General features: G+C 55.3%; 51 protein-coding genes (1 of these 51 only partly in view). 23 read left to right on the top strand and 28 right to left on the bottom strand.

Annotation, left to right across the window (positions count from 1 at the left end):
• A protein-coding gene (locus ACT3R7_RS16120) for a beta-ketoacyl synthase (protein ID WP_193091605.1) crosses the window boundary here: on the bottom strand, window positions 1-1,109 show its 5' portion. The gene continues 775 nt to the left of window position 1, outside the view; 1,109 of the gene's 1,884 nt are visible here — the first part of the coding sequence; it begins with the start codon at window positions 1,107-1,109; its stop codon lies beyond the left edge, outside the window.
• A 208-nt stretch (window positions 1,110-1,317) separates the two neighbouring features.
• On the opposite strand from ACT3R7_RS16120, the gene trmB reads away from it, so the two are divergent.
• The 5 genes from trmB to ACT3R7_RS16095 all read left to right on the top strand — a co-directional run bounded on the left by trmB (window position 1,318) and on the right by ACT3R7_RS16095 (window position 7,909).
• Window positions 1,318-1,983 carry a tRNA (guanine(46)-N(7))-methyltransferase TrmB gene (gene trmB / locus ACT3R7_RS16115; RefSeq protein WP_193091604.1) on the top strand — a complete coding sequence of 222 codons (666 nt, stop codon included), beginning with the start codon at window positions 1,318-1,320 and terminating at the stop codon, window positions 1,981-1,983.
• A gap of 49 nt (window positions 1,984-2,032) precedes the next feature.
• Window positions 2,033-3,505 carry a D-alanyl-D-alanine carboxypeptidase/D-alanyl-D-alanine endopeptidase gene (gene dacB, locus ACT3R7_RS16110; protein ID WP_441675087.1) on the top strand — a complete coding sequence of 491 codons (1,473 nt, stop codon included), beginning with the start codon at window positions 2,033-2,035 and terminating at the stop codon, window positions 3,503-3,505.
• A 33-nt stretch (window positions 3,506-3,538) separates the two neighbouring features.
• Window positions 3,539-3,910: a diacylglycerol kinase gene (locus ACT3R7_RS16105; RefSeq protein WP_192538499.1), complete on the top strand. Its 372-nt coding sequence runs from the start codon at window positions 3,539-3,541 to the stop codon at window positions 3,908-3,910.
• A 28-nt stretch (window positions 3,911-3,938) separates the two neighbouring features.
• A complete protein-coding gene (glnE, locus tag ACT3R7_RS16100; RefSeq protein ID WP_496199297.1) occupies window positions 3,939-6,893 on the top strand; it encodes a bifunctional [glutamate--ammonia ligase]-adenylyl-L-tyrosine phosphorylase/[glutamate--ammonia-ligase] adenylyltransferase in 2,955 nt (984 codons plus the stop codon).
• A 122-nt stretch (window positions 6,894-7,015) separates the two neighbouring features.
• Complete coding sequence (locus ACT3R7_RS16095) at window positions 7,016-7,909, top strand: AEC family transporter (RefSeq protein WP_193091573.1); 894 nt, start codon at window positions 7,016-7,018, stop codon at window positions 7,907-7,909.
• A gap of 76 nt (window positions 7,910-7,985) precedes the next feature.
• Here the strand turns inward: ACT3R7_RS16095 and ACT3R7_RS16090 are convergent, their stop codons facing one another.
• On the bottom strand, window positions 7,986-8,342 hold the full coding sequence (locus ACT3R7_RS16090; RefSeq protein WP_192538502.1) for a hypothetical protein: 357 nt from the start codon (window positions 8,340-8,342) through the stop codon (window positions 7,986-7,988).
• A gap of 149 nt (window positions 8,343-8,491) precedes the next feature.
• Between ACT3R7_RS16090 and ACT3R7_RS16085 the strand changes: the two genes are divergently transcribed.
• The 6 genes from ACT3R7_RS16085 to ACT3R7_RS16060 all read left to right on the top strand — a co-directional run bounded on the left by ACT3R7_RS16085 (window position 8,492) and on the right by ACT3R7_RS16060 (window position 13,855).
• Window positions 8,492-9,535 (top strand): PDC sensor domain-containing protein, encoded by a 1,044-nt coding sequence (locus tag ACT3R7_RS16085; RefSeq protein WP_193091572.1) that lies wholly within the window; start codon window positions 8,492-8,494, stop codon window positions 9,533-9,535.
• A gap of 255 nt (window positions 9,536-9,790) precedes the next feature.
• Window positions 9,791-11,416 carry a BCCT family transporter gene (locus ACT3R7_RS16080; protein ID WP_193091571.1) on the top strand — a complete coding sequence of 542 codons (1,626 nt, stop codon included), beginning with the start codon at window positions 9,791-9,793 and terminating at the stop codon, window positions 11,414-11,416.
• Window positions 11,417-11,459: 43 nt separating this feature from the next.
• Window positions 11,460-11,624, top strand: a complete 165-nt coding sequence (locus ACT3R7_RS16075; RefSeq protein WP_192538545.1) for a hypothetical protein — start codon at window positions 11,460-11,462, stop codon at window positions 11,622-11,624.
• Window positions 11,625-11,717: 93 nt separating this feature from the next.
• Window positions 11,718-13,064: an MFS transporter gene (locus ACT3R7_RS16070; protein WP_192538505.1), complete on the top strand. Its 1,347-nt coding sequence runs from the start codon at window positions 11,718-11,720 to the stop codon at window positions 13,062-13,064.
• A gap of 29 nt (window positions 13,065-13,093) precedes the next feature.
• Window positions 13,094-13,603 carry a retropepsin-like aspartic protease family protein gene (locus ACT3R7_RS16065; RefSeq protein ID WP_192538506.1) on the top strand — a complete coding sequence of 170 codons (510 nt, stop codon included), beginning with the start codon at window positions 13,094-13,096 and terminating at the stop codon, window positions 13,601-13,603.
• A gap of 72 nt (window positions 13,604-13,675) precedes the next feature.
• Entirely contained in the window at window positions 13,676-13,855 is a 180-nt protein-coding gene (locus ACT3R7_RS16060; RefSeq protein ID WP_192538507.1) for a PLDc N-terminal domain-containing protein, read from the top strand.
• A gap of 86 nt (window positions 13,856-13,941) precedes the next feature.
• Here ACT3R7_RS16060 and ACT3R7_RS16055 read toward each other — a convergent pair whose 3' ends face one another.
• On the bottom strand, window positions 13,942-14,070 hold the full coding sequence (locus tag ACT3R7_RS16055) for a hypothetical protein (protein WP_018918827.1): 129 nt from the start codon (window positions 14,068-14,070) through the stop codon (window positions 13,942-13,944).
• A gap of 226 nt (window positions 14,071-14,296) precedes the next feature.
• Between ACT3R7_RS16055 and ACT3R7_RS16050 the strand changes: the two genes are divergently transcribed.
• Both ACT3R7_RS16050 and ACT3R7_RS16045 read left to right on the top strand, forming a co-directional pair.
• Window positions 14,297-15,055 carry a winged helix-turn-helix domain-containing protein gene (locus ACT3R7_RS16050; RefSeq protein WP_318782763.1) on the top strand — a complete coding sequence of 253 codons (759 nt, stop codon included), beginning with the start codon at window positions 14,297-14,299 and terminating at the stop codon, window positions 15,053-15,055.
• A 17-nt stretch (window positions 15,056-15,072) separates the two neighbouring features.
• Complete coding sequence (locus tag ACT3R7_RS16045) at window positions 15,073-16,674, top strand: ATP-binding protein (RefSeq protein ID WP_192538508.1); 1,602 nt, start codon at window positions 15,073-15,075, stop codon at window positions 16,672-16,674.
• Here ACT3R7_RS16045 and ACT3R7_RS16040 read toward each other — a convergent pair.
• From ACT3R7_RS16040 to hemB, 3 genes are all read right to left on the bottom strand, one after another.
• Complete coding sequence (locus ACT3R7_RS16040) at window positions 16,637-17,575, bottom strand: LysR family transcriptional regulator (RefSeq protein WP_193091570.1); 939 nt, start codon at window positions 17,573-17,575, stop codon at window positions 16,637-16,639. The two genes, ACT3R7_RS16045 and ACT3R7_RS16040, sit on opposite strands and share 38 nt — an antisense overlap.
• Window positions 17,576-17,947: 372 nt before the next feature.
• Window positions 17,948-20,140: a polyphosphate kinase 1 gene (ppk1, locus tag ACT3R7_RS16035; RefSeq protein WP_192538510.1), complete on the bottom strand. Its 2,193-nt coding sequence runs from the start codon at window positions 20,138-20,140 to the stop codon at window positions 17,948-17,950.
• Window positions 20,141-20,260: 120 nt separating this feature from the next.
• Window positions 20,261-21,274, bottom strand: coding sequence for a porphobilinogen synthase (gene hemB, locus ACT3R7_RS16030; RefSeq protein ID WP_192538511.1), 1,014 nt, complete (start codon window positions 21,272-21,274; stop codon window positions 20,261-20,263).
• 164 nt (window positions 21,275-21,438) lie between these two features.
• On the opposite strand from hemB, the gene elbB reads away from it, so the two are divergent.
• Window positions 21,439-22,098 carry an isoprenoid biosynthesis glyoxalase ElbB gene (gene elbB / locus ACT3R7_RS16025; RefSeq protein ID WP_193091569.1) on the top strand — a complete coding sequence of 220 codons (660 nt, stop codon included), beginning with the start codon at window positions 21,439-21,441 and terminating at the stop codon, window positions 22,096-22,098.
• Window positions 22,099-22,194: 96 nt separating this feature from the next.
• Here elbB and tatC read toward each other — a convergent pair whose 3' ends face one another.
• The 13 genes from tatC to ACT3R7_RS15960 all read right to left on the bottom strand — a co-directional run bounded on the left by tatC (window position 22,195) and on the right by ACT3R7_RS15960 (window position 34,772).
• Window positions 22,195-22,980: a twin-arginine translocase subunit TatC gene (tatC, locus tag ACT3R7_RS16020; RefSeq protein WP_192538513.1), complete on the bottom strand. Its 786-nt coding sequence runs from the start codon at window positions 22,978-22,980 to the stop codon at window positions 22,195-22,197.
• Window positions 22,977-23,426 (bottom strand): Sec-independent protein translocase protein TatB, encoded by a 450-nt coding sequence (gene tatB / locus ACT3R7_RS16015; protein ID WP_192538514.1) that lies wholly within the window; start codon window positions 23,424-23,426, stop codon window positions 22,977-22,979. The genes tatC and tatB overlap by 4 nt, the downstream gene beginning before the upstream one ends.
• A gap of 3 nt (window positions 23,427-23,429) precedes the next feature.
• On the bottom strand, window positions 23,430-23,696 hold the full coding sequence (gene tatA, locus ACT3R7_RS16010; RefSeq protein WP_192538515.1) for a Sec-independent protein translocase subunit TatA: 267 nt from the start codon (window positions 23,694-23,696) through the stop codon (window positions 23,430-23,432).
• A gap of 33 nt (window positions 23,697-23,729) precedes the next feature.
• Complete coding sequence (locus ACT3R7_RS16005; protein WP_193091568.1) at window positions 23,730-24,092, bottom strand: phosphoribosyl-ATP diphosphatase; 363 nt, start codon at window positions 24,090-24,092, stop codon at window positions 23,730-23,732.
• Between the two features lie 79 nt (window positions 24,093-24,171).
• Complete coding sequence (gene ubiB, locus ACT3R7_RS16000) at window positions 24,172-25,794, bottom strand: ubiquinone biosynthesis regulatory protein kinase UbiB (protein ID WP_192538517.1); 1,623 nt, start codon at window positions 25,792-25,794, stop codon at window positions 24,172-24,174.
• Complete coding sequence (locus ACT3R7_RS15995; RefSeq protein WP_192538518.1) at window positions 25,791-26,450, bottom strand: ubiquinone biosynthesis accessory factor UbiJ; 660 nt, start codon at window positions 26,448-26,450, stop codon at window positions 25,791-25,793. Before ACT3R7_RS15995 ends, ubiB begins: the two co-directional genes overlap by 4 nt.
• 40 nt (window positions 26,451-26,490) lie before the next feature.
• A complete protein-coding gene (ubiE, locus tag ACT3R7_RS15990) occupies window positions 26,491-27,246 on the bottom strand; it encodes a bifunctional demethylmenaquinone methyltransferase/2-methoxy-6-polyprenyl-1,4-benzoquinol methylase UbiE (protein ID WP_018918813.1) in 756 nt (251 codons plus the stop codon).
• 122 nt (window positions 27,247-27,368) lie between these two features.
• Window positions 27,369-27,752 carry a gamma-butyrobetaine hydroxylase family protein gene (locus ACT3R7_RS15985; protein ID WP_193091566.1) on the bottom strand — a complete coding sequence of 128 codons (384 nt, stop codon included), beginning with the start codon at window positions 27,750-27,752 and terminating at the stop codon, window positions 27,369-27,371.
• Window positions 27,753-27,873: 121 nt separating this feature from the next.
• Window positions 27,874-29,196 carry an ATP-dependent protease ATPase subunit HslU gene (gene hslU, locus ACT3R7_RS15980; RefSeq protein ID WP_192538520.1) on the bottom strand — a complete coding sequence of 441 codons (1,323 nt, stop codon included), beginning with the start codon at window positions 29,194-29,196 and terminating at the stop codon, window positions 27,874-27,876.
• A gap of 10 nt (window positions 29,197-29,206) precedes the next feature.
• Window positions 29,207-29,740: an ATP-dependent protease subunit HslV gene (gene hslV, locus ACT3R7_RS15975; protein WP_018918810.1), complete on the bottom strand. Its 534-nt coding sequence runs from the start codon at window positions 29,738-29,740 to the stop codon at window positions 29,207-29,209.
• 149 nt (window positions 29,741-29,889) lie between these two features.
• Entirely contained in the window at window positions 29,890-30,633 is a 744-nt protein-coding gene (locus tag ACT3R7_RS15970; RefSeq protein WP_192538521.1) for an SPOR domain-containing protein, read from the bottom strand.
• A 3-nt stretch (window positions 30,634-30,636) separates the two neighbouring features.
• Complete coding sequence (gene argS / locus ACT3R7_RS15965; protein WP_192538522.1) at window positions 30,637-32,322, bottom strand: arginine--tRNA ligase; 1,686 nt, start codon at window positions 32,320-32,322, stop codon at window positions 30,637-30,639.
• 230 nt (window positions 32,323-32,552) lie between these two features.
• A complete protein-coding gene (locus ACT3R7_RS15960) occupies window positions 32,553-34,772 on the bottom strand; it encodes a primosomal protein N' (RefSeq protein WP_193091565.1) in 2,220 nt (739 codons plus the stop codon).
• Window positions 34,773-34,921: 149 nt separating this feature from the next.
• On the opposite strand from ACT3R7_RS15960, the gene rpmE reads away from it, so the two are divergent.
• Window positions 34,922-35,137, top strand: coding sequence for a 50S ribosomal protein L31 (gene rpmE / locus ACT3R7_RS15955; protein WP_081621251.1), 216 nt, complete (start codon window positions 34,922-34,924; stop codon window positions 35,135-35,137).
• Between the two features lie 311 nt (window positions 35,138-35,448).
• The gene (locus tag ACT3R7_RS15950) at window positions 35,449-36,720 is read left to right on the top strand and encodes a malic enzyme-like NAD(P)-binding protein (RefSeq protein ID WP_018918805.1); all 1,272 of its coding nucleotides are present in this window, start codon (window positions 35,449-35,451) and stop codon (window positions 36,718-36,720) included.
• Window positions 36,721-36,825: 105 nt separating this feature from the next.
• On the opposite strand, the gene ACT3R7_RS15945 is transcribed toward ACT3R7_RS15950, so the two are convergent.
• On the bottom strand, window positions 36,826-37,653 hold the full coding sequence (locus ACT3R7_RS15945; protein WP_192538525.1) for an acyl-CoA thioesterase: 828 nt from the start codon (window positions 37,651-37,653) through the stop codon (window positions 36,826-36,828).
• A gap of 107 nt (window positions 37,654-37,760) precedes the next feature.
• On the opposite strand from ACT3R7_RS15945, the gene tadA reads away from it, so the two are divergent.
• The gene (gene tadA / locus ACT3R7_RS15940) at window positions 37,761-38,213 is read left to right on the top strand and encodes a tRNA adenosine(34) deaminase TadA (protein ID WP_318782764.1); all 453 of its coding nucleotides are present in this window, start codon (window positions 37,761-37,763) and stop codon (window positions 38,211-38,213) included.
• A gap of 119 nt (window positions 38,214-38,332) precedes the next feature.
• Window positions 38,333-38,860: a sterol desaturase family protein gene (locus ACT3R7_RS15935; protein WP_192538527.1), complete on the top strand. Its 528-nt coding sequence runs from the start codon at window positions 38,333-38,335 to the stop codon at window positions 38,858-38,860.
• Here ACT3R7_RS15935 and crtB read toward each other — a convergent pair.
• The 7 genes from crtB to mltF all read right to left on the bottom strand — a co-directional run bounded on the left by crtB (window position 38,799) and on the right by mltF (window position 47,515).
• Complete coding sequence (gene crtB / locus ACT3R7_RS15930) at window positions 38,799-39,725, bottom strand: 15-cis-phytoene synthase CrtB (protein WP_193091564.1); 927 nt, start codon at window positions 39,723-39,725, stop codon at window positions 38,799-38,801. The two genes, ACT3R7_RS15935 and crtB, sit on opposite strands and share 62 nt — an antisense overlap.
• Window positions 39,722-41,203 (bottom strand): phytoene desaturase, encoded by a 1,482-nt coding sequence (locus tag ACT3R7_RS15925; RefSeq protein ID WP_193091563.1) that lies wholly within the window; start codon window positions 41,201-41,203, stop codon window positions 39,722-39,724. Before ACT3R7_RS15925 ends, crtB begins: the two co-directional genes overlap by 4 nt.
• Complete coding sequence (crtY, locus tag ACT3R7_RS15920) at window positions 41,196-42,407, bottom strand: lycopene beta-cyclase CrtY (protein WP_226940115.1); 1,212 nt, start codon at window positions 42,405-42,407, stop codon at window positions 41,196-41,198. Before crtY ends, ACT3R7_RS15925 begins: the two co-directional genes overlap by 8 nt.
• Window positions 42,371-43,651 carry a glycosyltransferase gene (locus ACT3R7_RS15915; RefSeq protein WP_193091562.1) on the bottom strand — a complete coding sequence of 427 codons (1,281 nt, stop codon included), beginning with the start codon at window positions 43,649-43,651 and terminating at the stop codon, window positions 42,371-42,373. The genes crtY and ACT3R7_RS15915 overlap by 37 nt, the downstream gene beginning before the upstream one ends.
• Window positions 43,648-44,691: a type 2 isopentenyl-diphosphate Delta-isomerase gene (gene fni, locus ACT3R7_RS15910; RefSeq protein ID WP_193091561.1), complete on the bottom strand. Its 1,044-nt coding sequence runs from the start codon at window positions 44,689-44,691 to the stop codon at window positions 43,648-43,650. Before fni ends, ACT3R7_RS15915 begins: the two co-directional genes overlap by 4 nt.
• Before the next feature lie 118 nt (window positions 44,692-44,809).
• A complete protein-coding gene (locus ACT3R7_RS15905; protein WP_193091560.1) occupies window positions 44,810-45,715 on the bottom strand; it encodes a polyprenyl synthetase family protein in 906 nt (301 codons plus the stop codon).
• Between the two features lie 333 nt (window positions 45,716-46,048).
• The gene (mltF, locus tag ACT3R7_RS15900; RefSeq protein WP_193091559.1) at window positions 46,049-47,515 is read right to left on the bottom strand and encodes a membrane-bound lytic murein transglycosylase MltF; all 1,467 of its coding nucleotides are present in this window, start codon (window positions 47,513-47,515) and stop codon (window positions 46,049-46,051) included.
• A 183-nt stretch (window positions 47,516-47,698) separates the two neighbouring features.
• On the opposite strand from mltF, the gene purL reads away from it, so the two are divergent.
• Window positions 47,699-51,634 (top strand): phosphoribosylformylglycinamidine synthase, encoded by a 3,936-nt coding sequence (gene purL, locus ACT3R7_RS15895; RefSeq protein ID WP_193091558.1) that lies wholly within the window; start codon window positions 47,699-47,701, stop codon window positions 51,632-51,634.
• 132 nt (window positions 51,635-51,766) lie between these two features.
• Here the strand turns inward: purL and ACT3R7_RS15890 are convergent, their stop codons facing one another.
• The gene (locus ACT3R7_RS15890) at window positions 51,767-51,988 is read right to left on the bottom strand and encodes a hypothetical protein (protein ID WP_193091557.1); all 222 of its coding nucleotides are present in this window, start codon (window positions 51,986-51,988) and stop codon (window positions 51,767-51,769) included.
• A 137-nt stretch (window positions 51,989-52,125) separates the two neighbouring features.
• Between ACT3R7_RS15890 and ACT3R7_RS15885 the strand changes: the two genes are divergently transcribed.
• The 4 genes from ACT3R7_RS15885 (at window position 52,126) to rluB (ending at window position 56,591) form a co-directional block, all read left to right on the top strand.
• Complete coding sequence (locus tag ACT3R7_RS15885; protein WP_192538535.1) at window positions 52,126-53,886, top strand: DNA repair helicase RadD; 1,761 nt, start codon at window positions 52,126-52,128, stop codon at window positions 53,884-53,886.
• A gap of 104 nt (window positions 53,887-53,990) precedes the next feature.
• Window positions 53,991-54,929 (top strand): segregation and condensation protein A, encoded by a 939-nt coding sequence (locus tag ACT3R7_RS15880; protein ID WP_318782765.1) that lies wholly within the window; start codon window positions 53,991-53,993, stop codon window positions 54,927-54,929.
• The gene (gene scpB / locus ACT3R7_RS15875) at window positions 54,926-55,738 is read left to right on the top strand and encodes an SMC-Scp complex subunit ScpB (RefSeq protein WP_193091556.1); all 813 of its coding nucleotides are present in this window, start codon (window positions 54,926-54,928) and stop codon (window positions 55,736-55,738) included. The genes ACT3R7_RS15880 and scpB overlap by 4 nt, the downstream gene beginning before the upstream one ends.
• The gene (rluB, locus tag ACT3R7_RS15870) at window positions 55,725-56,591 is read left to right on the top strand and encodes a 23S rRNA pseudouridine(2605) synthase RluB (RefSeq protein ID WP_192538538.1); all 867 of its coding nucleotides are present in this window, start codon (window positions 55,725-55,727) and stop codon (window positions 56,589-56,591) included. Before scpB ends, rluB begins: the two co-directional genes overlap by 14 nt.
• The last annotated feature ends 370 nt before the right edge of the window (window positions 56,592-56,961 follow it).

The raw sequence follows: 56,961 nt of genomic DNA, 5'->3' as shown, positions 1-56,961 counted from the left end.
TCTGCGCCTACTTCAAGCGCCAGCGCATCATCCATCAACAGAACAAACTGGCTGGCTTCACCCATGGTAAAGCCGCAGTTGCGCGCAAAGGGTCGACTGGCGCGCTGATAGTCAGCGTCGGTCAGCAGTTCAAGCGCATCCAGAGCTTTTAAACTCGCATCGTCAGCCAAGGCGCCCATGGCGCGGAAGCCTTCAATGATTTCAGGCGTAATCGGAGCGTCGGCCGTGCCCACCATCACCACTTTACGCCGTCCTGCACGAATATCTTCGATACCCAAACGCAGGTTGTATAGAAAGCTTGCGCAGGCACCTAGTACGGCGCCGGTGCCGCCAACGCTACCCAATACATAGGCATTCAAAAAGTCGGCGGGCATCTGCCCGTAACCTAGCGGCATTTGCTTGGAGGTGGCACGCTGACCGCTCACCAGACTCTTCATCAAGCCGCCCCAGCCAGCATCGTCCAATTGACCGATGGAGTTGCCTGCATAAACGGCAATATGGTCTGGATTCAGCGTTTGGCGCAGCGTTTCCCAGGAGAAACCGCTGGCCCCTAGGCAGTCGCTGGCGCCAAAAATGGCCATCGACAGCCCGCGTGGGTGGTGCACGCTACGATAAAGACTGGCGGGGTCAAAGCCGCTAGGCAACTGAGCTGCAGCGTGCACTTTGGGCGTCTGGGCGTCAGGTAGCAGCGTTTCAAGCACGCCTGCCGGCACGATGACTTCTACTTCACGGGCACTCAGATCCCGGACCTGCCAGGTTTCCGGTAGGTTTTCCGGCAACTGGCGGCGGCGCAGTGTAAAGCGCAACGGCTCGGCTAGCTGAAGACTGGCTTGACGATTTGCGGGCAGCCCAGGCGCGAGGAATTTGGGGTCCTCGTTACGGCGAATCAGCGTGTGGTTCAACACCTGTTCGCGCAGCGACTGGGCAGGCGAGTCTATGGGCTGTCCTACACGGTCGTGCCACCCTTTTTCAGAGTGCTCGACAAGCTGCATCAGGGCTGCAAGGCCCTCAAGCGTCTGGCGCTGCTGGTCAGCGGGAAGGGCATCAAGCACGGTGCGGCGGAAGGCCTGATGGCCCGAGCTTCTGCCGGCGGGATTGATGCCGCCCATGCCGACAATCACCGGTAAGTGTGACAAGCCGGGTTCCTCGTGGTGCGGTGGTTTTAAATAACAATTATTGTCAATAACAGGGTAAATCTTACGCTGTCACTGAGCTTAATAAATATCTCGGGCGTGATCATAGCACCGGGTGACTAACGCCGTCATGCTGCAAGCGCCGGAGACTGATAGAATCGCCTCTTTTCAAGCCGAGGATGGCATGCAGTACACTTCTCGATCCGTTACCACTAATCAGCCAGGCCCTCATCATGATTTAGCACGCCAGGTGGACCGGGCGTTGGCTCATCCGTTGCGCAAGCCTATTGCTGATCATACTCAGCAGGCATTTGAGCAGGCTAATCACTGGTACCAGGCTTGTAATGCTCCACTCATCCTTGATTCAGGCTGTGGCGTTGGGGTTTCGACAAGAAAGCTTGCCTTGCAGTTCCCTGACTGCGCAGTAATAGGAATCGATCGCAGTGAAGATCGCCTGGGGCGTGATCACGGCGCACTGCCGGATAACGCGCTGCTGGTACGCGCGGATCTGGTTGATTTCTGGAGGTTGGCAAAGCAGGCGCATTGGGCGCCGGAGCGCCACTATTTGCTGTATCCCAACCCTTACCCCAAGGCGGCCCACTTAAAGATGCGCTGGCATGGGCATCCGGTTTTACCCACACTGTTGGCGCTAGGCGGGTGCCTTGAGCTGCGCTCTAACTGGCAGCTTTATGTCGAGGAGTTCGCTTTGGCGGTCGCGCAAGTTACCGGACGACAGGCCGAGGTGGGCGTATGGACGCCTGACGGTGAATACTTAACCCCGTTTGAAGCCAAGTACGATCAAAGCGGGCAAACGCTCTGGCGGTTGCAGGTCGAGCTGGAGCGGAAGTAATCATGCTGCACGTGTTTTCCAAAATGAATGTACATTGAGGCAGGTAAAAGTGACGTACTTCTTTAAAGCAGCAGCGCGCCAATGGCGTTGTTCATTAATCGCCAGCGTGGCCGCCGCCACTTTCGCGGTCAGCACTTCGGCATTGGCCGATTTTAGCCGGTTGAGCCAGTTACAGGAAAAAGGCTTTTCAATTAGTGCCGAGGCGCGTCTGCTGGATACCAATATGCCCGCCCTTTTGGGCAGCATTAATCCTGAGCGCCAAATGTCCCCGGCGTCGGTCACTAAAGCTTATATGGCTGCAGCGTTGTTAAACCGCTTTGGCCCGCAGCATCGCTTTACCAGCCAACTGGTCAGCAGCGGCATCATCGATAACGGCATTCTGCGTGGGGATCTGGAATTTGACGGCGGCGGTGACCCGGGGCTAACCACGGAAAACCTCTGGCGCCTGGTACAGCGCTTACAGATGGCGGGGGTCAATGAAGTCGACGGTGCGCTGGTAGTAAGCCAGTGGCGCTTTGGCCCGGTTAACTGCATTACCAATGACCGCTGCAATGCGCTTTCCCGGGTAACCAATGCTTACAGCGCGCCGCTAACCTCGGCAGGGGTTAATTTTGGTAGCTGGTGCGTCAACGTAGCGCCTTCTTCTATTTCAGGGGAGCCGGCACGCACGGCGCTTTGCGATAGCCAACTGCCGCTTATTGATATCGATAACCAGGTGATTACCCGCCCTGCCAATAGCGGGACTGAAATCAGCGCCGTGCGCGTGACCGATGAGCGTGGCGATGTAATGCGTTTGACCGGGCAGATTTCGACCAATGCGAGGGCCCAGGATGTTTATCGGGGCGCGGGCGATGCCGCTGAAGAGACCGCGCAGATACTTTTAGGCATGCTCAATCAGGCGGGTATCCACGTAAGAGACCCATGGCGTGTTACGTCAACACAGCCTTTGAGCAGCGCGGCACGCCTAGCCGCCGTGGATAGCCAGCCGTTACAAGAGCTTCTGCTGCGCACCATGAACTATTCCAATAACTACATGGCCGATGTGCTGGCTTTAAACCTGGTGGAAACTCCTCAGGCCCAGCTGCGTCAGGCAGGTTCAGCCATTGAGGCCTATGCCCAGCAATTGCCGGGGCACGGGCCGTTAACGCTGTATAGCGGCAGCGGGTTGACCACCGAAAACCGTACCTCGGCTCACGGGGTTAACGTCATGCTGGAGGATATGTATCGGCAAAGTTCGCTATTTCCAAGCTTTGTGGCTGCGTTTCAATCGCCCGCGAACGGCGTGATGCGGTTTATTCGCCGCGGCTCCTCCACGTTTCAAAATAACGTGATGCTGAAAACCGGTACGTTGAACCAGCCCTTTGCGGTACGCGCCGCGGCAGGCTACTTTCGTACGGCGTCGGGGCGGTGGGGCGTGTTTAGCGTATTTGTGAACGGTAACAGTAATACACCTTATATAAGCTGGTCTGAAGTGCTTGATCCGTTATCAGTCGATTTAGATACGATGATTTTGGCTAATTAATTTCCGCTACGCTTAAAAGGTGAGGCAACCTGCATGAAACCAGGGCATACCGGTTTAACCCATTTGGTGCACTCAACGCGTTACTCGTGGAAAGGTTTAAAAGCCGCGTTTCGAAACGAAGCCGCCTTTCGCCAGGAGGTCGGCATTGCTGCGGTGATGCTACCGTTTGCCTGGTGGATCAGTAATGATTCGATCAGCTGGCTTTTGTTGGTCGGCAGCCTGTTTTTAGTACTGATTGTCGAGCTTTTGAATAGTGCGATCGAAAACGTCGTCGATCGCATCGGTACGGAGCATCATGAGCTTTCCGGACGCGCAAAGGATATCGGTTCGGCAGCCGTGATGCTGTCGCTGATCATCGCCGGGTTTACCTGGGGGCTCTTGGGCTGGCAAAAATTCTTCGGCTAGCGTTTCAGCGCTTGGCAGTGAGGTGGTTATGCAACTAAACGATAAGTTTTTACCTTTGGAAAACCTGCCTGAAACACTTCAGCACGTGGCACAAAGGGCGGGCCAGCGGCTTAATGATGCGCTTAGTCAAGCTGACAATGTTGCCTCCATGACCAAGCAGCCACTGCCCTCAGCGCGTTGGGAGGAGCTATCTCCGTCGCGTCGTGAGGCGCTGGCAAAAGTGCTGAGCGTATCCACCTTTGCGCTGGATACGCTTACGCGCTACCCCCAGTGGCTAGATGAGCTCGACGCGACCGGCGAACTTGAGGCCGCCCCGACCCGCGGTGACCAGCAGCAGTGGCTGCAAAGTGCCCTGGAAAGCGCTGAAGATGAAGCGGCGCTGCAGCGCGCATTACGCCGTTTTAGGCGCGCCCGCATGTTGGGAATCGTGTGGCGGGACTTGAACCGTCCTGATGGTTACACCATGTGGGACACCGCACAGGCGGTTTCCCAGCTCGCCGAAATTTGTCTGGAGGCGGCACTAGGCTGGCTTGAAGCGTTTTACGCCCCTCGTTGGGGATTGCCCGCTGCGCGTGCCGATGGCGCGCCCCAACGCTTAGTCGTGCTGGGTATGGGCAAACTGGGCGCGGGCGAGCTGAATCTCTCGTCCGATATCGACCTGATTTTTGCGTTTCCGGAAAAAGGCGACACGCAGGGCGGGCGTAAGCCGCTAGAGCATCAGGAGTATTTCACCAAGCTGGGGCAAAAGCTGATTGCCGCCCTGGACGCGATGACGGCCGATGGCTTCGTATTTCGGGTGGATATGCGCTTACGCCCGCTCGGCGATGGTGGCCCATTGGTGGGCAGCTTTGCCATGCTTTCAAGCTATTACCAGGATCAGGGGCGCGAGTGGGAACGCTACGCCATGCTCAAGGCCCGCCCGGTAGCCGGCGATATAGACGCAGGCTTTGGGCTATTGGCAAGCCTGCGCCCGTTTGTGTATCGGCGCTACCTTGATTTTGGCGCTATTGAGTCGCTACGTGAGTTAAAAGCCATGATTAACCGCGAAGTGAAGCGCAAGGGCATGCAGAGCAATATCAAACTCGGCCCTGGCGGTATTCGCGAAGTGGAGTTCGTGGTTCAGGCATTCCAGCTGATTCGTGGCGGTCGTGATACCGAACTACAGGTGACCTCATTACACACGGCCTTAACGCGCCTGCCGGAACTGGGCCTGCTGCCTCAGGCGGTAGTCGATGAGCTGCTGCCTGACTACGCTTTTCTGCGTGATATCGAGCATGTAATCCAGGCCCTTGAAGATCGTCAGACGCAAATGCTGCCTACCGATGAGTCTGATCAGGCCCGTGTCGCCTTTGCTATGGGCTATGCCAGCTGGGCGCAACTGATCGAGCAGATTGATAAGGTACGTGAGCGCGTGCGCCAGCATTTTGATGCGGTGATCGCCGACCCCGAAGAAAATGCTCAGGACGCCAACGACGATAGCCACCAGACACCAGCGCAATGGCGGTTAATCTGGCGCAATGAGCTGGAGCAGGATGAGGCCGTTGCCTATTTAAGCGGTGTGGGGTTTATCGAGCCGGAGAGGGTGCTTAAGCGTCTGCAGAGTTTATACCAATCGCGTCAGGTGCAAAGTATGCAGCGGATCGGTTTTGAGCGCCTTGATGCGCTTATGCCGCTTCTGCTGGCGGCCGTGGCTGAAAACGATACGCCGGATACCGCGCTTTCTCGCGTGCAGCCACTGATTGAATCAGTACTACGACGTACCGCTTATCTGGCGCTGCTGCGTGAAAACCCCCACGCGCTTGAGCATTTGATGCACCTGTGCGCGGCAAGCCCCTGGATTGCCACACAGCTGGCTCGCTATCCTATTCTGCTCGATGAACTTTTAACCCCTGAAACCCTGTATACCCCCGCCGATAAAACGCGCTTAGCCGATGAGCTGCGCCAAACGCTCAATCGGCTGCCCGAAGACGATGAGGAGGCGCAGTTAGAGGCACTACGTGTGTTTAAACATGCCCAAATGCTGCATGTTGCCGCCTCAGATGTTGCCGGCACGCGTCATCTAATGAAAGTAAGCGATTACTTAACCTATATCGCAGAAGTAATCCTGGACGCCGTGTTGGTGATGGCCTGGAAGCACGTGACTCGTAAACACGGCGTACCGGAGGGATTAGACCTCAACGAGCCGGCTTTTTTAGTGATCGGGTACGGTAAACTAGGTGGGATTGAGCTTGGGTATGGCTCTGATCTGGATCTGGTTTTTCTCCATGACAGCGATGGTAAAGGTTCCACAGACGGCCCACGCCCCATTGAAACGCCGCTGTTTTTCACCCGGCTGGGCCAGCGAATTATTCATCTGCTAACCGCCGTAACGCCAGCGGGTAGCCTGTATGAAGTGGATATGCGTTTACGCCCCTCGGGCAATGCGGGGTTATTGGTGACTTCGCTTGATGCCTTCGCCGATTATCAGCAGCAGAATGCCTGGACCTGGGAGCATCAGGCATTGGTGCGCGCACGGGTAGTTGCCGGTAGCAGTTTGCTCGCCAAGCGGTTTGATCAGGTGCGCGGCGATATATTGAGCCGTAAACGTGAAATCCACGCCTTACGCGAGGATGTTGTCAAGATGCGCCATAAGATGCGCGACCACCTTAGCAGTAAAGCCCAAAGCCGCGGTTTTAATCTCAAGCACGACGCGGGCGGCATGGTCGATATTGAGTTTCTTTGCCAATACACGGTGTTAGCACTTGCTAACCAAACGCCTGCGCTGCTGACCTACAGCGATAATATTCGCATTTTAGAAACGTTGGCTGAAAGTGAACACTTACCCTTACAGGAAGCCGAGCAGTTAAAAGACGCCTATCTGGCCTATCGCAGCCGTACCCACCGCGCGGCCCTTACCGGTGAAAAAGCGATTGGCAAGGCCGACGATTTTAAAGAGCATCGCACGGCAGTCAACGCGTTATGGCAGCGCTTTCTGGAGCCTTAGCATTACGCATAGCCAGTAACGAGATCAATAACGGCGTGATCAATACGGAGTACGTAATAACAGCATGATCAATAAAAACAATGAGGCAGGGCAATGCACAGGCGTGGATTAAGGTGGCGCGCATGACAGCGCATATTCTAGCGACACTGCTACCGGTGTTTTTGATTTCAGGCTGTGGGGCAGCTTACGGGCGCTTTCGGACACCCGATATTCGCAGCCTGAATACTCTGAATATGGAGCTGTTCGTTCCACTGTTAGTGTTTGCGGTGTTGGCAGACCGCCAGGCGCCGCTTGCCGATTACGCATGGCTTGCTTTCGCCGCTGCCGCCGTTGTATTGGGGTCGGGGCTGATACTTTGGCCGTTGGCGGCTTGGCTAAAGTTGGATATAAAAACCTTTTTGCCACCCATGATGTTCAATAACACGGGCAATATGGGGGTGCCGTTACTGGTACTGGCCTTTGGTGAGGCGGCTTTACCTGCGGCGGTGGTGATCTTTATCGTGGAAATGGTGCTGCACTTTTCGGTAGGCCTTTACATGATAAATCCGCGCACCTCGATGTGGCATATTCTGCGTATGCCGATTGTGGCGGCTAGTCTGGCTGGGCTTTTAATCAATATGAGCGGCGTGCCGCTGCCGGGGTGGCTACTGGAAGCCATGCATATGCTGGGCGGGGTAAGCATTCCTTTAATGCTGTTTGCCCTGGGCGTGCGGCTACTTGAAGTTGACTTTAGCGATTGGCGAACGGGGCTGCTGGGGGCGGCACTGTGCCCGCTTTCAGGATTGATCATTGCCCTGCCATTAATGTGGTTATTGCCCCTGGATCCTCTACAAACTGCGGTACTGCTGGTTTTTTCTGCGTTACCGCCGGCGGTATTGAATTACCTGGTCGCCGAGCAGTTTAAGCTTGCGCCGCAGAAAGTCGCCTCGCTGGTGTTGATTGGTAACTTGGGTAGCCTGATCGTAATGCCGCTCATTTTAGCGGCTGCGTTTACATGGGTGTATGCGCCGCTTTAAAAGCGGCGCATCAGTCATGTAAGTAACAGACAGGTAATGTAAAAATAGCAGGCTAAAACACTAAAAATACGCAGCCTTAATCGCGGGGTGCTTGCTCTTTTACTTCAAAACTACCTTCTAAGGCATCCTGCGGGCCTTGGCGTGATTGAGGTTCGGCATAACCCCCGCCAATATCCTGCGCTTGATCTGCACGCATCTGCTCCATGCGCTTTTTCATTTTGTGGCGTACAAACGGCATCATGGCCCAGCCAATCAAAAGGAAAAACAGGCCGAACACTACGCCAACCACCATCAATACACCAAATGCCAGCCACGTTAAAAGTAGCTTCAAGCTGCCCATCAGCCCGGTAGGTTGTGACTGTGCAGCGCGGGCGCGCCACTGGTGGGCAGCCTGCCAGGCGGTATTGCGTTGGTCGCGATTCATCTGTGGCATAAAAGCCTCCATCGTCGTTTGTCCCTATTGGAACACAGTTATTGGAACGTCGTTAACCAGTCAAGTTCACTGAGAGCTGGCGCATATCTTGCTTTGTAACTATTGGGGAAGTTGGGTTGCCCTTGAAACGCCTAACAAAAGGAACGCTCATGCAAGATAACAACGTCTTAAAAATTGCTTACGATATCGCCACCATTACGCGGGAAAAGATCGGCATGATCGAAAAAATCATGCAGCAAACCGAAATACTAGCCTTGAATGCGCGTATTGAGGCGGCACGGGCGGGAAGCAGTGGTGCCGCATTTTCAGTAGTGGCGCAGGAAATGGGGCGCGTATCCGGGGGCATTAATGAAATCGCCCGCGATTTTCGGCAGCAGGTGGAACAACACACTGAAAGTATCGAAACCGCAGGCACTACTATGGTGAATGAGTTTCGTGGACAGCGATTCACCGATATCGCGCTGAATGCCGTCGAGATTATTGATCGTAATTTATTTGAGCGTTCATGTGACGTGCGCTGGTGGGCAACGGACAGCGCGGTGGTTGAAGCCGTTGAGACGCCCACGACAGTGTGCTGTGACTACGCAAGCGTGCGTCTGGCCACTATTTTGCGCTCGTACACGGTCTATCTTGACTTATGGGTCGCCGATGCAGAGGGGAATATCATCACTAATGGCCGACCTGATCATTATCCGGGTGTTAAAGGCAAGAATGTGGCAGATACCGCTTGGTTCAAGCGAGCTATAAAAACTACTGACGGTGACGCTTTTGTAGTGAGTGATGTAGAACGAAACTCTTTACTGGGTGGTGCATCGGTCGCCACGTATGCCACGGCCATAAGGAAGGGAGGCCAAAGTAACGGCGCTGTGACCGGTGTCTTAGGAATTTTCTTCGACTGGGCGCCCCAGGCAAAAGCAGTGGTCGAGGGCGTGGGCTTGACGCAAGAAGAGCGTGCATTGAGCCGCATCATGCTCTTAGATTCAAATTATCGGATTATCGCGGATACTCAGCAAGATACAGTGGGCAACCACTATCCGTTACAGCGCAACAATGAAGTACGCGGTTACTATCAGGATGAGGGCCGTTTGATCAGCTTTTCTGAAACGCCAGGGTATGAAACCTATCGCGGATTAGGCTGGTTGGGGGTTGTCGAATATCGCCTTGAGGATGCTCAAGCACAGCGCAGCGCTTAGCACTAAAATGGTACGCAAGTGCTCGCGCGCGAGTACGCTGTCACCGTTTTGGTGCAGCGGATGCGCAGGGCCGCTCTCATGTATGTCTAGGCAGGTATGGTTTACGCCCTACACGGTTTAAGCCACCTGCATAGCCAAACGCCATTAAGCATTGGCATCTTAAATAAACGAAAGCTGTACATAAGTGTTGTTAAGCCGATAGGGTTATACAAGTATGTGTTCAATTTAAGATATAAGGCTTCAAAGGGAGAGGGTATGGCAAATCATGGAGGAAAGTCGGTGTTTATTGCATCGACAGTGATCATTTTCGGCTTGGTAGTGGTAGGGGCCACTTTTCCAGAAGGTTTCGCAAGTGTTGCTGAAGCGGCATTAAGTACGATCACACGACTGTTTGGCTGGTTTTATCTGTTCTCGGTTTTTGGCTTTGTAGTATTTTTATTTGGCTTGGCGTTCAGCAAATATGGAAAAGTTCGCTTAGGCCCTCAAGAGAGCACGCCAAACTATAGTTTCTTTTCATGGATCAGCATGTTGCTGGCCGCTGGATTTGGCGTGGGACTAGTGTTTTATGGCATGGCTGAGCCCATGACGCACTATATAGAGCCGCCTTACGGCGATGTGACCGCTGAAACGCAAGCGGCAGCACGCTACGCGATTCAATACAGCTATTTTAACTGGGGCATTCACCAGTGGGCCGCGTTTTCAGTCGTTGGCTTAATCATCGCTTACTTTCAGTTTCGTAAAGGCCAGGCGGGGCTTGTATCGTCGGTGCTTTCATCAGTAACGGCAAAAAAGCCTCGGTTACGCCCTTATGCCGCGTGGCTGGATGTCTTCGCCGTGGTCGCCACCGTCATGGGGGTGGCAACCTCGCTAGGTCTTGGGGTATTACAAATGAATGGCGGTTTGAATGCCGTCTTTGGCCTGCCTGAAAACGGGTTTTGGCAATTTATTATTTTATTTGTGATGTTCTGTGCGTATATGGCATCGACCTGGTCAGGGCTTGATAAAGGCATTAAGCGCCTTTCAAATCTAAACATGGCGCTATGTATTGGATTGATGCTCTATGTGCTGGTGACCGGCCCTACGATTGCCATTCTGGAAACCATTACTTTAGGCATTGGCGATTATCTGCAGAATTTCATCGGTATGAGCCTGCGTATTTCGCCCTACAGTGAAAATGAGTGGGCGAGTAGCTGGACGATTTTCTATTGGGCCTGGGTAATTGCCTGGTCACCGTTTGTCGGCACATTCATTGCTCGTGTATCACGTGGACGCACCATTAAAGAGTATGTGTTCGGCGTACTGTTAGTGCCGCCGCTGCTGGCCTGCCTGTGGATTGGAGTGTTTGGTGGCGCGGCGCTTAACATGGAGCTTAATGGAGATGATATTGGGTTGGCGGCTGCTACTCAGGACAATATTACGGTAGCGCTATTTGCGATGTTTGACCTGATGCCATTTTCCGGCGTGCTGTCTGTGGTTGCCATGATGCTTATCTTCATTTTTCTGGTGACATCGGCGGACTCGGCCTCGTATATCGTGGCGCAAATGACCGATAATGGCTCGATTAATCCTCCGCTTTATAAGCGCATTATCTGGGGTGTATTGATCGCCGCTATTTGCTTAACACTGATTGTGGCAGGCGGCCTTTCAGGGCTTCAATCGGCGGCGGTACTTTCGGCACTACCGTTTACCTTTATTCTGTATATGATGGTTATTGTGCTGGTGCGTGAGCTGCGTGCTGATCGTAAGGCCATGCTGACGCAGCTTTATCGTCGTCACGGCGAAACGCCCGTAGGTGCTGATGCCTTTGAGGCTGAGCAGATGGGTGAAGAGGAGCGGCTACGCCGTGCTCCTAACGTTATTAATCGGCGCATTAATAGTTAGATGAACGTAATTAGGCCTTCAGGAGCAGACACATGGAGCGAGGATGCTGATGGCTCGGCAAGGACGGCACGGCGCTACGCGGCGCCAGTCCAAGAAGGTCTCGGTTGACCGTTGGTTAGACCGCTGGCTGGATCGGGTAGTAACGGTCGCTGTGGTAACGGCGTTGGTGATCGGTTTATCTGCCGTGTTGGCACATTGGCTTTTGTAGGCCAACCTGTTGTAACGCTGAAGAAAGCGCCCGGCTATATACGCCGGGCGTTTGCTTTCGTCGTCTCTTTTTGACCTCTTAAGAGAACTCCTCATGGTGCTAAATAAGCCTGTTAAGGGCGATGCTTCTTATGCCTCACGCCGCGAAATTTTCGGTTGGGCGATGTTTGATTTTGCGAACCAGGCGTACACCCTGCTGATTATTACGGTCGTGTTTGGCGAGCTGTTTACCACCGTGATCGTAGGTGACCGGGGCGATGGGTTTCGGCTGGCCAATTTTCTATGGAGTCTGGCGCTTGCGATCAGCTATCTGATGGTAGTGGTAACAGCCCCGCTATGTGGGGCGGTGATGGATTACCGGGCTGAAAAAAAGCGCTTTTTACTGTTTAGCTATTTGGCTACGGTAGCCACTACCGCAATGCTCTACTTTGTGGAGCCGGGCTATGTGGTGATGGGACTTATCCTGATAGTGCTCTCCAACTACGCTTACTCCATGGGTGAATCCTTTATTGCCGCTTTTTTACCCGAGCTTGGCCCACCTGAAAAGCTGGGTAAAATTTCAGGGTTTGGCTGGTCGCTTGGGTATATTGGCGGGCTGTTTGCGGCAGGTTTTACCTTGGTGGTGTTAGGTGAGGCAACGGCAGATAACTTTGAGCGCATACGCTGGGTCGGCCCCTTTGCCGCAGGCTTTTTTCTGATTACCGCTATCCCCACGTTTTTATGGCTAAAAGAGCGCGGTACACCGCAGCCTTCGGGCGTTGCGTATTGGCGCATTGCACACCAACGCGTCCGCTCCACCATGCGAGAATTGCGCTATTTTAAAGACTTAACGGTGTTTTTGATCTCGCTGCTGTTCTCTATGGCGGGGGTATACATCATTATTGCTTTTGCGTTTATTTATGGTGCCCAGGTAATCGGTTGGGATGAAAATATACGTAATATCATGTTTATCATCGTTCAGGTAACGGCAGCCGCAGGGGCATTAGGATTTGGCTGGCTTCAAGATCGTTTAGGCGCCAAGCATACTTATCAAATGACGCTGGGGCTGTGGGTGGTGGCGATTATTGCTATTTGGGCAACGCCTGAAATTACCGCCTGGTTAAATGCGCGCTTTGGCTGGCAGTGGCAAGCCCAGCACGTGTTTCTGGCCGTGGGCTGTTTGGCGGGTCTTAGCCTGGGTTCCAGCCAATCGGCGAGCCGGGCCTTGGTGGGCGTGTTTTCACCACTTGAAAAATCGGCCGAGTTTTTTGGTTTCTGGGGGCTGGCTAATAAATTAGCGGGCGTTTTGGGGATCGTGATGCTGGGGGTGCTGCAAACTATTATTGGCCTGCAGGCGTCTATTCTTTTATGTGTTGGCCTGTTTGTTATAGCGATGCTGATTTGTGCGAAGGTTAACGAGCGCCGAGGGCGTGACGCCGCTATCGCTTGGGAAAACGCTTAAACGTCGAAACGAAAGCGAGGGGGCTGCTCATGCAAACAAGACAGCGTGGCGGCATCGTGATGATGCTGCTTTTCTGGGTACTGTTAATCGGGTTGGGGACGTGGTGGCTTGATGGGGGGATGGAGCAAATACTCAACCCTAATGCGCATATTGCGCAGACCTTGTCTGAGGGTGGCCCCGTTACCTTAAAGCGTAACCGCTCCGGGCATTTTGAAGCGCCTGGCGAGATTAACGGTGAGCCGGTGACCTTTTTACTCGATACTGGCGCAACCTATGTAGCCGTTTCAGATGAATTGGCGGCGCAGTTAGGACTTAACCGGGGGCGCACGGCTTGGTTCAATACCGCCAATGGTCGAGTACAGGGGAATCTTACACAGTTGGATGAAGTCATGCTGGGTGGGATCAAGATCAGCAATGTGCCGGGTTCTATTAGCCCGGGGATGGAACACGATACGGTGCTGTTGGGGATGAGCTTTTTGCACCTTTTGAATATTGAAATACGTAGCGGTGAGATGGTCTTGAGTCTGCCCGATTCGTAACCGATGCTTGTGTATATGGCGTTGATGTGCTTAGCTAAAAGCTCATGGACGCCAACAGGCTAAGGAGTTGCTATGGGTATCGAAGTCGGTGGATTATTAGGGTTAATTTGGCTCATTATTTTGGTTTGGGCCATTGTCAAAGTCGCCAAAAGTTCCGCAAGTGGATTGGCAAAATTGCTGTGGATTTTGGGGCTGCTGGTCTTTCCTCTGGTAGGCTTGATTGTATGGCTATTGTTTGGGCCCAAAGGTTAGCGGCATTAAGCTTTGTTACACGGTAATTTACATTAAAAAAGGCAGGCCTTGCGCCTGCCTTTTTTATTAAAATGCAATTTTGAACGCTATTTTTCCCGACTTGGGGGTGCTTTATAGTGACCGGGGATTTTTAGTTTTTCCCCGTTGGGCAAGTCACGCACCTGGGTTGGGACATAAACACGCTTGATAACGCTTTTCGCTTTGTCGTCGGTCATTGCTCACTCCTCCTGTCAGGCTGTCGACAGTTTGTTTTGTTACATTAGTCCTCCGTGTTGGAAGAATCAAGCGAGGCAAAGAGCGACTGAGCATAACTAATAGCATGTAACGTTAAGGGCGGGTGCTTCCTGGGTTTTAAGGTATTCTATAAGTAGATGACGGTCGCCAATGCGATAGCGGGTAAGCGAATGGATTATAAACTGCCTAAGCGGAGTGATGGATAAGATGGTAAACCACTTAGAAGAGCAATTTCAGGCGCTTGGGTCACAAGAAACCGTAATGCCTGAATATCCTGATCAGGATCATATTCTGATCATTGAAGATGACAAGCGTTTGGCAGAACTCACTCGGGATTATCTGGAAGCTAATGGCTTTCAGGTTACTCTAGAGGCCGATGGGGCGAAGGGAATGGACCGCATTCTTACCCTACAGCCCGATTTGGTCATTTTGGATCTGATGCTGCCGGGTGAGGATGGCTTGTCGATTTGTCGTCGTGTGCGACCAAATTTTGCAGGCCCCATCATGATGCTGACGGCGCGCACCGATGACCTTGATCAGATTCTCGGATTAGAAATGGGGGCTGACGACTATGTGCCCAAGCCCGTACAGCCACGCGTACTGCTTGCCCGCATGCGCGCGTTGCTGCGCCGCGCAGATGGCCCAGCGCCCAATGGTGAAATGCGCCTACGCTTTGATAATCTGGAGATTGACAATGCGACGCGTGAAGCGTGGCTGGGCGGTGAGCGTATTGACCTGACCAGCGCTGAATTTGATCTTCTGTGGCTGTTAGCGCGTAATGCAGGCCGGGTATTAACCCGCGAAGAGATATTTAACGATTTACGCGGTATTAAATACGATGGGCAGGACCGTTCTATTGATGTGCGTGTATCGCGTATCCGGCCTAAAGTGGGCGATGACCCTAACCAGCCACACCGCATAAAAACGGTACGCAGCAAAGGCTATCTTTTTGTGAAGGATAGCTAATATAAAGGGCACGTTTTATGCGCCAGTTGTTTAGCCATAGCTCGTTTTTTAAATTTTATATACTGCTGGGCCTGGCGCTATGTGTCGTATTGCTAATCGCACTGGGCGGTCGTTCATTTATTGAACAAGTGCGCCGAGAAGATTATCGCGAACAGCTTGTGGCACTGCCCATGTCGTTAATGACCCACCAGCTTGGCGAGGTTAGCGAGGATGAGCGCAGCTTGCTGCTGAGCCGTTTTACCGAGCACCTCGGTATGCAGCTTACCCTGCGGCGTATTGACGAAGTGAAGCTTGGCTACTTTGCCAGTAAGCGTATTAAGCGCGGTAGCGTATTGGTGACCGATGACCCATGGCGTCTGCGTCAACGCGTGCCAGGCACTGGTGATGAATGGCTGCTGGAAGCGTCCTTGCCCGTTTGGAGCGAGCGCCAGTGGCAAGGCAGCATGTTGCTGTTAGGCGAATGGCTAGCAACATTGCCGTATGAAGAACATGAAGCTGCCCTGGCAGCACTACGCTCCGGCAGTTGGCCGCTGTCTCTGCTGCAGACCTTGCCAGATAATTTAACCCCTAAGCAGCAAGGCCAGCTGGCATTGGGTAACGTACTGACCCTGTTATCCTCTGAAAAGCTCTCCATTAGCCTGCTTTATCAATTGCCTAATTCAAGCTCGTGGCTGTTGGCTGGGCCTATTACGCGCGGCGATACGCTACCGATGAATTTACAGCTACCGCTGTTACTCGGTGCCATGGCCGTGTTGTGCCTCATTATCTATCTGATTATGCGTCGTATCGAGACGAGAATGGCGCGCCTGGAGCTTGCCGCTACCCGCATTGCTAGCGGCAGGCTTGAGACCCGTGTGAAAGTGGAAAGTGACGATTCCTTGGGTCGTTTGGGCATGGCCTTTAACGGTATGGCAAGCCAGGTGCAAACTCTGCTGCGTGGCCAGCAAGAGATGATCCGCGCCGTTTCCCACGAATTACGCACACCGGTGGCACGTATTCGGTTTGCCGTGCAGATGGTGGAGGATATGACCGACCAGCCCGCGATTAGACGTCAGTTACAGGGTATTGATGCCGATATTGCAGAGCTTGATGAGCTCGTTGATGAAATTCTTACCTATGCGCGTTTAGGGGGCGAAACGGTGAATGGCGCTGAGCTTGAGATGGCGCTGGTAGACTGCCGCGCCATGGCCGAGCGAGTGATCGATACGTTGGCGCCGCTACATGAAGGGCTAACCATTGAATTGACCGACGGTGCGGATATTGAGCTTTTGGCCGAACCGCGCTATTTACAGCGGGCACTGCAGAACCTGGTGAGCAACGCCTGTCGCTATGGAAAAAAACACATCACCATTCGGCTCTGGAGCGAAGCACAGCTAGTGCGTATTGATGTCGAGGATGATGGCCCTGGAATACCCGCAGAGGCTCGCACTGATATATTTAAACCGTTTACTCGTTTGGACGATAGCCGTGCGCGAAGCCTGGGGGGCTACGGTTTGGGGCTTTCCATCGTGCAGAAAATTATGGCAGGCCATGGGGGCAGCGTTACCGTCGACACTAGCCCCACGCTCGGCGGCGCTCGCTTTACGTTGCTGGTTCCTCGTCGTGAGTCGCTGGCTTAATGCCTGAAAGCACGGCAAACGATGTTTCCCGGGCGGTACGCAGAAAATCTTGCATCCAGGGAGCCTCAAGCGTCTCTTCGCGAACGGCGGCGTACAACGTACTCCAGATACCTTGCTCCCCCAGCTTGACGGCCTTGACGTAATCCCGCTCCAGATATTCCGTCAGCGCCCAGTTAGGCAGTGCACATACGCCACGCCCACTAGCTACCAGCTGCATCATCATAATGGTTAGCTCAGCCGTGCGGATCTCCTGAGGACGCACATTGGCCGGGTCTAGAAACTGGCTAAATACATCCAGGCGGGCCTGCTCAACGGGATAGGTAATCAGCGTTTGGTTGGCCAGTGCCTGTGGCTCAATAAAGGCTCGGTCGGCGTAGTCGTGCTGGCGTGCCACTGCAAGTAACCCTTCGTATCGAAACAAGGGCGCATAGTGAACGCCATCTAGCGGCTGCGGGTCGGCAGTTATGACTAAATCCAGCTGCTCGCGGGCCAGAGCCGGCAGCGGGTCAAAGTGGTGGCCGCTGGGAATATCAATTTCGACTTCCGGCCAGTGGTCGCGAAAGTAATCTACGGTCGGCATCAGCCACTGAAAGCAGCTATGGCATTCGATTGCCATATGCAGCCGACCCTGCTCGGTTCCCGCCAGTCGCGCTACATCACGCTCGGCTTTACGCACTTCGGGTAGTATCTGGTCGGCTAGGGTTAGTAGCCGTAAACCCGCACGGGTAAACTCGACGGGACGCGTTTTGCGCACAAATAGGGGGCTATTAACCCGGCCTTCCAGGTCTTTTAACTGATGCGAAAGGGCTGACTGAGTAAGATGGACGCGTTCAGCCGCCTCAACCAATGAGCCCGTTTCACGTAGGGCGAGTAAGGTACGTAAATGGCGCAGCTCAATCATGGTGGTCAACTTTTACGTTGTTTATTAAAACGTCGGTTGGATTCATCGTTGGGCCTTGGTCAGGCTGCGTGAAATTATTCACGTTAAAAGGTTTCATCATGACAGTTTCTCATATTCTCGGCTATGTGCGTATCGGTGACCAGCCGACCGTTAACGCGTTGAATACTTACTTGAAGGATGCCTGAAGGAGAGGAGGTAGGCACGCACGGGTTAACATCTTGAATTTATCAAGGTAACTCAGAGAAAAAGTAACGCAGAGAAAAAGCCCCGCTACTTGATCAGCAGCGGCGCCTAAAAGGGTTAACGACAATTTTTAACGACAAGTTTTAGCGGCTAGCTTTGCTGCCTAGCTTTAATATTTAGCCTTAATAGCTAGCTTTTTGATGCGTAGGCATAAAGCAGCGTTTCCTGGGCGCTAATGGCATCGCCATTGCCAGGATCTTGTAAACGGTAGCTGCCATCGCTTTGCAGTAGCCAGCTCTGGCAGTTATCGACCAGGTAGGTTTCCAAGTCTTTACGCACTCGGGTGGCGAGCTTTTTATCCAGCAGCGGGAAGCAGGTTTCAACCCGGTGAAACATATTGCGCGACATAAAGTCAGCGCTTGAACACCAGATTTCCGACTTTCCTTCGTTATGGAAGTAAAATACCCGGGTGTGCTCTAAAAAACGGCCAATAATCGAGCGAACGCGGATATTTTCAGAAATGCCTGGCAAATTAGGCTTTAAGCAGCACATGCCGCGAATGATTAAATCGCACTCAACACCTGCCTGGGAGGCACGATAAAGCGCCTTGATCAGCTTAGGCTCGGTCAGTGAGTTGCACTTGATAATGATATGTCCACGTTTGCCCTTAAGCGCCAGCTGGGCTTCGCGGTCAATCATTTCGACCAAGCGCTCATGCAGGGTAAAGGGAGCATGCAAGAGCGTATCAATTTTGCGCGCCCGGCCCATTCCCGAGAGCTGCTGAAAGACTTTATGCACGTCGGCACACAGCGCTTTATTGGCGGTCAGTAGGCTGTAATCAGTATAAAGTTTGGCGGTTTTAGAGTGATAGTTGCCCGTGCCCAGGTGCGCGTAGTGGCGCAGTTCACCCTTTTCGCGACGCACGATATGCAGCATTTTGGCGTGGGTTTTATACGCCATGATGCCGTAAATCACGATAGCCCCGGCTTCTTGCAGGCGTGATGCCAGCTGCAGGTTGTCGGCTTCGTCAAAGCGCGCGCGCAGCTCGATCACTACGGTAACTTCCTTGCCTTGACTGGCCGCATCGACAAGCGCACTTACGATAGACGATTCAGCACCGGTGCGGTAAAGCGTCTGTTTGATGGCCAGAACATCGGGGTCGCGGGCCGCCTCACGCAGCAGCTCCTCAATCGGGGAGAACGACTGGAACGGATGATGCAGCAAAACATCGTTTTTAGCGATTGCCTCAAACAGGCTGCCCGCTTTCAGCGTCTTGGGAACGCTTGCCGTATAGGGGCGATAAACAAGCTCAGGACGATCGACATCCCCAAGCACCGACATCATGCGGGTGAGGTTCACCGGCCCTTGAACGCGGTATAAATCGTCTTGGTCTAGCTCGAACTGGCGCAGTAAAAAGTTGATAAGGTCATCGGGGCAGTTATCGGCGACTTCCAAACGCACGCCTCGCCCATAGCGGCGTGCCAAGAGCTCACCGCGCAGCGCAGATGCCAAGTCAGATACCTCTTCCGGATCAACAGTCATGTCGGCGTTGCGGGTCAGCCTAAACTGATAGCAGCCGCGTACGCGCATGCCCGGGAACAGCTCCTCAGCGTGGGCGTGAATCATGGATGACAGGAAAATATACTCAGAGAAACCTTCGGCACACAGCTCCTTGGGTAGGGCCATTAGCCTGGGGAGCGAGCGCGGTGCCGGGAGAATGGCCATACCGCCTGCCCGACCAAAGGCGTCTTTGCCTTCCAGCTCAACAATAAAGTTAAGGCTTTTGTTCACCAGCCGGGGGAAAGGGTGCGAAGGGTCAAGGCCAATCGGGCTGATGACCGGCATGATCTCGTTATTAAACATCTCATGCACCCAGTGCTTTTGTTCGTCGGTCCACTGGTCACGACGACGAAAGCGCAGACCCTGGTTTTCAAGTGCGGGTAGCAGGGTGTCGTTAAGAATCTGATACTGGCGGGCGATTTGCTTATGGGCAATTTCTGAAATTTCCGCAAGCACCGCTTTGGGCAGGCGCCCATCAGCCGCCGTCGTATCGTCGCCCAGCGCCATTTGATGTTTTAAGCCAGCCACGCGAATTTCAAAAAACTCATCCATGTTGGAAGAGAAGATAAGCAGGAACATCAGCCGATTAAGCAGTGGGTGCGCATCGTCTAATGCTTGTTCCAAGACGCGGATATTAAACTGAAGGTGGGACAATTCACGATTAAAGTAGAGCTGGGGGTCGTCTAAATCAGTTTCACTCAGGGCTTCTCTGGCATGCACGCCGTTGGGGGTACGATTAACGCGTAGCGGCGAACCATCACTTTCGACGTTCGGTAACTCGTTGAGTAATAGCGTCGTGGATGGTGAAACGTGATCGTCCATAATGGCTCCCCTGCATTAATGGCTTCAAGCTAGCATAGCGCGATACCTATCATTTAAAGCAGTATGCGGGAGAAAGATGACAGATAGATGTCATATATCTGTCATCTTAAGCATGGATCTCTAACGCTGGTTCTGCAACAGGCGAGCTGCTTCAAGCGCAAAGTAGGTCAAAATGCCGTCCGCTCCGGCACGCTTAAAGCACATGAGCGATTCTAATATAACCGGCTCGGCCTCCAGCCAGCCGTTATCAAACGCAGCGCGGTGCATGGCGTATTCGCCGCTTACCTGATAGGCAAAGGTGGGCACTTTAAGCTCGGTTTTAACCCGTTGCACTATATCCAGATAAGGCATGCCGGGTTTGACCATCACCATGTCGGCACCTTCGCTGATATCCATGGCCACTTCGTGTAACGCCTCGTCACTATTGGCCGGGTCCATCTGATAGGTGCGCTTGTCAGCCTTACCCAGATTGGCAGCCGAGCCGACCGCGTCGCGGAAAGGGCCATAGTATTTGGAGGCGTACTTAGCGCTATAGGCCATAATGCGAACATTATGCAGAAGCTCCTGCTCCAGCACTTGGCGAATAGCGCCAATGCGGCCATCCATCATGTCTGAAGGCGCCACTACGTCAGCCCCGGCTTCGGCATGAGAAAGCGCCTGTTTGAGCAGTGTCTCTACCGTACGATCATTCAGAACATAGCCTTGTTCGTCTAAAATGCCGTCCTGGCCATGAATGGTATAAGGATCAAGGGCGACATCGGTAATAATGCCCAGCTCAGGTAGCGCCTCTTTGAGGGCACGCACGCTGCGCTGAACCAAGCCATTGGCATTATAGGCTTCTTCGGCAAACTCACTTTTCTGCTCGGTGCCCACGACGGGAAATAGCGCCAGCGCAGGTATGCCCAGAGCGAATGCTTCCTTGGCTTGCTCAATCAGTAAATCAATCGACAAGCGTTCAACGCCAGGCATCGAGGCCACTGCCTCGCGCTGATTTTCACCTTCTAAAACAAACACCGGTAAAATTAAATCAGCGGACGTTAACGTGGATTCCTGCATCAAGCGGCGGGAAAAGTCGTCGCGACGCATGCGGCGCAGGCGGGTGCCAGGAAATTGACGGGGGCTCAATGTGCTCAAAGGTTATCTCCGTGAAGGATCGTAAATCAATACCCGTAGGCTTGGGTTGAGTATATCAGGCATGTCTTACGGCGAAAGCCGCCTTGTGGCCCTGGTTAAGACTGACTAAAGTTAGCGATTGCTTGCCAGATGGCGATAGGTAAGCCTGCAATAAGGAGATAGGCATGACTAAACAGGTAGCGGTGGTATTGGCGGGCTGCGGTGTTTTTGATGGTTCTGAAATTTATGAAACCACCTTAACGCTGCTGCGCTTGGATCAGTTGGGCATTGGTTATCGCTGCTTTGCGCCGGATATAGAGCAGCATCATGTGGTGAATCATCTTACCCAGGAGGAAGTGGCGGGCGAGAAACGCAATGTGCTTCAGGAATCGGCACGTTTAACGCGAGGTGATATTCAGCCTCTGACTGAGCTAAAGGCCGATGAGTTTGATGCTGTCATCGTACCGGGTGGTTTTGGCGTCGCAAAAAACTTATCTGACTTTGCCAGTGAAGGCGACAACATGCAGGTGCTGGAAGCCTTTAAAGAGGCGCTGGCAGGTTTTCGGGAAGACGCGAAGCCGATTGGCCTGATGTGTATTGCTCCCGCGCTTGTGCCACGGCTGTTGGGCGACGGTATCGCGGTAACCGTGGGCCATGACCCGAGCGTATCGGGGGCGATCAGCGCCATGGGCGGCCTGCACCGCAGTTGCGCAGTGGACGATATCGTCGTAGACCTTGAACACCGCGTGGTCACCACGCCTGCCTATATGCTTGCTACCCGCATTAGCGAAGCTGCAACGGGTATTTTTAAGCTGGTGGATCGTATTGATGAAATGATGGATTAACCAGCATCTGTTATGGATATCTAAGCAAAAGCCTCTGCCATCGATGATGGCAGAGGCTTTTTACATGACCTTTTGCTTGTCTCTGCAGCGTAAAACTTAAAGCTCTTGCTCTTCTGCCGCCTGTTGCTCGTCGCGCCGTTTGCGCACCAGGCGACCAAACAGCAGACCAACTTCATAAAGCAGGTACATAGGCAGGGCGAGCAGGCTTTGCGACACCACATCCGGTGGAGTCAGCAGCATGCCGATAACAAAGCAGCCTAAAAAGATATACGGCCGTTTTTGAGAAAGGCTTTGCACGCTTGCCGCGCCGGATAAAATTAACAAAAACGTCGCAATGGGAATTTCAAACGCCACGCCAAAGGCAAAAAAGAGTTTCAGTACAAAGTTAAGGTACTGATTAATGTCGGTCATTACCGTAACGTTTTCCGGCCCTGTCTGGGTAAAAAACGCAAACAGCAGTGGAAACACCACGTAGTAGGCAAAGGCCGCGCCCGCATAAAAAAGCCCGATACTAGATACCAGAATCGGTATGGCCAGGGCCTTTTCGTTATCATAAAGTCCAGGCGCTATGAACGCCCAAGCCTGGTGAAGTACAAATGGGATCGCGATAAAAACTGCGACTACCAGGGTCAGCTTAAAGGGCGCCAGAAATGGTGACGCCACTTCGGTGGCAATCATCTGCGAACCCGGCGGCAGTAACGCCATAAGTGGCTCCGCCACAAAGCTATAAATATCGTTAGCAAAAGCGTAGAGGCCTAAAAAGACCACCAGTATAACCACCACCGCGCGCACCAGACGCATGCGAAGCTCGATTAAATGCTCAATCAAAGGGGCTTGGTGCTGATCGTTCTGGGGCTCCCGAGCGTCGCCAGGGGTACTCATGGGTGATTGCTGTCCTTTTGAGTGGTCGCCTTTGAGGGCTCTGAAGAAGCATCTGACGCAGAGGCGTCTGGTGCTGTTTCATTGACTTCCTGCAGAGCGTCATCCAAATGAGAGCTTGCTTGTGCGACGCGTCGCTCGGTTTCAGGCTGGGATGGCGTCATAGGCTTTGAGGCGCCAGAAGAAGGCTTATCGACAATACTCTCGACGTCTTTTTTGGCTTTCCTCAAACTATCGTTAATAGTTTTTTGCTGTTCATTAAGCGTTTGGCGAAGCTCTTCCGCTTCAAGCTGCGCGCTGATTTCGCGCTGCATACCGGATACCGTGCGCTTAATTTTGCCGATCCATAGGCCTGTCGTGCGCGCCGCCCGAGGGAGGCGCTCAGGACCAAGCACTAACAGGGCAACGACACCGACAAGCATCAGTTCAAGAAAACCGATATCCAGCATGGTTTATTTGCGCTCTTCGTTACGTGCCGCACGCTCTTTTTCGGCCTGAACGTCATAGGTGTTGCCCGGCTCTTCGTGGGCCACCTTGGCATGGGAAGGCTCGGCATCTTTCTTCTCGTCGTCTTTATCTTCCTCATGCACGGCTTTTTTGAAGCCTTTGATGGCGCCGCCCAGGTCGGTGCCCACGTTACGCAATTTCTTGGTGCCGAAGATTAAGATGATGATGCCTAAAACAATAAGCAGCTGCCAAATACTAATGCCACCTAACATATGCGTATCCTCATTAATTCAAATGCGTGTTGTTTATGATGGCTTGCGGGCGGCTTTTTCATCGTGACCGGAAATGTCAAAGCGCCTTGCCAACTCGTTTAAAACATCCTGATGGTCAAGCCCCAGGTGCGACAGCATGACCAGGCTGTGAAACCAAAGATCCGCAGTCTCGGCGACAAGCGCCTGACGCTGCGCTTCACTGCCGTGCTCGGCGTCTTTGGCTGCCAGCAGCGTTTCGGTAGTTTCTTCACCCACTTTTTCGAGTATCTTGTTCAAACCCTTGTGATGCAAGGACGCAACGTAAGAATTCTCGGGAGAAGCACTGCGTCGCTGCTTCAACACCTCAGCGAGGGCGTCGAGGACGGGGGCGTGATTAGGCGTTGAGGGGGTGTTCATGAGTCTCCTTAAAGCAGTGGACAGCATCATTACCGGTTGGATGCCTGGCCGTCCTTAACCTTGCTATTGGCATAACGGGCTATTGCCATAATAGTAGTAGTAAGCCAAGCGCGGCGGCGCCAAGAATCGGCCAATCCTGAGTGGCTGCCCAACTGCTAAGCGGCTGCCAGGCTAGTGCAATAGCCACCAGCAAAAGCCCGATACGCAAGCGATGATGGCGTTTTCCCTGACGAGCCATGTGGCTCTGCATATGATGAATTGCGTCAACTTGCTGATGGCGCTGACGGTGCTCGATTTCCATTCGCGTAAGCGCCTGGTGTGCCAGCACGGGCAGCTCAGGCAACTGATGAGAAAGCTCTGGCGCTTGGCGCTTGAGCGACTCCCAAAGCCCACCGATCCCGGCGCGCTCTTTCATCCACTGTTCAAGATACGGCTTGGCGGTGCTCCACAGATCAAGCTCAGGGTAGAGCTGGCGGCCAAGGCCTTCGATATTGAGCAGCGTTTTTTGCAGCAGTACTAGCTGCGGTTGGACTTCCATATTAAAGCGCCGTGCGGTCTGGAAAAGCCCCAGCAGCACTTGGCCAAACGAGATATCTTTTAATGGCTTTTCAAGAATCGGCTCGCACACGGTACGTATAGCGGCGGCGAACTCATTCGCCCGGGTGTTTTCGCCTACCCAGCCCGATTCGATATGCAGCGCCGCCACTTCGTAATAGTCCTGATGGAAAAACGCCAGCAGGTTGCGCGCCAGATAATCCTGATCTTCGCGCGTCAGACTGCCCACGATGCCGCAGTCGATCGCAATATATTGCGGATCTTCGGGATTATCGCAATTTACAAAAATATTACCCGGGTGCATATCGGCATGAAAGAAGTTGTCGCGAAACACCTGGGTGAAAAAGAGTTCAACACCGCGTTCGGCAAGCTTTTTCAGATTCACGCCCCGTTTGATCAGGGTATCCAGATCAGCAACGGGAACACCACGGATGCGCTCTTGCACCATCACATGGCGGCGTGTGAAGGGCCAATAGATGGTTGGCACGAACAGCAGCGGCGAATCTTTAAAGTTACGCTTGAGCTGCGAGGTGTTGGCCGCTTCCTTATAAAGGTCCAGCTCGTCGAACAGCGTCGCTTCATAGTCGCGGATAACTTCGACCGGGCGTAGCCTGCGCGCTTCAGGCACTTTGGCGAACAGCTTGGCAACTTGATACATCAGCGCCATATCCTGGCGCATGATGCGATCAATGCCGGGGCGAATGATCTTAACTACGACCTCTTCGCCGCTATGCAGCTTGGCGGCGTGCACCTGCGCAATCGATGCCGAAGCGAGAGGGGCCTGCTCGAATTCGGCGAAGGCCTCTATCAGCGACATCTCCAGCTCTTTTTCGACCCGGGCCGCGGCAAGTTCGCCTGGGAAGGGCGGGACCTGGTCCTGCAAGCGACGGAGTTCGTCTGCAATATCCTCAGGCAACAGGTCGCGGCGTGTGGAAAGCATTTGCCCAAATTTAATGAAAATGGGGCCCAGTGCTTCCAGTGCCAAACGTAAACGCTCGCCGCGCGTGCGTTTGCCAACCGGGAACAGCCGCAGTGGTGAAAACCACATGAGCGTGCGTAGCCAAAGCGGCAGCCGTTCCATGGGAATCATTGTGTCGAGGCGTTGGCGCGCAACGACCATGAGAATTTTGAACAGACGCAGACTCATAAACGCGGCTCCTGCGAGGCGTGCGATGCGTCAAGCGTCAGGCGGCGGTGTAGCCGATTAAAGCGGGCTTCGAGGCGATCAGTGGCCACTTCAAGCTCAGTAAGATGGTCGCGTAACAGGTCGCGCTGTTGACGTCCGGGTAGCAGGCGTGCCTCTTCAAAAACGTACTCCGACACATCCTGAAGCAGCTCATCCTTGGCGCGCAGGCCCCAGCGAGACAGGCGACGTACGCCCTCGGCCAGAGAGTGGGCAGGCATGTCGCCCAGCCAGCGGGCAAGCTCGCCTTCCCAATCAATATCCAGGTCAAACAGCAGCTCGCGGGTGGCTTCCAGCAGATGAATGCGGCCACGCACGGCAAGTTTGCCGTCAAACATAAGCCGTTCGATCGACGCGCCGCTGATCCATTCCGAGAATGTTTCCGGGGTTAGCTCTACAACGGCATCCACCTCGGTTTCCTCGACGTCGTCGCCACGCAGCAAGTCGATACCTGCTGAATGGTAATGCAGCACCAACTGAAGATGGGGTTTTTCCAGACGCACTAACAGACGGCTGCCCGCCAGCGCCGCCAAGCGGGCTGGAGCCGCTGGGTCGCGGGCAAGCAGGGCGTTCAGCATGCGTTCACATCCGGCCAGCACCAGGGTCGGGGTTACCAGCATGCTGACCTCATCATTGGTGACGCGATTGTGTAGGGTAATGTCATAGCTTAATGCCGCGGTGCAAAGCGACAATACCGCCCGTCAGGTTGGTGTATTCCACCCGCTCAAGGCCCGCCGCCTCCATCATGGCTTTCAAGGTTTCCTGACCCGGGTGCATACGAATCGACTCGGCCAGATAACGGTAGCTTTCACCGTCACCCGCGACAAGCTCACCCATTTTGGGCAGCAGGCGGAAGGAGTACTCGTCATAGGCTTTGGAGAGCAGCGGGTTGTTGGGCTTGGAGAATTCCAGCACCAGCAAGCGGCCGCCTGGTTTCAGTACCCGAGCCATGGAGCGCAGCGCAGCGTCTTTATCCGTGACGTTACGCAAACCAAACGCGATGGTAATGCAGTCAAAACTGTTATCAGGGAACGGCAAGCACTCGGCATTTGCCTGAACATACTCGACATTGCCGCCCACGCCGTTATCCATCAGCTTGTCGCGGCCCACTTTCAACATGGAAGCATTGATGTCCGCGAGTACCACTTTGCCGCGAGGGCCTACAATGCGCGAGAACTTAAGGGTTAAATCGCCGGTGCCGCCAGCAATATCCAATACGTGATGGCCAGGCCGGACGCCTGCACGCTCAATGGTGAAACGCTTCCAGACGCGGTGAATGCCCATCGACATTAAATCGTTCATCACATCGTAACGGGCGGCGACAGAGTGGAAGACATCTGCCACACGCGATGCTTTCTCGTCGACCGGGACTTCTTGATAACCAAAATCGGTGGTGCGCTTTTCCGTGGGGCTCATGGGGCTGTAGCTCCCGAGTTCGAGGCGGTAACAATCGACCAAGGTGGTCGCCGTGTTAAAAGGATGACGATATTGTAGCCTTGTCTACCCCAATTTGTCTGCGCCTGACCGGGCGCCAAGCGTTATAGTTCCTTGAAATGAATGCCAGAAGGCTCGCGGGACGCCCCGGCTTCTTCAAGCCGCTGTATATAGTTATCCCAGTATGCCTGCTGGTGCGTGGCCAGCTCATATAGATAGTCCCAGCTAAACAGACCGCTGCTGTGGCCATCGTCAAAATAAAGCTTTAAGGCGTAGTGGCCCGCCTGGGTAATGTTCTGTAGCCCGACGTGCTTTTTGCCTACCTGGAGTACCGCCGTATCGCCGCCGTGGCCGCGCACTTCAGCCGAGGGCGAATAGACCCGTAAAAGCTCTACCGGCAGCCGGTAGTTTTCGCCACTGGCGTAGCCAAGTTCAAGCTCACGCGCACTTTTATGGTAGTGAACCTTGCTGGGGACAGGAGCGCTCATCGGTTGACCTCTTCACGTATTAATAAAGCCGCCTACCCTGGATTAGCGCCGTATTTAGCGTAAAACAAAGTGGCGGCCTCAGCTGCACTTAGATTCTCTGTAATTTAAAAAAAAACTAATTTTACAGAATATAGCGCGACAGATCTTCGTCAACGGCGAGTTCGCCTAACTGGGCATTAACGTAGTCGGCGTCAATCACCAGCGGGCTATCCATATCGCCACCTCTAAACGAGGCCTCTTCAAGCAGACGCTCCATCACCGTATGCAAGCGGCGAGCGCCGATATTTTCGGTGCCTTCGTTAACCTGCCAGGAAATCTCAGCAATACGCGCAATACCGTCAGGGGTGAACTCAATATCCAGGCCTTCGGTCGCGAGCAGCGCTTGGTACTGACGGGTGAGCGATGCAGACGGCTCGGTAAGAATGCGCTTAAAGTCGCCAGGCGTCAGCGCGTCAAGCTCAACGCGGATCGGCAGGCGGCCCTGAAGCTCCGGGATCAAATCGGAGGGGCGCGACAGGTGGAAGGCGCCCGAGGCAATAAACAGAATATGATCGGTTTTCACCATGCCGTACTTGGTCGACACGGTGGAGCCTTCGATCAGTGGCAGCAGGTCGCGCTGCACGCCTTCACGGGAGACTTCGCCACCGCTTGACTGCCCGCTACCCTTGGCAACCTTGTCGATCTCATCCAGGAACACGATGCCGTGCTGCTCGACGGATTCAACGGCGCGCGCCTTGATCTCATCTTCGTTGACCAGCTTGCCCGCCTCTTCATCACGCAGTAGTACCAGGGCTTCTTTAACCGTTACCCGGCGCTGTTCGCGCTTCTGCTGGCCCATACTGGAGAATAGGCTCTGCAGCTGGTTGGTCATCTCTTCCATGCCCGGCGGGGTCATGATGTCGACGCCCTGGCCCTGAGACGACACTTCGATATCGATCTCTTTGTCGTTCAGCTGGCCTTCGCGCAGCTTTTTACGGAACGACTGGCGCGTGCTGCTATCTTCGCGGGGCTTGTCTTCCTGGCCACGCGGTGGCGGCAGCAGCGCATCCAGCACGCGGTCTTCGGCGGCGTCTTCCGCGCGGTGGCCAACTTCTTCTTTAGCGTGTTCACGAACCATTTTAATGGCCGCTTCCATCAGATCACGGATGATCGATTCAACATCGCGGCCGACATAGCCCACTTCAGTGAACTTGGTGGCTTCGACTTTAATAAACGGCGCGCGGGCAAGCTTGGCCAGACGGCGGGCAATTTCAGTTTTACCCACGCCCGTGGGGCCGATCATCAAAATGTTTTTCGGGGTAACTTCGGGGCGCAAGTCGTCGTCAAGCTGCATGCGGCGCCAGCGGTTGCGCAGCGCAATGGCCACGGCACGCTTAGCATCCTGCTGGCCGATAATGTATTGATCAAGCGCGTGGACGATTTCGCGGGGTGTCATCTGAGTCATTAAGGCAGCCTCAACGTTCGTTGATATTTAGCTCTTCGAGCGTCACGTGATGGTTGGTGAATACACAGATGTCACCAGCGATTTGCAGCGATTTCTCGGTGATTTCCCGCGCTGAAAGTTCGGTGTTTTCGAGAAGTGCACGGGCACTTGCCTGGGCAAAGTTACCGCCCGAACCAATCGCGATAATGCCGCGCTCAGGCTCGACCACATCGCCATTGCCGGTGATGATCAGCGAGGCGCTATGGTCGGCAACGGCAAGCAGCGCTTCCAGCCGACGCAGGGCGCGGTCGGTACGCCAGTCCTTTGCCAGCTCAACGGCTGCCTTGGTAAGGTGACCTTGATACTTCTCAAGCTGAGCTTCAAAACGCTCAAACAGCGTGAACGCATCGGCCGTGCCGCCTGCAAAACCGGCGAGCACTTTGCCACGATAGAGGCGACGCACCTTGCTGGCGTTGCCTTTCATCACGGTATTGCCAAGCGATACTTGGCCGTCGCCTGCCAGGGCAACCTGATTACCGCGACGTACGGATACGATAGTGGTCATGGAGATAACTCCTTGGGGGAGGCGTGCTCCCGATAACTGACCGGCCGCTTAACGGATGATAGAGCGACCGCTAACAAAGACGATGGACAATAAAATGCGGGCGGCTGATAAAAAATCAACCGCCCGCGGAATAACACCTGTGGGTTTCGTTAGTTTTGCAGCTGAATCAGCAGGGGCTCGATGCCTTGCGTGGTCATTAGATCCTGGGCGCGGTTCAATTCGCGCGTGTCGTCATACGGCCCTACCTGGACACGGTGCCACGTATTGCCATCGGCCTGCACCTCGCTGATTTGGGCAAGCAAACTCAGGTTACGCAACCGGCCACGCAGCTGCTCGGCATCGCTTAACTCACGAAACGAGGCGGCTTGCAGCACGTAGCGTTTTGCCGCACTGGTATTGGTCGGCGCAGGCTGCTGCTGTACGGTACTTGCCTGCTCATCCGGCCGCGTATTGGCGGCAATGACCTGAGCTATAGGATCGTCGCCCGCGGCTGACGTGTCGCTCGTGGTGCTTTCTGCGGGCTGTTCGGCGACTTCAGGCCGGGTCACGTTGGAGGGCAGCGTAACGCCTGGGGCAATAACCTCGGTTTCCGGCAGCAGCGTATAAAACTCAAACGTCGGCATCGACGGTTGAGTTTCCGTCTCGCGTGCGGCGGCCCGCTCTGGGCTTTCTGGCTTGGAGAGCACCGTTGCCTGGGGCTGGTCGCTGGGCTTGTCCTGCCAGGGTGCTGTGCCGTGCTGGTGTTGAGCCAGAAAGAAGCCTGCCGCCATGCCAGCAAGACCCCACAGCCAGCCGGGGAGACGAAAACCTCCGCCCGAACTGCCTGAGGTGCGGGCGGCCTTGCGCTGTGACGTAGCGCCACGGCGAGAGGGCTTTTTGCGCGGGCTGGCCATGGTTTACATCTCCTCTGGGGCGCTGACGCCCATCAGATCCAGACCATTGCGCAGCACCTGCCGGGTTGCCAGGCCCAGCGCCAGGCGAACGTTGCGTAACGTATCGTCCTCGACCATGACTTTAACCGCGTTGTAGCAGGTGTGGAAATCACCCGCTAGATCCAGCAGGTACTGAGCCACTTGCTGCGGTTCACGGTTTCGGGCGGCGGTTTGAACAACCTCTGGGTAGCGGGCCAAGCGGTTAAGCACGGCCTTCTCCTGGTCGCTATCCAGCAGGGCCAGGTTGGCCATGGCCTGCGTATGATCAAACGGTTGATCTGCCGCCTCAGTTTTGCGCAGCATGCTGCATACCCGGGCATGGGCGTATTGGATGTAGTACACCGGGTTGTCGTTGGACTGCGAGCGCGCCAGGTCAATGTCGAAAGTGAGCTGCGAGTCGGCGCGGCGTGCAGCCAGGAAAAAACGCGTGGCATCGCGGCCGACTTCGTCGATCAAATCACGTACCGTGACGTAGCTGCCGGCCCGTTTGGAGAGTTTTACCTCAACGCCTGAGCGCGTCACCATGACCATCTGGTGCAGCACGTAATCGGGCCAGCCCTTGGGAATGCCTACTTCTAACGCCTGCAGGCCGGCACGCACCCTGGTAACGGTCGAGTGGTGATCGGCCCCCTGTTCGTTAATCACGGTAGTGAAACCGCGCTGCCATTTATCCAGGTGGTAGGCCACGTCAGGCAGGAAGTAGGTATAGCCGCCTTCGCGCTTACGCATCACGCGGTCTTTGTCATCACCAAAGTCGGTGGTGCGCAGCCACATGGCGCCGTCGTCTTCATAGGTGTGGCCGTTAGCGACAAGCTTTTCAACCGCTTCGTTCACCTTGCCATCCTGATAGAGCGAGGATTCCAGGAAGTAGACATCAAACTCGACGCCAAAGGCTTTGAGGTCCAGATCCTGCTCACGGCGTAGCCAGGCAACGGCAAATTCCTGAATGGCGTCCAGGTCATCAGCATCCGCCTTGGCGGTGACTTCGCGATCATCAGCGGTGACGGTTTTACCTGCCAGGTAGTCGTTGGCGACATCGCTAATATATTCGCCGCGATAGCCGTCTTCCGGCCAGCTTTCATCATCAGGACCCAGATTTTTGGCACGCGCCTGTACCGAGCGGGCCAGGTTGGCAATCTGCGCGCCCGCATCGTTGTAATAAAATTCGCGCGTAACGTCATAACCCGTGGCTTCCAGCAGGCGGCACAGGCAGTCGCCAATGGCGGCACCGCGGCCATGGCCCACGTGCAAAGGGCCCGTCGGGTTGGCCGATACAAACTCGACCTGCACTTTTTCCGCCTGACCAACCATGCTGCGGCCAAATGCGTCGCCGCTATCCAGCACCTGAGCAACAATCTGCGCGGCGGCGTCGGCGGCGGCAAAAAAGTTGATGAATCCAGGCCCGGCGATCTCGGTTTTTTGGATAGCGTCGCTTTCGGGCAGCGCAGCAATCAGTGTCTCGGCCAGCTCTCGGGGATTTTTGCCTGCCGGTTTGGCCAGCATCAGCGCCAGGTTGGTGGCGTAGTCGCCGTGGGCCTTATCTTTGGTCGGATCGACTTTGATGGTGGGCTGAAGATCATCAGGCAGCACGCCTTGGAGCTTGAGCGCGTCTACGGCGCCGTTGAGCAGAGAAATAATCGTGTCTTTCATTTGGGTATCCGGATAACGTCGGTGGCGGCGTGTGCAGGCGCGCACTTAACTAGGTGCATCAACATAAGTGCATCAACATAAGTGCATCAACGTAGATGTATCAACCAGGCCTAGGTGCAGCAGCAAAGCGGTCATTATCAGCATTTGGCGCGCAGTTTCAAAGGTGTTGATGCGATCCATGCTTAAGTGCCCGCGCCTGCGGGCGGCTTTTTTGCAGCGAAAAGCTTAAGTTAAGCCAGCGTTTGCGGGTCAATATCAATCGACCAGCGGACCTTGCGGGCCTCGCGATTGGCTTCCATCCATTGCACTAGCCAACTGGCCGCGGTATGCAGCTGGCTACGCTTGTTAGCCGCCAGCATAAGGTGGATATGGTAACGGTTTTGGCGACGCTCCATGGGCGCAGGCACCGGGCCCAGGCAGTTAGTGGCAAGGCCTGAGGTCTTAAGCCATTCACGTAGCGCCTGGCCCGCTTGCTGGGCAAGCGTGAGAGCCGCTTCCTCCTGAGGGCTTTCCACCCTTAACAACGCCATAAAGGTAAAGGGCGGCAGCTGCGCTAGACGTCGTTCTTCCAGAAGGTTTCTGGCCAATGCTCCGTAGCCGTGTTCGGCCAGCTGGCCTAGATGCGGATCATCGGGATGTAAGGTCTGTACCAGCACCCGGCCCGGGTCAGCCGCCCGACCGGCACGGCCGGCCACCTGCTCAAGTAGCTGCGCGCTATGCTCCAGCGCTCGAAAATCAGCGGCATAAAGGCCGCCATCGGCATTCACCACCACCACTAAGGTGACGTGAGGCAGATGGTGCCCTTTGGCGAGCATTTGGGTACCCACCAGCAGGCAGGGTTCGCCGCGATGAATCTCTTTGAGTATCTGCTCGAAGCTGTCTTTTTTGCGCGTGCTGTCGCGGTCAATGCGGTGAACGGCCACCTTGGGGAAAAGCCCTTGGAGCGTCTCTTCAGTGCGCTCGGTGCCGCTTCCCAGGGCGCGCAGGTCGCCGCTGCCGCACTCTGGGCAGGCGTCTGGCAAGGCACGGCGGCTATCGCAATGATGGCAGGCGAGTAGCGGCGGTTGACGGTGCAGCGTCATGCGTGAATCGCATTGGCCACACTCCGCCATCCAGCCGCAGGCGTGACAGGCAAGCGTGGGCGCAAAGCCGCGCCGGTTGATAAAGATCAGCACCTGCTTGCCCGCGCTCAGCGTGCTTTTAATCGCTTTGATCGCATTGGGTAATAGCCCTCCCTGACGCCGCTGATGGCGTAAGTCAATCAGCTCCAGCTTGGCGGGCTGGTGGCGGCTGGGGCGCTGAGTAAGGCGCAAGTGGCGATAGCTACCGGAAAGCGCCTGCTGCAAGCTTTCAAGCGATGGTGTGGCGCTGCCCAGGAGCAGCGGGATGCCGTGATAGTGTGCGCGTGCCACGGCAAGATCCCGAGCATGGTAGCGCAGCCCGCCGTGCTGCTTATAAGAGCCGTCGTGCTCTTCATCGACAATAATCGCCCCCGGGTTGGCAAGCGGGGTGAAAATCGCCGAACGCGTGCCGATAATAACCAAGGCACGGCCGCTTGCTGCGGCCTCCCAAACGTCTAAACGTTCCGGGTCGGTTAGCCCTGAATGCAGGGCAACTACCGGTACCCGAAAGCGGCTTCTAAAGCGTGCCAGGGTTTGCGGCGTCAGGCCGATTTCGGGCACTAACACCAGCGACTGCTTGCCTTTAGCCGCCACTGACTCAATGAGCTGTAGATAAATTTCGGTTTTACCGCTGCCGGTCACCCCTTCAAGCAGGCACGGGTGATAGCCATCCAGCTTTTCATGCAGGGCAGCCAGCGTCGCCGCCTGTTCGCGATTAAGCGGTAGGGCGGGTGTCGCAAGCAGATTGCCACTAGGCGGCTCGGGGGCGGTCAGAACAATTTCCTGCTGGGTGGCCAGGCCTTTTTTGGTCAGTGCTAGCAATTGATCGCGAGTAAAACCATGCGCGCTGACGGCGCGGGTGGGCAAGCCGTGGGGATGCTGGCTGAGGAGGGCGTAAAGCTCGGCCTGTTTGGGGGCACGACTTAACGCCGGTTGCGTTTGCATATTGGCAAGCCAAAGCGTTTGCGTGCGCCCGGCCATCGGGTGGCCCTGGCGCAGCCTGGCGGGCATTGCGTGTTGCAGCGTATCGCCCAAACTGTGCTGGTAGTAGCGTGCAGCAAATCGGCACAGCCACAGCCAGTCATCGGGAAGCGGCGCGTCATCCAGCGCTTCGCTAACCGCTCGTAGCTGGCTGCGCGGTAGCTCACTGGTATCGGCTAGCTCGACAATCACGCCTACCACTTCGCGCCGGCCAAACGGCACGCGCACACGAAGCCCCAACTGCCAGCCACAGGGAGGAGGGTGGCTCGCCGGTAAGTAATCAAACAGGCGACGCAGTGGAGAAGGCAGGGCAACTTTCAGCACCTGCAAAGAAACAGTGTCAGGCAATTGGCCTCCGGCGATAAGTTTTGCTAAAATATGCGGCCGCTGTGAATCTAAACGATCAAGCGGGTAACCGGTTAGCAGTTTATTCCAAACCCGTATGCGGTGCCTGGCAACGGATCAGGTGGCGGCATACAGCTTATGAGGTCATCACGATGAGACAAGGTATCCACCCGAATTACAACACGGTCACCGCTAACTGCTCTTGCGGTGCTAGCTTCCAGGTTGGCACTACTTCTGGCCAGGATTTCTCGCTGGACGTATGCTCCAACTGCCACCCGTTCTACACTGGTAAGCAGAAGCAAGCGACCACTGGTGGCCGTGTAGAGCGCTTCAACAAGCGTTTTGGCGCTGCTGTCAAGCGCGGTTAATCCTAACGGATCAACCACCCTGCACGTACATTGTACGCTGCACAAAACCCACGCCTCGGCGTGGGTTTTTTGTTGGTTCTTAAAAATGGAATGAATTTTCAAAAATGCTGCAATACAGCAATAAGTAAACCGTTATGGCTAACGTGGGGTTGTATAAGATTCAGCAAATAGCTGAGAAAAGTATTTAACGTGAAGGAATATTCGCTAAAACTGGCGTTTTCTTTTTGAGTTGACCGCTAGCTTGAGGCGACTTGAATTTTTCTATATTCTGAATGCACTTATATCTACTTTAGGCTAATTGGACCCTGACTATGACGGATGCAAATAAGCAGGCAGCGCTGGATTATCATGCAAAACCGATTCCCGGTAAGCTTTCAGTAGAATTAACCAAACCCACCGCAACGGCTCGCGACTTGGCAATGGCCTATAGCCCAGGCGTTGCCGAGCCGGTTCGCGAAATCGCCCGCGATCCAGAAAATGCTTACCGTTATACGGGTAAGGGAAATTTAGTCGCGGTTATTACCGATGGAAGCGCCATCCTGGGCCTGGGGAATCTTGGTCCGCTGGCAAGTAAACCCGTCATGGAAGGCAAGGGCGTGCTGTTCAAGTGCTTTGCGGGCATCAACTCGGTGGATATCGAGGTGGACGCCGAAAGCCCACAGGCATTTATCGATACCGTTGCCCGCATTGCCGATACCTGGGGTGGCATTAACCTTGAAGATATCAAGGCGCCCGAGTGTTTTGAAATTGAAAAGGCGTTGTCTGAACGCTGCAGCATTCCTGTATTTCACGATGACCAGCACGGTACCGCTATCGTCACGGCCGCTGGCATGCTGAATGCGCTGGACATTGCCGGTAAGACCATCGAGAACGTTAAGATCGTTTGCATGGGCGCCGGTGCCGCTGCCATTGCCTGTATGCGTTTGCTGGTTTCCTGTGGTGCCAAAAAAGAAAATCTGGTCATGCTGGATCGCCGTGGCGTTATTCATGCCGGGCGTGATGGAATCAATGAGTACAAGGCCGAGTTTGCCCTGGATACCGAGATGCGTACGCTAAATGACGCTATCGACGGCGCCGATGTGTTTATCGGTCTTTCCGGCCCGGGCCTGCTGTCGGCTGAGCAGGTTAAAAAGATGGCCGCAGATCCGGTTATTTTTGCCTGCACCAACCCAGATCCTGAAATTCATCCGGATGTTGCCCGCGAAGCGCGCCCGGACGTTATAATGGCCACCGGTCGCTCAGACTTCCCCAATCAGGTGAACAACGTACTGGGTTTCCCGTTTATTTTCCGGGGTGCACTGGACGTCCGTGCCACGCGTATTAACGAAGCCATGAAGCTTGCCGCTGTGCACGCCCTGAAAGATCTGGCCCGTGAGCCGGTGCCGGAGGAAGTGCTTAGCGCTTATGAGCGCACGGAAATGAGCTTTGGCCGCGAGTACATTATCCCTACGCCGGTCGATGTTCGTCTGCTTGAGCGCGTCTCATCAGCGGTCGCCCAGGCGGCGGTAGACTCAGGCGTTGCGCGCAAGCCTTACCCGGCGCACTACCCGCTGAAAACGATTAATGACGTTTACGGCGGCTAAAATCTGCTGATGGCTCTTACAACGCCCGCACTGGCTGCGGGCGTTGTCGTTTATACATGTTTTTATTGAGTGCTTATTACCTGCCGAAGGCCCAGTTTTATCGGGTTAACGAATCGGCTCATCATGCATGCGCGTTAGCCCTTCCTGGGCCGTAGAGGCAATTAGGCGGCCATCGCGGCTATAGATATGCCCGCGAGCCAAGCCTCTTGAACCGCCCGCCCAGGGCGAATCAATCACGTACAGCAACCACTCATCCAGTCGCGTGTCTTCGTGCAGCCACAGCGTATGGTCAAGGCTTGCGATACGTAGTTTAGGGTCAGTGAACTGAATGCCGTGGGGCAGCAGGCTCGTGGTCAGCAGGTTGAAGTCCGAAGCATAAGACAGCAGATTTCGGTGCAGTGCCGGGTCGTCCGGCAGCGTGCCTGAAAAACGAAACCACAAGCACTGCCCTGCCGGAGCGCCATTATCCGGGTTGCCTTTAATATGCAAAAACTCGATTGGGTGGCCAGGAAAGCGAGCATGCTTGGCGGCGCCGCTCTCAATCAGGGCTTCTGGCGACTCGACCTGAGGCATCGCGCGCTGATGATGAAACCCGTCTTCAGCACTGTGAAAAGAGGCGCTACAGAAGAAAATCGGCCGGCCTTTTTGAATTGCCGTTACGCGACGGGTAGTAAAGCTTCCGCCATCGCGCACGTTATCGACCTGATACACGACCGGGCGGTGCGGATCGCCGGGGCGCAGAAAATAACCGTGCTGGGAGTGGGGGCGACGCTCCTCTGGCACTGTGCGCGAAGCCGCCGCGAGTGCTTGACCCAATACCTGCCCGCCATACAGCTGAGGAAAGCCTAAATCCTGGCTTTGACCACGAAACAGCGTCTCTTCGAGGGCTTCAAGCTCAAGTAAATTTACTAGCGTATTCAGCGCGTCGGTCATTCTAGGTATCCTTGGTGCTATCTAGTGTGATCCATAGTGGCGGATATCACATACGGCGGCTCAGCCGTTGCTACAATTGTTTTGCTACCTTAGCGGAGTTTGCCTTGATACGCAGCGATGAATTTTACATGCACCGTGCCCTTGAACAGGCGCACCTGGCTGCTGAGGCAGGCGAAGTACCGGTGGGGGCCGTGGTGGTCGATGCGCAAGGAGAAGTGCTTGCCGCGGCGCACAACGCGCCGGTCGCCAGCTGTGACCCGAGTGGCCATGCGGAAATCCGTGCGTTGCGTGAGGCTGGAAAGCAGAGCGGCAACTACCGCTTGGATGGATGTACGCTGTATGTCACGCTGGAGCCCTGCATGATGTGTGCTGGTGCCATTGTGCATGCCCGGCTAAAGCGCTTGGTGTATGGTGCCGCCGAGCCGCGTACCGGTATGGTGGAATCCAAGGCCAATCTGCTGGCCCAGCCGTGGTTTAATCATCATGTTGAAGTGACGGCGGGAGTTTTGGCGCCGTCGGCCAAAAAGTTATTGAAAGCGTTTTTTGCAGCCAGGCGCTAGATTGTCTTATGTCTAACGCTTGTGCGCTAAAGTCGCGGTGGCGGGAGTTGGGCGTTGTTCGATGCAGCGGCCAACGTGGCCGGTAGCTATAGAGGCAGTGTCAGGGAGAAGCGGCGCTTATGGCGTGGAATGTGTTAATTGTTTTGGTCACGGTGGCAAGCATGGAGCTTATCGCCACGCTGGCGCATAAGTACATCATGCACGGCTGGGGATGGGGCTGGCATCGCTCGCACCATCGGCCGCGCACGGGGTGGTTTGAGCTCAACGATTTATACGCCGTGGTGTTTGCCGTGCTGGCCATTGTTCTCATTGCGCTGGGCACGGCAGGCCTCTGGCCCCTGCAGTGGATTGGCGCGGGCATGACGGCTTATGGCGCGATCTACTTCATCGTGCACGATGGGCTAGTACATAAGCGTTGGCCGTTTCGTTATATCCCTCGGCGCGGCTATCTCAAGCGCCTGTACACAGCGCACCGCCTGCATCATGTCGTTAAAAGCCGGGAAGAGTGCGTATCGTTTGGTTTTTTATACTCGCCGCCGGTGGAAAAGCTCCAGGCGGTATTAAGAAACCGTCAGGCCAAATCGGCTAGTCCGGACGCTGCCAAAGACCCGAAGGGCGCGGCGCCGGTGTCACCACGCGAGAACTAAGTGCCTGTGTAGCGCCCTTGATCAGCAGGGCCACTTTTTCATAGGTACTTGTGCCCTGACGCTTGTCCCAGGCGTTTTCTCCGGCGCGCTGCACTTTCAAGCCAATTTTACGATATACCCCGTGGGCGGTGGCAATTGCCCAGGCCGAGCGCAACGGTAGCCCGGCAAGCCCGGCGGTTGCAGAGGTGTAGTAGGGCTCGGCTTCTTCGACCAGTCGATTGGCAAGCCGCGCCACCTGAGGGCGGTAGGCAGGGTCGGCAAGCGCCGTCGGTGAAAGTCCCTCTTCTATAAGCCAGCTCTCGGGCAGATAGCAGCGCCCCACGCGGGCATCCTCCACAATATCCCGGGCAATATTGGTTAACTGAAAGGCCAGCCCCAGGTCGCAGGCGCGATCCAGAACGGCGTCATCGCGTACACCCATTACCTGCGCCATCATCAACCCCACTACACCCGCGACGTGATAACAGTAGCGCAGCGTATCGTCGAAAGTAATGTAGCGCTCCTCACGCACGTCCATGGCGAACCCTTCAAGATGCTCGAACGCGCGTTTGGGCGGAATCGAGTGCCCAAGAGCAACCTCCTGAAATGCCGCAAAGGCAGGCGTTTGCATGGGTTCGCCAGCGTAAGCCTGCTGGGTCTGCTCTTGCAGGGTAGCCAGGCGCTGCTGGGCGCTGCTCGGGCTATCGACCATGGCGTTAAAGCCCAGCGTCTGATCATCAATAACGTCATCGCAGTGCCTGCACCAGGCGTAGAGCATCAACGCACTGCGCCGTGTACGGGCATCGAACAACTTGGCCGCAGTATCGAAGCTTTTCGAGCCGACGGCCATGGTCTGGGTGGCGTGATCAAGCAGCGGCTGATTCATGGGGCCAGTTGCTCCAACATTAACCCGGCCGTTGCTTTGGCCGAGCCGATCACCCCAGGCACGCCTGCACCGGGATGCGTGCCGGCTCCCACCAGGTAAAGGTTAGCAATCCGGCTATCCCGGTTATGCGGGCGGAACCAGGCGCTTTGGGTAAGAATCGGCTCGACGGAAAACGCCGAGCCCTGATAGGCGCCCAGCTGATCGCGAAAATCAAACGGCGTGAACATGCGGTGAGTCACCAGCTGCTCGCGCAGCCCCGGCATATAGTGCTGTTCAAGGTAGTCGAAAATGCGCTCGCGCAAGCGGGGTCCTTCTACTTCCCAATCCAGATTAGCGGTGCCTAAATGCGGTACTGGGGCCAGCACGTAGTAGCTTCCGCAGCCAGGCGGCGCCAAAGAGGGGTCGGTAACGCACGGCGCGTGAAGGTAGAGCGAAAAATCCTCGGCCAGTGCGTCGCTGTTGAAGATATCGTCAATCAGTTCCTTGTAGCGCGGCCCAAAGCAGACGGTGTGATGAGCTAGCTGATCGTGATGATGGTTAAGCCCGAAGTAGAGCACGAACAGCGAGTTGCTCATGCGCTTGCGCTTGAGCGAGGTGCTGCGCTTGGCACCTACCGGATGGTGGCCTAAAAGCTTTTCATAGGTGTGCACCACATCGGCATTCGATGCTACAGCACTCGCCTCGATACGCCGCCCATCGGCAAGCTGTACCGCCTGTAGAGTATTGCCCTCAGCCTCAAGCTGCGTGACTTCTGCGTTAAGCTCGATTTCGCCGCCGAGGTCTTTAAACAGCTGAACCATGCCTTGAACCAGCGCGCCCGTGCCGCCGCGCGGAAACCATACGCCCCATTCGCGCTCAAGGGCGTGAATCAGTGTGTATATGGAGGAGGTGGCAAACGGGTTGCCGCCGACCAGCAGCGAATGAAACGAGAACGCCTGGCGCAAGTGATCGTCTTCAATAAACTTGGCAACCATGCTGTAAACGCTGCGCCAGACCTGAAGACGCGCCAGCTGTGGGCCAGCCTTCACCATATCGCGAAACGACAGGAAAGGAACGCTGCCAAGCTTTAGATAGCCTTCTTTAAACACTGCCTGGGAGTAGTCTAAAAAACGCCGGTAGCCTTCTACGTCCTGAGGATTAAAGCGGGCTATCTGCGCCTCAAGGTTTGCCTGATCGTTGTCGTAATTGAATACCTTTCCCGATTCCCAGCACAGGCGATAAAAGGGCGTGACCGGCATTAGTTCGACGTAGTCTTCCAGGCGTTTGCCCGCCAGGGTAAATAGTTCTTCAATAGCGCTTGGGTCGGTGATTACCGTGGGACCTGCGTCGAAGGTAAAGCCCTGATCCTTGTAGACATAGGCGCGCCCGCCGGGCTTGTCGCGCTGCTCCAGAATCAGCGTGGGTACGCCCGCCGCCTGTAAACGAATGGCCAGGGCCAGACCGCCAAAGCCAGATCCAATTACGATCGTTTTACTCATTATGAAAGGCTCGCAGCCGAGGGGTTTGTTTAAGCACGGCCTGAAGGGCTTCGCCCACCGGGACTGGCGGCTTGCCTGACAGGATTCGGGCCTTGTCGGCCAGGGTCGGATGGCCTGCGTAAAAGCGCGCGATAAGCGCGTCGTTCAAGCCATAAAAGCGCTGCATGACTCGCCAGCGATTCTCCGCTGGCCCGGCCAGGAACAGCATGCGGTTGAGCATGCGAAAAAAGCGCTGCTGCCGCCAGCGCTGGGCGGCAAAGCGTTTTATCAGCTCAAACAGCGTGCTGGTGTTAAGGATTTGCTGTGCAGCGATCAGATCGGCCAGTTCGACCGCGTGGGGCAATGAATACCCGGTCGTTGAGTGAAAAAGCCCGGCGCGTAGCCCGCTCATGGGTTGCTGCTGCGCCGCCTGCCAGAACGCCTCGAAATCGCCCGCAAGGGTGATCGGCAGGTTGCCGCGTTCCTCGCGCTTAAGCGTTTTTAGCTGCCAGTCCTGGGCCGCCGCGTAATGTTTGATATTGGCGCGTGCCTGTTGTTCATCAAGCGTATCTTGATCAATGTAATGCGTATCTTCGATTAGAAGTTCATCGGCGGAAAGCGGCAGCGTATAGACGAAGCGGTAGCCTGATGCCTGATCGACAGTGGCATCCATTAAGAGTGGTTGGGTTAGGCCGTGAGGTTTGCTCAGCTGCCACTGCTGGCCAATAAACGCCTGAGCGCCAATGGTCAAATGCGGGCTTGGCTGATAACCCCTGCCATCGATCACCGCGGCTGCGCTAAGCGTGGTGCCGTCGGGTAGCTCGACGCTGGTGGGCGTTAAGTTAGCCACTTGAGTATGGGTTATTAAATGCTCACCTAGGGCTTCTTCCATGACGCTCGCAAAGCGCTCAGAGGTCACGCTTAAATAAGCACTGGGCAGCTTGCGGGTAAATTCAGGAAAGCGCACCTCATAACCCTGCCAGCGCTGAGCTACCAACGGGGCAAGCCAGGCATGTTGCGCTGCGCTCACGTCGCCTTCATGAAACGACCAGGTATGGTTGCCGCCCGGCCGTTCCCCGGCTTCCAGTACCAGCACCTTTAGTGCAGGTTGGCGCTGCTTCAGCCTCCAGGCTATCAACCCGTTGGCCAAGCCTGCGCCTACTAAAATCACATCCCACTGGGTATTCATCATGCCGCCCTCGCCAGCACCGGACGCTGTTCGCATAGCGCCTGCTCGATTATATCGGCGGCCTGTTTCGCTCCGCCTGCCTGGGCGAGCGGTGCGCGCATGGCGTGCAGGCGCTGCTGATAAGCATCGTTGTTGAGCAGGCGGCCCAACCGTTTGGCCACCGTCGATGCGCTTGAAAAACGAGAAACGCGTTGGCCGATCCCGTGATGGGCGATGCGCGCGGCAACGCCTGGCTGGTCGAAGGCGATAGGAATGGCAAGCATCGGAGTAGCGCTTTCGACTGCATCAATTACCGTATTCAAGCCGCCATGGGTAATAACGGCCCGTGCCTGCTCTAAAACAGCCCGCTGGTCGGCAAAATCGGTAACGAAAGTGGCCGGGTAGGTTTTAAGCTGGTTAACCTGGGCAGCATTTAGCCCGCCGCAGTGGGCAATCAAAAGCGGCATATTGAGCTGCTGACAGGCCTGGGCTATTTTGCAAAATAACCGGTAGCGATGGCCCTGGAGCGTGCCTAGCGAGGCAAACACAAACGGCTGCGTGGGCATATCGGCGTGTGCGCTCAATTTAGCCGTATCCGGTTTAGGTTCACGCAAGGGGCCTACCGCATGAAAGCAGGCGGGTAGAACGGTGCGGGGGAAGTCGAGCGCTAAGGGCGTTTGGCTGATTTGGGCCAACGGCGATAAACAGTCGTGGAGCGTGTGGCGGGGCGTTAATCCAAAGCGCTGGGCATGTCGGGCAATAACGCGCGCCTGGGGGCGCATTAGCCAGTCATAAATGGTTTCGCTGACCTCATAACGGTGCCTGGCCTGGGCGCTGTTTGAATAGGCAAACGGCATCACGGGTAGCGGCAGCCCCGGCTCGCGGTTGACCGGCAGGGCACATGCCACCGATACATAAGGCAGGCCCAGCGCGTCGGCGACCAACCCGCCGGCCGCTTCCATTTGATCCACAATCAGTCCATCCACGCCAAGCGCTTCAAGGGCCGCAGGTAATTCGCTGCACAGCATATCGGTGGTGCGGGCCAAATCGCTGATTAACCAAAAAAGCCCTAGGCCCGATGGACGTGCTGCCCGCGTTAAGGTCTTGGCCAAGCTACCCGCAGGAAGGCGCTGCTCGCCCAGCGGGTAAAAGCCGATGCGTGAGTCGCTAAGCAGGCCACGCGCTTCAAACTGTTGCACAAACGTTACCTGATGGCCGCGTTCAATCAACTGTAAAGCAAGCGCCTGCAGGGCTTTGACGTGGCTATATAGCGGTGGCGCAACAACCGCATAGTGGCTCATGCGTCGTTCTCTATACGCAGCAGTGTGGCGTGCTTTAACGCGACTAAATCCGCGCTACCCGTACAAAAACAGGCAACCCGCAGCTGCTCGATCAGGATTTGAAAGTGTTCGATGACCGCCTCGGCTGAGGTATTGGCGCTGTTTAAGCTCGCTGCCGCCTGGCCTACCAGTTGGGCTCCCAGACAGAGCGCTTTTGCGGCGTCAATGCCGTCGTTAATACCTCCTGACGCGATTAAGGGCATATGGGGTAGCGTTTTACGTAAATCGCACAGCGCTTGGGCCGTTGGAATGCCCCAGTCGGCAAAGGCCATGGCCACGGCGCGTTTTTGCGGCGTGCTGGCGCGCTCGCCTTCTACGGCGGCCCAGCTGGTGCCACCGGCACCGGCAACATCCAGCATGGCAACACCCGCGCCCGCTAGCTGGCGGCCAACCGATGCTGAGAGCCCCGCACCGACTTCTTTCACCACCACCGGTACCGCCAACGTTTTCGCTACCTGCTCTATCGCCAGCAGAATGCCGCGCCAGTCACGGTCCCCTCCGGTTTGCAGGGCTTCTTGTAACGGGTTGATGTGCACAATCAGTGCATCGGCCTCGATCATGTCGACTGCCTGGCGGGCATAGTCAACGCCGTGCTTGCCAAGTAGTTGCGCCGCGCCGAGGTTGGCGAGCAGAGGAATATCGGGGGCAATCTGGCGCAGTTCGCTGGTTAACCCCCAGTTGGCTTCGCTCTCAAGCGCCACGCGCTGGGAGCCAACGCCCATGGCAAGGCCCAGGGTTTGGGCCGCTTGGGCCAAATAGCGATTGATGTTGGTGGCCCGGCTGGCGCCGCCGGTCATTGAGCTAATCAGCAGAGGGGCCTGTAGGGTGCGCCCAAACAGTACGGTGCGTAGATCAATGCTGTCTAGATCAAGCTCGGGCAGGGCGCAGTGCTCAAAGCGCCAGCGCGCAAACCCCGTACGGATGGTTTTTCTAGCCAGTGCTGGGTTGAGCACAATATCCAAGTGATCGTTTTTACGCTGCGTGAGCTCGGTGTCCTTCATTGCCACTCCCTTGAATCTGAATCCTTAAACCCGGGGGCTTTGAACCTGAATGCTTAGCTAAATCAGTGCTAATTTTGCTTAACTTTCAGCCCTGCGCGGAGAAACGGCTGACGGTGCGTCAGTTAAACATGGCCAACTGCTTATCGAACCAGGTGTGCATGAAGCGCCGGGTCGCCGCCCCCTGCGCGCAAGCAGATGACAAATGCTCATCAGCGCTATGCAGGTGCTCCTGAAGGCGTTGACGCACGGCTTGAGTGCCTAGCATGGCTACCAGCGTTGATTTACCGCTGTCTTTATTAATGTCCTTGCCGGTACCGCTCAGGCCATCGCAAAGGTCATCCAGCAGTTGAAAAGCCTGCCCCAGGTCCTGAGCAAAGCAGCGCAGCGAATGGCGTACCTCGGGCGTGGTACCTGCGGCAATGGCGGCCATTTGCAGCGTGGCATCAAACAGCACGCCGGTTTTAAGCGTGTTGGTCGTGAGTATGGCCTCGGCGCTGCGGGCGCTACCGCCTTCGCTTAAGTCGCGAAACTGACCCTGAACCAGCCCCGGTAAACCGGCAGCAGTGGAAAGCTCTGCCACCGCCTGCGTCTTGCAGGTATCCGATAAGCCGTCTGCCGTTGCCACCACGCCAAAGGCCCGGCTGAGAAGCGCTACGGCGGCAAGGATCGCGACATTTTCGCCGAACTGGCGGTGAATGGTGGGCCTACCTCGGCGCAAAAGCGCGTTATCCATTGAGGGAATGTCGTCAAGGATCAGCGATGCGGCGTGGATCATTTCCACGGCACATGCCAGATCCAGAAGGCCTGGCTTATCTGGCTCGCAGCCTAGGTCCTGTGCTGCAAGCATGAGTAGAAGAGGGCGAATACGTTTGCCGGGTGCCAGGGTGCCTTCGCGCATCGCCTCGCAAACCAGATCGTGTTCATGGCTTTCAGGCAGCAGTTGCGCCAGGCGATTTTGAAGCGCTTCGCGCAGAGCCTGCACTTCGTTCTCATAGCTTGAAAATGTATCGACGTTGGCGTTCATCAAAGCGATCCCTGGTTTCCCATTATGACAATATATGGCAGCTATTGAGCGCGCATGGCGATGATGTAAGCCAACCTGTTCTGTTGACGGCGAGCTGCCTGGGGCGGCGAACGTTTTTACTTGTATGTCTGCAAAGCGTAATTCAAACGGCGTAAATTTCCTTTTTTATGCCCTCCAAGACCACAATTTATATCTGAAAACAGTGATATGAGTATCGTGCACCAAGCATGCCGATACCATTGTGTATTGTACAACAATGGTTATTTGCATAACCATTGTCAATGTTAGGGCGTTAATCATCAGCAGCGTTAGCCGTAAAGCGCTTTAAGAAGATTAGGGGGTGAGCGGGGGAATCAGTTCAAAAGGCAGCTGGGAGGGATCTTCAATGCCTGCCTGCTCTAATTGAAAAAACTGCTGACGGCTGCGCTCTACGTACTCGATCATTTCGTAATAGCGACGAATATTGCGCACGTAAATGACCGGTTCGCCGCCGCGTGCGTAACCATGGCGCGTTTGGCTGTACCACTCCTGATGCTGTAATAGCGGCAGCGTCTCGCGTACATCGTTCCACAGGTTGGGATCTTTTCCGCGTACTTCTGTCAGTTTGCGCGCATCGTAAAGATGGCCAAGGCCAATATTGTAGGCCGCCATGGCCATGTACATGCGGTCATTACCGGTAATGCTTTCAGGCAGCCGGTCTTTAAGACTACGCAGGTAGCGGGCGCCACCATCAATGCTTTGCGCCGCGTCGCGCCGATTAGCCACACCCATTTCGCTCGCGGTCGGGTGGGTCAGCATCATCAGCCCGCGTACACCGGTGGGGGAAACCGCATCGGCGTCCCAATGAGACTCCTGATAGCCCACCGCGGCCAGCAGCTTCCAGTCAAATCCGGTTGTGGCGGCGGCCTGCTTAAACAGGTCGGTAAACTGGGGTAGGCGCGCGTCAAGGTGGCCCAGGAAGGTACGCGTGCCGACATACTCCAGGTAGTCGTCATGGCCAAAGTAGCGGTTCACCAGATGGTTGAGCGTGCCGTTTTCCTGCAGTTTTTGCAGGAAATCATTGGCGGCCTCCAGCAACCCTAAGCCACGACCCCTAGGTACGGCCCAGACCATGGAAAGCGGATCGCCGAGTAAAAAGCCCCGCTCAACGTTAGGGAAAAAGAGGCGATTAAGCCGAAACTGATGATCAAAAATAACCGCTGCATCCAGCATGCCGCTTTCAACCTGAGCGAGCAGCTCAGCCACTTCCAGCTCGTGAGACTCCTTCCAGCTTAAATCAGCATACTCACGTTGGAGTTCGCGCAGAGCTTCGCTGGTACCCGCTTGGCTCAACGTACCCAGCTCAAGGCCCACCAGGTCGCCGGGCTCCTGTATACCGTGCAAGCCCCGTCGGTAGACAACCAGCGGCTGCATTTGAATAATCGGACGCGTGTAATATACCTCTGATGTATTGGGGAGAAGAGGCAGCGCCGCTGCGCCAAGGTCGCCATGATCACGTACCGCTGACAAAACGCTCTCAGCATGATGCTTGGCATTGAGGTTGAGGCTCACGCCTAAATATTCGGCGAACTGGTGCATCAGCTCGTACTCAAAGCCGGTTGGCCCCTGACGGCCTTCATAATAGGTCGTGGGGGTGTTGCGCGTATGGGCCGTAATAAAATCTTTGGCTTGAATCTGCGTTAAATGTTCACCTGTCGGTACCTTGGGTATGGTCGGTGCCAATATCAGTAAGACGATGATGCTTAAGGTAAAATACAGGCGAAAACGCGCAATGAAATGTTGGTAGATCAATGTCGGCATGGAGTCTTGTCGGCATGAAACAGGCTGCCACGATACCCAGCCAGGATCATGCTGTCACCTTGTTGATTTCGTGTGGCCGCCGCTTTCCAGTATCATAGTGGCTAATTAGTGTCATTTAAGGGGGCCGCGTTGCGGCCTGCTATTTCCCTGCACGAATTTTCTCTGCTCTAGAGGCTTCAGGATATGCTCGAACTGCGAGGCGCGCCCGCCCTTTCTGCCTTCCGTCATACACGGCTGTTAACGATGCTGCGTGAACGTGTTCCCGAGGTGGAGGCACTGTCTGCCCACTATGTTCATTTTATCGATCACCATGAAGAACTCAGTGACGCCTCCCAAGAGCGTCTGACACAGCTGTTGGATTACGGTACGCATACCAGCACTGAGGCACCTACCCAGAGCGAGCGTTTTCTGGTGGTGCCGCGTTTAGGTACTCAGTCACCCTGGTCATCGAAAGCGACCGATATCGCGCATAACTGCGGGCTGTCAGAAATTCGGCGTATAGAGCGTGGAATTGATTACCGGGTAGGGTTTAGCGCTTCGCCCAGTGACGAGAGTCTAGCGGTCCTGGCGGCGTTATTGCACGACCGCATGACGGAGACGGTGCTTGATGACGCGTCTGATGCGGCAAGATTGTTTGCCCATCACGCGCCGGCGCCGCTGGGCAGTGTGGATATCCTGAACAGTGGCCGTGATGCACTGGTGACCGCTAACCGCGAGTTGGGTCTGGCGCTGGCCGACGATGAAGTTGATTACTTGGTAGATGCCTTCAACGAACTTCAGCGGAACCCCACTGACGTTGAGCTGATGATGTTTGCGCAGGCGAACTCAGAGCACTGCCGACATAAAATTTTCAACGCCGACTGGGTGATTGACGGCGAGCCGCAGTCCCACTCGCTGTTTAAAATGATCAAGAACACCTTTGCAACCTCCCCTGACAACGTCTTATCGGCGTACAGCGATAATGCGGCGGTTATCAAAGGCAGTCAGGCAGGGCGCTTTTATGCGACGCCGCTGACCGGTGCTGAGGGTGAGCGCGCGCTATATGGCACCCATCAAGAGCCGATCCACATCTTGATGAAGGTGGAAACGCATAATCACCCCACCGCGATTGCGCCGTTCCCGGGTGCCGCGACTGGTTCTGGTGGTGAAATTCGTGATGAGGGTGCTACCGGTATCGGCGGCAAACCGAAAGCGGGGCTTTCGGGCTTTACCGTTTCCAACCTGCGAATTCCTGAGTTCGTGCAGCCGTGGGAAGCGTTTGATTACGGCAAGCCCGAGCGCATGCAGTCAGCCCTTGCCATCATGCTTGAAGGCCCGATTGGCGGCGCCGCGTTTAATAATGAATTTGGTCGCCCTAACCTCAACGGCTACTTCCGCACCTATGAGCAGGATACGCTTAACGAAGGCGGTATTGAGCGGCGCGGTTTCCATAAGCCGATCATGCTGGCCGGTGGTTACGGCAATATTCGCGCTCAGCACGTTCAAAAGGGCGATATCCCGGTGGGCGGCAAGCTGATCGTGATGGGCGGGCCGGCGATGTTGATCGGTCTGGGCGGTGGGGCGGCTTCCAGCATGTCTTCCGGCACTTCAAGCGCTGATCTGGATTTTGCCTCGGTGCAGCGTGAAAACCCCGAAATCGAGCGGCGTGCTCAGGAAGTCATCGACCGCTGCTGGTCGCTGGGCGATAAAAATCCGATTCGCTTTATTCACGACGTCGGTGCAGGCGGGCTTTCCAACGCGCTGCCTGAACTGGTCAAAGACGGTAACCGCGGTGGGCTTTTTGATTTACGCGCCGTGCCCAACGCCGAGCCGGGCATGAGCCCGCTGGAAATCTGGTGTAACGAAGCCCAGGAGCGTTACGTACTGGCCGTTGCGCCGGAAGACCTGGATACGTTTGATGCGCTGTGCAAGCGCGAGCGCTGCCCCTATGCCGTCGTGGGAGAAGCCCAGGCCGATCACCATTTGGAAGTGCGCGATGGCCATTTCCAAAGCAAGCCGATTGATCTGCCGATGAGCGTGCTGTTCGGTAAAGCGCCGAAAATGCAGCGCAGCTTTGAGCGTCACTCGCCCGAGCTTTCCGGCGTCATGCTGGATAACCTGGACCTTCGCGAAGCGCTGGACCGCGTTTTGCGTCTGCCCGCCGTGGCATCCAAAAGCTTCTTGATTACCATTGGCGACCGCTCGATTACAGGCCAGGTGGCCCGTGACCAGATGGTGGGCCCTTGGCAGGTGCCGGTTGCTGATGTAGCGGTGACCACTGCAAGTTATGACACGCATGCCGGTGAAGCGATGGCCATGGGTGAGCGCCCGCCGGTTGCCTTGATTAACCCCGCGGCCAGCGCACGCCTGGCAGTGGCCGAGGCGATTACCAACCTTGCGGCCGCGCCGATTGCCAAGCTGGGAGATATCAAGCTTTCCGCCAACTGGATGAGCGCTGCCGATCACCCCGGTGAGAACCAAGCGCTTTATGACGCGGTTCACGCCGTAGGGATGGAGCTTTGCCCGGCGCTGGGCATCGCGGTGCCGGTGGGCAAAGACTCCATGTCGATGCGTACCTCCTGGCAGGATGAGAATGATCAGGGAGAGCGCGAAGACAAGAGCATCACGTCGCCGCTGTCGGTGGTGATTACCGGGTTTGCCCCGGTTACCGACGCGTTGGGCACGCTGACGCCGCAGATCAACCTTGATCAAGATGAATCAGACCTGATCCTGATCGATCTGGGCAACGGCCAGAATCGCTTGGGGGGGGCTGCGCTGGCGCAGGTATACGGCCAGGTGGGCAACACCTGTCCGGACGTGGACGATCCAGAAGATATCAAAGCCTTCTTTGAGGTTATCCAAGGGCTTAACCGTGACGGCAAGCTGCTGGCGTATCATGACCGTAGCGATGGCGGTCTGATTGTCACGCTGCTGGAGATGGCTTTTGCCGCGCACGCTGGTCTTGAAATTAAGCTCGACTGGATGATTGATGAGCCGGTTGAGGCGCTTAACGCGCTGTTCTCTGAAGAGCTTGGTGCGGTGATTCAGGTTAACCGCAAGCACACCGAAGAAGTGTTGACCCAGTTTGCCGTTGCCGGCATTGAAACGTGCGGTGTCATTGCTCGTCCGCGTTACGATGATCAGGTGCGGGTAACGCTGTTTGAAGAGCCGCTGTTAGAAACGACGCGCCAACTGACTCAGCGCACCTGGTCGGAAACCAGCTACCGTCTGCAGGCGCTGCGCGATAACCCTGAGTGCGCTAAAAACGAGTTCGATAATCTGCTCGATACGCGTGATCCTGGCCTTTTCGCTACGCCGACGTTCGATATCAATGAAGATATCAGCGCGCCGTTTATCAACATGGCTAAACCCGCTGTGGCGGTACTGCGCGAGCAGGGGGTTAACGGTCAGGTCGAGATGGGCTGGGCGTTTGATAAAGCAGGCTTTGACGCCGTAGATGTTCACATGAGTGACATCCTGGAAGGTCGCGTTTCCCTGGATGAGTTTAAAGGGCTGGTGGCGTGTGGCGGCTTCTCTTACGGCGATGTGTTGGGTGCTGGTGGCGGCTGGGCTAAATCGGTGCTGTTCAACGAACGCGCACGCGATCAGTTTGAGGCTTTCTTTACTCGCGATGACAGTTTCTCGCTGGGCGTGTGTAATGGTTGCCAGATGCTGTCGCAGCTGAAATCTCTGATCCCCGGTGCCGAAAACTGGCCAAGCTTCATGCGTAACGAGTCAGAGCAGTTTGAAGCACGGGTAGCTATGCTGCGCGTTGAGAAAACGCCGTCGATTCTGCTGGCCGGTATGGAAGGCTCTCAATTGCCTATTGCCGTTGCCCACGGTGAAGGCCGCGCTGAGTTCCGCGATACGGCGCATCTGCGCAGCATGCAGTCCAGCAGTCAGATTGCCCTGCGCTATATCGATAACTACGGCCAGGTGACCACGCGTTACCCGGCTAACCCCAACGGCTCGCCTTCGGGCATCACCGGGCTAACCACACCGGATGGTCGCGTCACTATCATGATGCCCCACCCGGAGCGTGTTACCCGCGCGGTAACCAACTCCTGGCGCCCGGCAGAGTGGACTGAAGATGGTGCGTGGCTACGTATGTTCCGCAATGCGCGTGTCTGGGTCGGTTAATCCCCGATAACGTGTAAGCCATTAACAACGCATAACGGCGGCCCTTGGGCCGCCGTTATGGCTAACGCTACTCTTAAACTGTTCTCAACTGCTCTTCATTTCCTGAAATGTATAGTGGCAGTGTCTGGCGTACTATTGGCCAGATGCCGTTTGAGTATTTGTAGGCGTGTTAAGACGTAGCTCAAGCGTTTCAAGCTCATGGCGATAACGCTCAATCAAGAACGCGTAGCGACCAAAGTCATGTCCACAGTCCATGCAGTACACATGACTTTTATCGCGACGTGTAGCGGGAAGGCGTTTTAAGCGGCTGTTACATTCTGGACATTCAGAACGGAAATGATCATTCGCTTTCATAAGGATTCCTCCGTTAGGGGATACGCCATCGTCGTGACAATAAAGATGGCTATTAATAAGTGTGTTAACAGCTTTGATGGGTAATAAACCAAATAGTTCTGTAGCCTGCTAATTAATTTTCTGGCCATTGGAGTCGCATGCCGCCACCTGCTTTACGCCCATACCAAACAGATGCGGTTAAACGTGTCGTTACGCATTTTCGCGCGTCTAGCGAACCCGCGGTGGTGGTGTTGCCCACGGGAAGTGGAAAATCGCTGGTCATTGCTGAGCTTGCCCGGTTGGCGAGAGGCCGCGTATTGGTACTGGCGCATGTACGCGAACTGGTGGAGCAGAATCATGCCAAGTATCAGGCCTATGGTCTAAAGGCCGATATCTTCAGCGCGGGGTTGAAGCGCAAGGAAGCGTCGCGCCAGGTGGTTTTTGGCTCGGTGCAATCGGTCGTGCGTAACCTTGAGTCGTTCAATGACGAAGGCTTCACTCTGCTAGTGATTGACGAGTGCCACCGCGTATCGCTTGATAAAGACGCCAGCTACCGTCAGGTGATTGATCACCTACGGGCACAAAACGTTAATCTGAAAGTGCTAGGGCTGACCGCGACGCCTTACCGGCTGGGCCAGGGATTTATCTACCACCGTCATTACCACGGCATGGTACGCGGCAGTGACGCGAGCTTTTTTCGTGACTGCGTGTTCGAACAGCCGCTGCGCTTGATGGTAAAGCAAGGCTATCTTGCCGAACCCAAACGTCTAGATATGGCGATCGAAGGGTATGATTTTTCAATGCTAGCGCCTGCTGAAAATGGCTATTATCGCGAAGCAGAGCTAAATCGAGTCGTGGCAGGCAATCGCGCCACGCCCATGATTATCAGCCAGATTGTTGAGCGTGCCGCTGAGCGGCATGGGGTGATGATATTTGCAGCAACCGTCGCTCACGCTGAAGAAATCATGGGATATTTACCTGCCGATCAGGCGGCGCTGATTACCGGGGCTACGCCGTCGGCAGAGCGTACCCAGCTGATTAATGCCTTTAAGGCGCGCGAGCTTAAATACTTAGTCAATGTCTCGGTGCTGACCACCGGCTTTGATGCGCCGCATGTGGATTTGATTGCAATGCTCCGGCCGACGGAATCAGTAAGCCTGTATCAACAGATTGCTGGCCGCGGGCTTCGGCTTTCGCCGGGTAAACAGGATTGTCTGATTTTGGATTACGCGGGTAACCCCTGGGATCTTTACGCGCCGGAAGTAGGCGAGCCGAAACCGGCGGGGGATAACGAGCCGGTGCAGGTGGAATGCCCGGCCTGCGGCCACGCTAATCTGTTTTGGGGCAAGCGCGACGGTGAGCTGGTTATCGAGCATTTTGGTCGCCGCTGCCAGGGGCTGCTGGAGGATGAGAAAGGCAAGCAGCATCAATGTGACTTTCGCTTTCGCTTCAAGGTTTGCGATAACTGTGGCGCTGAGAATGATATTGCGGCACGCCGCTGCCACGGCTGCGAGCAGCTATTGGTGGATGCCGATGACAAGCTTAAAGACGCACTCAGATTAAAAGATGCCCGGGTATTACGGGTAAGCGGAATGCAGCTGGAGTCAGCCATCAATGGGCGGGGTTTACCACGCCTAAAAGTGACTTATCACGATGAAGATGGCACAACGCTTTCCGAGTGGTTTGCCCTGGAAACCCCCGCCCAACGGCGTGCCTTTTATGCTGTTTTTTTGCGTCGGCATTTGCGCGCTCCGGGTACGCCCTGGCATCCCATTAAGCCAGAAGACGTTATCAGCGAGCAGCGCCGCTTGCGCCCTCCAGACTTTGTGGTCGGACGTAAGGTAGGCCGACATTTTCAGATTCGCGACAAGCTCTTCGACTATGAAGGACGCTATCGTAAAGCCACCGAAGCAGGCTAACGCACCGCGCATCAGGCGCAACGTCAAGTGCCGACTTTGTTACACTGCCTGCCAACGCCCCCTGACCAAGAGATGTCTACTGCGTGAGTGAGATACACAACACTATCGCTGATCCTGAGTATACGGCTACCCTCGAGGCAGAACCCGTCGTGGAGGCGCTCGGGCGGCTATTTGACGAGCCTATTACCCAACTGCCGGAAGACTTATACATTCCCCCAGAGGCCCTGCGTGTTTTCCTGGAGACATTCGAAGGGCCTTTGGATCTCTTGCTTTACCTTATTCGTCGGCAAAATTTAGATATCTTAACTATCAACGTGGCCGCTATTACGCACCAGTACATTGAGTATGTAGAGCTGATGAAAGCCATGGAGATCGAACTTGCCGGTGAGTATCTGCTGATGGCCGCTATGCTGGCGGAAATTAAATCCCGCACGTTGCTTCCCCGTCCTCCTAAAGCTGAGGGTGACGACGAAGAAGATCCGCGTGCAGAGCTGATTCGACGGCTGCAGGAGTATGAGCGCTTAAAAACCGCGGCGGAAACATTGGATACGCTGCCCCGCATGGGGCGCGACTGGTTTAGCGTGCAGGCAGGCCTGCCGCCGCTTGAGACCCGAATGATTCATCCTGACGTTGAGCTGGATGAACTTTTGGATGCTCTGTCCGATATCCTCAAACGCGCGGAGCTGGTTAAAGCCCACCAAATCAGTCGTGAAGTGCTGTCTACCCGTGAGCGCATGCTTAAAATTATGGAGCAGCTGACAGAAGAGCATTACACCCCTTTTGAAGCGCTGTTTGCCTTGGAAGAAGGGCGGGCAGGGGTGGTGGTTACCTTTATGGCGATTCTAGAACTGGCAAAAGAAGCAATGATTGAAATTGTTCAAAACGCGCCCTTATCGCCGATTCATGTTCGTGCACGCAGCGGCACGCAGGCGGATGAAGAATCTGCTTTCGAAGAAACCGTGAATGATAGTCATGAGTCTGGAGAGATCGGCAGCGATTCCTTTGAAGAGCCCGCTTTTGAGCCTGATGAGGAGTCGCCATGAGGGATACCACCTTAGACGATATTATTGAAGCCGCACTGCTCGCGGCTGGCGAGCCTTTGCCAGTAGAGCGGCTTGAAACACTGTTCCTTGATGACGAATGCCCGGCAAGGCGAGAGTTGCGTGACGCACTAGCGCGTCTTGGTGATCGACACAAAGAAGGCGCGTTGGAGCTGGTCGAAACGGCGTCTGGGTTCCAACTGCGTATCCGGCCGCGCCTGTCTCACTGGGTTTCGCGGTTATGGGATGAGCGTCCCCAGCGCTATTCGCGTGCGCTGCTTGAAACGCTGGCATTGATTGCCTACCGACAGCCCGTTACTCGTGGTGATATAGAAGAAGTACGCGGGGTGAGTGTGAGTAGCTCAATCATGCGTACCTTGATGGAGCGCGGCTGGATTCGGGTTGTTGGACACAGGGATGTACCGGGGCGGCCTGCCGTCTATGCCACCACGCGAAGTTTTCTGGACGATTTCGGCCTGAAAACTCTCGATGCGCTGCCTCCCATGCATGAATTAGCCAACTGGGAGGACAATGACGAGTCTGATTCACCTACACTACAAAATGCGCTACCTCAAATTGATGCTGATGAGACAGCCGAGCCTGAAGAAAAACTGGACGAGGCGCCTGAAAGCGTGCAGGATGCGCCACCCAAGACGGCTGAGAGAGCCGACGACCACGCCGAGACGGCGTTAAACCAGCCGCTAAGTTTTGCTGATTTAGAAGCACGGCTTGCGGCACGTGCGCAGCGCTCCAGTGATGACAGTGCGCGCACGCAGACCAATGAGATGAGGTCAGACGATGACTCAGAGTAACAACACTCCCCCGGTTAGCGAAAAACTCCAGAAAGTGCTTGCCCGAGCTGGCTTAGGCTCACGGCGTGAAATGGAAACCGCGATTTCTGATGGCCGAGTAAAGGTCAACAGTCAGGTAGCCAAGCTGGGTGACCGCGTTGAAAACCGCGATAAGGTAAGTTTTGATGATCGCCCTGTCACGCTGAGACCCGAGAACGAAGCACCGCGTCGCGTCATTATGTACAACAAGCCAGAAGGTGAGTTGTGCACCCGCAAAGACCCAGAAGGCCGCCGTACGGTATTTGAGCGGTTGCCTCGCTTGAAGGGTGAGCGCTGGATAGCGATCGGCCGGCTTGATATCAACACCAGTGGCTTGCTGCTTTTCACAACGGATGGCGAGCTTGCCAATCGGTTAATGCATCCCTCTACCCAGGTTGAACGCGAATATGCGGTTCGCGTAATGGGCGAGGTGAAGCGCGAGCACATCGTGGCGATGGTCGATGGCGTTATGCTGGAAGACGGCCCCGCACGCTTTACCGATGTGCAGGAATTTGGCGGTGAAGGCATCAACACCTGGTTCCACGTCGTCATTCTTGAGGGTCGTAACCGGGAAGTACGCCGCTTATGGGAATCTCAAGAGCTTACCGTGAGCCGCCTGAAGCGTGTTCGCTACGGTAATATCTTTATCGATAAGCGCGCTAAAGCAGGCGAGTGGGTCGAGCTTTCGCAAGACGAAGTCGATGATCTCGCCACGCTCGCCAACCTTGAAGCACGCAAGGTGCCTGAGCTTACACCTGATGAAAAGAACCGCTGGAGCCGCGATAAGAACAAGCGCCGCCCAGTACAGACGATGCGTAAACCCAAGCGTCGTTAATTGCCTGCCTATTTATTAGCTAACGTTGTCAACATCGCCAGAATGAACAGTGCTCGTCATCAATCTATCAGATTGATGACGAGCTAGCGGATTGTCATAAATACTCTTCCTTGTGCACCAAGCACCAAGCACCAAGCACCAAGCACCAAGCCTTACCGCCTCAATTATGCTCCCTGCCAGCGTACTTTTATCTTCCCCATCCATTACAAACTGCGCTGCTTGGATTACTCAGCTCACAACCTGCTGTCAGCTAGGCAACAGTTTGCTAAGTACGGTTTTGTAGAAGCTTACGCCATTCGATTTTTCTAAATAAGACATGCCTAAAAGCTGTCATCTTTCTGATGACATATAGATATCTTATATCGCTTAG

The sequence above is a fragment of the Halomonas sp. AOP43-A1-21 genome (assembly GCF_052376775.1).
Classification (GTDB): Bacteria; Pseudomonadota; Gammaproteobacteria; order Pseudomonadales; family Halomonadaceae; genus Vreelandella; species Vreelandella colorata.
The sequence above is the reverse complement of the archived record's forward strand: the minus strand, read 5'-3'. Positions and strand labels throughout refer to the sequence as shown.

Excerpts from the sequence above, each read along its gene's own strand:
- ACT3R7_RS15885 (WP_192538535.1), top strand. The coding sequence starts at position 52,126 with ATGCCGCCACCTGCTTTACGCCCATACCAAACAGATGCGGTTAAACGT.
- ACT3R7_RS16090 (WP_192538502.1), bottom strand. The coding sequence starts at position 8,342 with ATGCCACAGATGAATCGCGACCAACGCAATACCGCCTGGCAGGCTGCC.
- ACT3R7_RS16085 (WP_193091572.1), top strand. The coding sequence starts at position 8,492 with ATGCAAGATAACAACGTCTTAAAAATTGCTTACGATATCGCCACCATT.
- ACT3R7_RS16075 (WP_192538545.1), top strand. The coding sequence starts at position 11,460 with ATGCTGATGGCTCGGCAAGGACGGCACGGCGCTACGCGGCGCCAGTCC.
- crtB (WP_193091564.1), bottom strand. The coding sequence starts at position 39,725 with ATGAATCAGCCGCTGCTTGATCACGCCACCCAGACCATGGCCGTCGGC.
- hslV (WP_018918810.1), bottom strand. The coding sequence starts at position 29,740 with ATGACCACTATCGTATCCGTACGTCGCGGTAATCAGGTTGCCCTGGCA.
- crtY (WP_226940115.1), bottom strand. The coding sequence starts at position 42,407 with ATGCGAACAGCGTCCGGTGCTGGCGAGGGCGGCATGATGAATACCCAG.
- mltF (WP_193091559.1), bottom strand. The coding sequence starts at position 47,515 with ATGCCGACATTGATCTACCAACATTTCATTGCGCGTTTTCGCCTGTAT.
- tatC (WP_192538513.1), bottom strand. The coding sequence starts at position 22,980 with ATGAGTACCCCTGGCGACGCTCGGGAGCCCCAGAACGATCAGCACCAA.
- ACT3R7_RS16065 (WP_192538506.1), top strand. The coding sequence starts at position 13,094 with ATGCAAACAAGACAGCGTGGCGGCATCGTGATGATGCTGCTTTTCTGG.
- ACT3R7_RS15950 (WP_018918805.1), top strand. The coding sequence starts at position 35,449 with ATGACGGATGCAAATAAGCAGGCAGCGCTGGATTATCATGCAAAACCG.
- ACT3R7_RS15985 (WP_193091566.1), bottom strand. The coding sequence starts at position 27,752 with ATGAGCGCTCCTGTCCCCAGCAAGGTTCACTACCATAAAAGTGCGCGT.
- ACT3R7_RS15995 (WP_192538518.1), bottom strand. The coding sequence starts at position 26,450 with ATGCTGGTAACCCCGACCCTGGTGCTGGCCGGATGTGAACGCATGCTG.
- ACT3R7_RS16005 (WP_193091568.1), bottom strand. The coding sequence starts at position 24,092 with ATGAACACCCCCTCAACGCCTAATCACGCCCCCGTCCTCGACGCCCTC.
- ACT3R7_RS15905 (WP_193091560.1), bottom strand. The coding sequence starts at position 45,715 with ATGAACGCCAACGTCGATACATTTTCAAGCTATGAGAACGAAGTGCAG.
- rluB (WP_192538538.1), top strand. The coding sequence starts at position 55,725 with ATGACTCAGAGTAACAACACTCCCCCGGTTAGCGAAAAACTCCAGAAA.
- tatB (WP_192538514.1), bottom strand. The coding sequence starts at position 23,426 with ATGCTGGATATCGGTTTTCTTGAACTGATGCTTGTCGGTGTCGTTGCC.
- ACT3R7_RS16060 (WP_192538507.1), top strand. The coding sequence starts at position 13,676 with ATGGGTATCGAAGTCGGTGGATTATTAGGGTTAATTTGGCTCATTATT.
- scpB (WP_193091556.1), top strand. The coding sequence starts at position 54,926 with ATGAGGGATACCACCTTAGACGATATTATTGAAGCCGCACTGCTCGCG.
- ubiB (WP_192538517.1), bottom strand. The coding sequence starts at position 25,794 with ATGAGTCTGCGTCTGTTCAAAATTCTCATGGTCGTTGCGCGCCAACGC.
- ACT3R7_RS15890 (WP_193091557.1), bottom strand. The coding sequence starts at position 51,988 with ATGAAAGCGAATGATCATTTCCGTTCTGAATGTCCAGAATGTAACAGC.
- trmB (WP_193091604.1), top strand. The coding sequence starts at position 1,318 with ATGCAGTACACTTCTCGATCCGTTACCACTAATCAGCCAGGCCCTCAT.
- glnE (WP_496199297.1), top strand. The coding sequence starts at position 3,939 with ATGCAACTAAACGATAAGTTTTTACCTTTGGAAAACCTGCCTGAAACA.
- ppk1 (WP_192538510.1), bottom strand. The coding sequence starts at position 20,140 with ATGGACGATCACGTTTCACCATCCACGACGCTATTACTCAACGAGTTA.
- rpmE (WP_081621251.1), top strand. The coding sequence starts at position 34,922 with ATGAGACAAGGTATCCACCCGAATTACAACACGGTCACCGCTAACTGC.
- fni (WP_193091561.1), bottom strand. The coding sequence starts at position 44,691 with ATGAAGGACACCGAGCTCACGCAGCGTAAAAACGATCACTTGGATATT.
- ACT3R7_RS15970 (WP_192538521.1), bottom strand. The coding sequence starts at position 30,633 with ATGGCCAGCCCGCGCAAAAAGCCCTCTCGCCGTGGCGCTACGTCACAG.
- ACT3R7_RS16095 (WP_193091573.1), top strand. The coding sequence starts at position 7,016 with ATGACAGCGCATATTCTAGCGACACTGCTACCGGTGTTTTTGATTTCA.
- ACT3R7_RS15945 (WP_192538525.1), bottom strand. The coding sequence starts at position 37,653 with ATGACCGACGCGCTGAATACGCTAGTAAATTTACTTGAGCTTGAAGCC.
- purL (WP_193091558.1), top strand. The coding sequence starts at position 47,699 with ATGCTCGAACTGCGAGGCGCGCCCGCCCTTTCTGCCTTCCGTCATACA.
- ACT3R7_RS16045 (WP_192538508.1), top strand. The coding sequence starts at position 15,073 with ATGCGCCAGTTGTTTAGCCATAGCTCGTTTTTTAAATTTTATATACTG.
- ACT3R7_RS16105 (WP_192538499.1), top strand. The coding sequence starts at position 3,539 with ATGAAACCAGGGCATACCGGTTTAACCCATTTGGTGCACTCAACGCGT.
- ACT3R7_RS16050 (WP_318782763.1), top strand. The coding sequence starts at position 14,297 with ATGGTAAACCACTTAGAAGAGCAATTTCAGGCGCTTGGGTCACAAGAA.
- ACT3R7_RS16055 (WP_018918827.1), bottom strand. The coding sequence starts at position 14,070 with ATGACCGACGACAAAGCGAAAAGCGTTATCAAGCGTGTTTATGTCCCA.
- hslU (WP_192538520.1), bottom strand. The coding sequence starts at position 29,196 with ATGACTCAGATGACACCCCGCGAAATCGTCCACGCGCTTGATCAATAC.
- tatA (WP_192538515.1), bottom strand. The coding sequence starts at position 23,696 with ATGTTAGGTGGCATTAGTATTTGGCAGCTGCTTATTGTTTTAGGCATC.
- ACT3R7_RS15925 (WP_193091563.1), bottom strand. The coding sequence starts at position 41,203 with ATGAGTAAAACGATCGTAATTGGATCTGGCTTTGGCGGTCTGGCCCTG.
- ACT3R7_RS15915 (WP_193091562.1), bottom strand. The coding sequence starts at position 43,651 with ATGAGCCACTATGCGGTTGTTGCGCCACCGCTATATAGCCACGTCAAA.
- ACT3R7_RS15935 (WP_192538527.1), top strand. The coding sequence starts at position 38,333 with ATGGCGTGGAATGTGTTAATTGTTTTGGTCACGGTGGCAAGCATGGAG.
- ACT3R7_RS16040 (WP_193091570.1), bottom strand. The coding sequence starts at position 17,575 with ATGATTGAGCTGCGCCATTTACGTACCTTACTCGCCCTACGTGAAACG.
- ACT3R7_RS16070 (WP_192538505.1), top strand. The coding sequence starts at position 11,718 with ATGGTGCTAAATAAGCCTGTTAAGGGCGATGCTTCTTATGCCTCACGC.
- ACT3R7_RS16080 (WP_193091571.1), top strand. The coding sequence starts at position 9,791 with ATGGCAAATCATGGAGGAAAGTCGGTGTTTATTGCATCGACAGTGATC.
- argS (WP_192538522.1), bottom strand. The coding sequence starts at position 32,322 with ATGAAAGACACGATTATTTCTCTGCTCAACGGCGCCGTAGACGCGCTC.
- elbB (WP_193091569.1), top strand. The coding sequence starts at position 21,439 with ATGACTAAACAGGTAGCGGTGGTATTGGCGGGCTGCGGTGTTTTTGAT.
- ubiE (WP_018918813.1), bottom strand. The coding sequence starts at position 27,246 with ATGAGCCCCACGGAAAAGCGCACCACCGATTTTGGTTATCAAGAAGTC.